This window comes from Wolbachia endosymbiont of Oryzaephilus surinamensis (assembly GCF_025617515.1).
Classification (GTDB): Bacteria; Pseudomonadota; Alphaproteobacteria; order Rickettsiales; family Anaplasmataceae; genus Wolbachia.
The window spans coordinates 57,672-115,342 of record NZ_CP092526.1 but is presented as its reverse complement, the minus strand read 5'-3'; the positions used below and the strand labels follow the sequence as shown (position 1 = coordinate 115,342).

Here is a 57,671-nt window from a genome sequence, read left to right as displayed (position 1 = left end):
GCGCAGATTTATCAATTTATCTTGAATAAAAACTTCTATTCCTTCTGATAACGGTACGTTTTTTAACTTTAGCTCATCGTAAGCCTTTGAAAGAAGATCATCCAGCTCTTGTAACTTAGTAGGATTATTAAAGTAATTGCCTTGCCACTTATTTATGAGTGTATTAAGAAGTTCAACATTCCCTGAACGTATTGCATAATAAAATGCATTATGATCTTTACTATCCATATCATCTGGGTTAACGTCTTTTTTTATATCAGTTGATAAACTACTTAATATTTTATTCTGCTCATCAAACAAGTATTTCAGAGCTTCAAGATTATTGTACTCACATGCCAATATAACTAAATTGGTATCTTTGATAGAATTACTATTGTCTTGATAGAAAGATTCAGGCAAAAATACGTTCTTATGACTATCTTTCTTCTCTATTTCTCCTATTTTGCTAATTAGCTCAGCAAACTTTTGAAATTTATTAGTGTCGCCTTTTTGTATTGAATCTTTAATTTTAGATAAAACATCAAGATATAAATTTTTTCTTTTTTCCAGATTAATCTCACCTTCTTCCATATAAACTTTTCGTCCGCCATCTTTGTAATAAAATTTATTTCTTCTCTGATCATAATGAATAGGTTTATCCTTATCTGAATAAAGCTTTCGATATTCAGTTTCAAATTTGTCTTCAGGCAAATGAAAACAAACAAAAGATAAATATTGATCTAGGCTAAGTTCATCTAATCTTGCACCTCTATTAAATAAAACTAATGCTGTTTCCCAATGATCACCTTTGGCTGCTAAGTTTAATGCAGTTTCACCTTTATCATTCTTAAATACAATATCTGCTTCACGTCTCAGAAGTTCTCTAACTGCCTTAACCCTACCTTTTCGCGCAGCCCACATTAATGGAGTCTTTTTAGGGGTTTTAGCATTAATATCGGCTTTTCCTTTTTTACCGAGCAGAGCCTTAATAACTTCTATATGATCACCTTCTGCTGCTAGATGTAATGGAGTAATCTTGTATTCAACATCAAAATTTTCAACTTTTGCTCCTTTATCCAGTAATGCATTAACAACTTCCAGATGACCATTTTGTGCTGCAAAATGCAATGGTGTAAACTTCTGTTTGGTTTGAGCGTTAATATTAGCTTTTTTTGCTAATAAAGCATTAATAATATCCAAATGATTCTCTTTTGCTGCAAGGTGTAGCGGTGTAAACTTCTGTTGAGTTTCAGAATTAACTTTAGCCTCACTATCTAATAAAATATTAACAACCCCTAGATAACCGTTTTTTGCAGCTAAATGTAGAGGTGTATTACCTATCTGATCACGTGCATCTATGCTAGCTTTTTTGTTTATAAGTAAACGTACTATTGATTTATTACCACCTAAAGCTGCACAATGTAGTAGTGTTTTCTGATCTTTCTTTTTTACGTTAATAATTTGCTCAAGCTTATCAGGGCTTATACTGTTTAATACTTTACCAGCAACATCATTGCTACTCTTTTCTACAATCAGATGAAGATATGTTGTAAAATCTGATTCATTATAATCAGCATTAGTAATAAAATCTTCTATCAACTTATCGTACTTACTTGCATAATTCCAAACTGATATTATGTGAGATTCATAGTGTTCTACGCTATCAGGCTCTTTCATATGACCCTTAAACAAATTAAGAGCCTGCTTTAAAGTTTCTTCTTCTAATGGTTGATTTTGTAATTCTGATCTTATTATTCGCTGTACTAATTCGTGCATATTTATACTCCTATGATTATTGTCCAGTAAAAATTTCAAATTTTGTAAAATCTTTAAAAACCCAGTTATTTTTAAGAGTGTAGAAAATAGTTATAAGAAATTTCCTAGCAGTAGCAGTTATAGCCTTAGCAGAACCACGCTTCTTTTTTATATGTTCATAAAAGCTTTTCAAGTAAGGACTGTAACGTACAGCAATCCAAGTACATTGAACTAAAGAAGTACGCGCTATTTTTGACCCTCGTTTGGTAATTCTTCCAATTGTACATTGCTGATTAGATTGAGAAACTCTTGGCACAACTCCAAAATATGCAGTAAGTTTCTCAGGTCTACGGAAATCATTAATGTCTCCAATTGTTACAATAAAAACAGCTGCAGAAATTGGACCTATTCCCTTTATGCTGATAAGATTGCTGAACCCAGGAAGTTGTTTAGCGAAAGCTATAATTTCCTTTTCAAGCTTTTTAAGGCTTTCTCGGATAGCTTCTAAATGATAGCTAATCACTTCAATTTCAACTTTTTCTAAAGTATCCCAATTATGCTTTTGAGTAGCACGTTCAAATCCTACTTTAGTTGTAAGTACTTCTTTTTTAATTTTTATTCCATGGTAATTAAAAAGACCATGAACTTTATTGATTAAAGATACCCGTGACTTTACTAACTGATCTCTCATTTGAAGAAGAGAAGCTAACTGCTGGCATTGTTTGTTTTTGCACCTTGCCTCAGGCAACATATCTTTGCTGAGAAAGAAAGCAATAGCTCGTGCATCATGCTTATCTGTTTTGTTCACAGAGCGACGAACAACTTCAAACTGCCCAGGAGCAATTATTACTATGCGTTTAACGTAAGGTGAAACTGCATCATAAAAGAAACAGCTGTTACCTGTTGCTTCTATGGCTACTTCATCTGTTTCTTGAAGATCTTTGGTGAAATTATCCAAGTCTTTTAAGCGAAACGTTTGAATATGCTCAGGTTTCCCTTCCTGTAAGTAACAAACAGTAAAACTATTGGTATGTAAATCAACTCCAATGTGACGCATATTTTTTCCTCCAATTGCATATTTCAATATATCAGAGTAGAATATTGCCGGTTGTTCCAAACTCCTATACGAGGTCATCACATTTTGTGAGCCTCACGATGATTTTCGGTGGCAGGGGCAGTTAATCTCCCCTACGAAGTCTTCTTTCTACTCCCTGAGCAGAAAGTTGCTTCAGAAAAATATCCAACCTGCCACCTATCCACTCTGAGAAGTCATTATCTTCTCTTGCTTCCAACCAAGCAATACTTATTCATACCATCTCCCTTGTTTAAGTATTGAATATTGTTGTAATAGGCCAATTTCATCATCTGAGTCAGAAAATATTCCTTTTGGTAAATTTTGAGAAGCACAATAAGCCATTACATGTGCTATTTTTAAAGCTCTTTCTCCATATTCTTCTTGTCTTATTTGATCAAGCCTAATCCTTAAAAGCTCAGCAAGAACATCATTATGAGGTGTCAGACCAAGATTAAGACGTTCAATATATTCATCGATTATAGAATTATAATCACCGATCTTAAAATTTTGATTGCCTTCTTGATATCTTTTAATATCTCTAACTGCATATTCCAAAAGGAGGGGAAAATGGTATAATTTATTTGCAAGATCTTTTATACTTTTACCTTGCGAATCATCACTTACCCCCAGAGACGTTTTAATAAATTTTATGGATTCTGACTCTTGAAATTTATCTAATTCTTCTATTTTCACTTTTGAACTAGGCCACTCTAACTTGTTTAGGTTATCAGAAGTAATTAAAACCAAAGGCTTACTGGCACCAGGTGGTAATCTAAGTGGCAAAAATTTTTTAATATCAATATACCTTTGAGCATTATCAAAAATGAAAAGACTTCTTTTGTTGCTAAAGTAGTCATACACATCATCTACCATTGAATTTATAGTTTTTTCCCCTCCATCTATATCTTTGCAGCTAATCTTTAGCTTATCTTTAGCTAATATACGAAATGAATTTTCCGCATCTTTAGCGTCTATCAATATTGCACTACCTTGTGCATTTTCACTGTATTTACCACGGGCAAATTTTATGGCTAATTCTGTCTTACCTACTCCCCTCAAACCACTAATAACAACTATTCCCTGTTTTATGTCATCAGCTATTCGATCCAACGTGTCTTGTCTTCCAGGGGTGAGAGCAATAAATGATTTCACCAAATCCTCAACACCAAACCAAACCGGCTCTCTATCTTTGACTTGCTGATAACTCACTCCTGCAATTTTTGCAGGTAATGCTTCTATTTCATCTCGAATCGCTCCTTGTCCTACTTTTAATTCGTCTATTCCCTCTTGAGTTTTTTTATGTTCTCTCTTATTATCATCATGATGAATATCTTGCTTCTGGCTCAATTGATTGAAATTTTCTCTACTCTCTTCTCGGCTTGCTTCAATAGATTTTGCTATTTTTTGACGTTCTCTTTCAGCTTCTTCAAAATATTTTCTATTTTCTTCTTGTCCTTCTACAATAGATCCTAACACTTTTCCTTCTAAATTTTCTATTACTCTTTCTATCTCATCAAAGTTTTGAATATTTGCCTTAATTTCTTTAAACTCTGTAATAATCTCTCCTTTAACTTCTTTGCATGTTTCTTTTATTCTATCCTCCATGCCATTTGGATCTCTCTGATTCAGGTCTTTTAATATATCTTCTATATATTTTGACTTCTGCTCTAAACTTTCTGGATGTAACTTATATTCATACTCACTATATGTAAATTGTATACTCTTTTCGATATCACTATCGATTTTATATTGCTCTTTTAATACATCCCAATTTTCTGATGCAAAGAGACGACGATAACCATATTTGTCAGGCTCAGTTAACCCTTCTTTTTTCCTATAATAGTTATATGGCTTCACGTAATCATCTAGATTTTTCACTGCTAAGCCCACTCTACTGTATAATTCCGCTGTGTTCCACTCTTCTTTGCTAAGTTTATCTTTTACTGTACGTCCTGGTTTAGGTGCTTTTTTTAAAATTTTTTGTAGAATTTGTGGTACAAACTTAGATACAGTACCTCCTTTTGATTCGCCTAAAACTAAGCCTTTAGTTATTAGCTCAAGTGTTAAATCCTTTGCTTGTTCTTCTTTTTGTGCACAATGATTTATTACTCTATATACCGCATCTTTTGCTAATTTCATCATTGCTCTTGTTTCTTTTCCTTTTTCTACAGTAGCTTTCATGAATTGTATTTCAAAACTTTGAAAAATATCAAAGCTAGCCTCAATTAGTATTTTTCTTACTTCAGGCTGATTTGCCTTTCTTTTAAAATGATATACCAAATCCGATAAACTAGCAGCTTTTCCTTTATGCTTTCCTGCACCAACTTTATTTCCTACTACTTCTCCTAATTTCCCTGCACCTGTTGCTCCTGCACCTGCTGTTGCACTTGCTACCGCCGGTACTGGCATTCCTAAAACAAGAGAGCCTACAACTCCTACAGTTCCTCCTACTACACCCGCCCCACTTACTGTTATTATTGATTTTATTACGTCCGCCAATGTGCCAGGCTTTTTATCTATTTCTTCTAGAACTATACGGTACCAATTTAGCTTGGCTTCAAATTCATCAACAAAATATTCAGTAAACTCTCTTAACCTTTCATCTACTTGATTTTTTTGCTTTAGATTAGGTAATCTTTTAAGTCCTTCGTGCTTTCTCTCATACAAATACCTCTGGTCAGAAAAATGATCTTCTATAGGGGAACTTTTGCCTTTATTTACCTTAGAGGTTGTCTGAGCTTGCTCTGTTTCTTCTAGCCGCTCATTAGCTTCTAAGTTAACCCCTTCTTTTAGATGATAAGTTTTTAGCATAAAACTCCTCACTATTTTTAAAATCAAACCCGCTATACTAAGCTTACTATATAATAATTAGGGAAATTAGAAACACAAGTTTTTAATGCATATTTCGACATTTTATTTCTACGCATTTTATTTAAGTTTTTGAGCTGAGCTTCATTCTATCTTTAAATTTTATTTTCTCTACATTACCTCAATTTTTCTTTGTTACTGTCAAATAAATTATTGTTAACCTGATAATGTATTTCACTCATAACTTAAATAATATGACCATTTCCAGCGCCCAAAACTGCTACACGTGAGAACAAGTTTCTTTGGAATCAGTTGGTCTACCAAGTGTACCATACGAACTTTTTAATATAGTGATTTCATTATACGCTAAAACTAGCCACATTAGCACATTTCATCCATATCTACATACGAACTGTTTTGCCTAAGATTATGGAAATAATTTAAATTTTCTATTTTTAGAACCTTATTTTTACGCGGCTTGTTCTCATGAATGTACGACCTTTTTTGCAATTTTAGGAAGAGTCAATAATTCAATTCATTGTGGTACTAAAACACCTAGTATTTTCTGCAAACTATAATATAGCTTGGTTAATGTATTAATAAAGTTGACAATTGCTGCAATCTTCATTAAAATATTAATTAGATTATATTGGCAAGGTAAAAATGAATTTTAGTGAGTATGTTAAAGGAAATAGCTTATCTTTAAGTAAAGTATGGGTAGATATCAATCAACTGATAAGTTTTTTGCAAGAGAATAAAAATATCACAGAACTTTCTCTCAAAGATTGTGATATTGGTGACGAAGGAGCAAAAGCTTTAGCTAATGGTAATCTTACAAACCTTACTCAACTTTGTTTATGGTCCAATCATATTGGTGAAGAAGGAGCAAAAGCTTTAGCTAATGGTAATCTTACAAACCTTACTCAACTTGTTTTAATGAGGAATAATATTGGTGACGAAGGAGCAAAAGCTTTAGCTGATGGTAATCTTACAAACCTTACTGAACTTGATTTACATTGCAATAATATTGGTAACGAAGGAGCAAAAGCTTTAGCTAATGGTAATCTTACAAACCTTACTCAACTTTTTTTAATGAGGAATAATATTGGTGATGCAGGAGTAAAAGCTTTAGCTAATGGTAATCTTACAAACCTTACTGTATTTTGTTGTACTGGGGATAATTTTGGTGCAAAAGAAGCAAAAGCTTTAGCTGAATCTGAGGAATGCTGGGAATTCATAGATAAATTTGCTTCTACAGATGGAAACAACATTACAGGTCTTTGTCACCGTCTGAAAGAGTTATGGTCTCAAGCAAGAAAAGAATCTAACGGTAATGTTAGCAAGCTAGATAAAAAGGTTGCAAAGGACTTCTTCTTTCATCTTGTGCGATATAATTATTCAAAAGAGGTCATAGAGCCTTTTTTGGATGATTTTGATAAATATCCTTTTAACATTAATTCAAGAAATGAGCAAGGACACACACTAGCTCATTTTTATACTCATGATCCTGAGATGCAAAAGTTTTTTTTTGAACGTGGCATGATTCCAGAAGAAAGGAATCAGGAAAGAGAGGATAAACGCATTGCACAAGATAATCAATCTGTTCATACAAGTCCAATAGTTAAACGGACAAATTTTTTAACTAAAAAACTGGTTGAATCCACAAAAGCCAATAAAGAAGAGTTAAAGCAAGCAGTATCTTCTTACGTAGAAAGTATAGAACTATTTAATAAAGAATATCAGAATGATACAATAAGATTAAGACTTCTTGATTTGAATGATGATGACAAAAAAAGTGTGATGGAAAAAACATTAGGTAATAATCCTGTACCAAACGATAAAGAGTTTATAAAAACTGTAATCGACGCAGCTAAAGATGCATTAGAAACTAAATTCTTAAGAAAAAATGAACTTGGTGAATATGACGCAGGATATCCTACATCAAGGATAAAGTATGGAAATAATGAAACGATTACTATACCTGAATCTATAGGTTATATAAAACTACTGATTGATAATTTTTGCGTTCCGCTGGAAGAAAAAAAACAATTGCTAGTTACTCTTATGGAACAAAACCCAGAACTAGTAAGAGAAAAATTACCTGTAATAAGAAAAGAACTTGGAAATAGTGACATCTTGAATAAAGAACAATTTGAGAAAAAAGAATTATATGTATTGTTAAATAGTATAGATGATAGTGAAAAAATAAATAAGCTCTTTAAAGAAATCAGTGGCTTAGATATAGAAAAGGTCTGGAGAGAGCAAAAAGAGTTTGTTCTTCTAAAACAAATATATATAGCAGCAACGACATATGGTGAAGGTAGTAGTGCTTGTATCCAAGGGACATGGAGCCAAATTATTAATAGTATAAACGAAATTAGTACCGAAATCTTGGCACAATATGATGACTATTTAAAAGAAGAACAAAAGCTAGAAGCACAGAAAAATACTATCACAGAAGAGAATATTAAACCATTTATGGAAGATTTAGCTAAGAAGTTAATTGAATATATAGAACTTTATCCCGAATTAAAACAAACCCTAGAAGATTTTGCCGCAAGCGTCGTAGATATTGATGAGCCTGAAGAAATTACCCTTGAACAGGAAAAAATTTTAGCAGAGATAAATAAGTACTTTAGCCAAAATATTAAAAAATATTTACAGAATTACGATAGAAATATACCAAGTAGAAATGCATATGATCTTATCATCAAAGGATTATCAGAAGTGGGAGTAATGCAACGTTTTGTACAAGAAGGTCAAGCGCCATCTAATGCAGAAGATAATAGTAACAGTTACGCAACTATTGGTACAGATGAAGAGCTGTTTAAGTTTCAGGCAGAGGAAATTGAAACTAAAGATAGTATGAATAAAGTAAGTATGGACTTGTTTACAAGTCATGAATCCAATAGTAGAACTGTCGATGCTATTACTAATTTTTCTACTGTTAAAAAGCCAGCTTTAGGACAAGAAAGTAAAGAGCATGTAATACAAGAGGATTTCATACAAGTATTACAGCCGAAAAGTTCAGCAAGTATTGGAGATAGTAACATTCAATTTGTAGGCGAAATAACACCCGTGTTAAAGGTTAATGCAGATAGGACTTTACACCATGCTGCTGAGATTGGTGATAAAGAGGAAGTAAAGGCTCTAATAGAGATAGAGGAAGATATTAATTCAAGGGATAAATATGGTAGGACTCCTCTACATTATGCCGCTAGCAAAGGCCACATAGAAATATTGCGATCCTTACTAGATGCAGGAGCAAAGTTTGATGAAAAGGATAATGTAGGGATGACTCCTTTATGTCTTGCTATTGTAAATGACTATCAAGAAATAGTTGAAACTCTAGTAGAAAAAGGAGCAAATGTTAATGTAGTAAGTAAAAGTGGAAAAACTCCTTTAGACTCGCTTTCTATTTCTAGACACACATCGGATGATTTATGTAGTGGCAATTGCAGCCATAGGGAAATAGAGGAAATTTTACTAAAAAATGGAGCAGTAGGTAATACTGAAAACTCAACAATATATGATAATGTTCAAGCCAAGAGCATACAGCTTAATAACCCAGAAAATAAAAGTACTTCCACAATAAGCGATCAACTGCAAACATTAACACAAAGACATGCTATTTCTTCTGATAATGAGTATGAACAAGCGGAATGTTCAGTAACTATACCAGAAAATCAAAGCAACTTTAGAACTGTTGGTGGTAACTCTGTTCCTTATTCTTCTGAAGAGCAACCTTTATTAAAGGTGTCAGCAAGCGATAATAAACAAGGTGTAGAATCAGGAAGTGAATCCGAAAGTGAAGATAATAAGAGCAATATTACTGTGATATTAGCTGATACTAAGAAGGAAAAACAAACCCCTACTCATAAGCAAGATGTTAGTACTAAGGACAATAGCAAAAGTAAACCGAAAGAAAATAATGTGATTTCTCAAAATAAAAAAATGCATATTTTAGCTGCTTCTGCACTTGGAATATCTGGAATTATTTCAGGAATAGCTATTGCAGTTTACTTAGAAATGCTAGCAGTGGGCGTAGCAGTTGGAGCTTGTTGCTTAGTTGTTGCCGCAATCATACACTATTGTAATAAGCCTTTAAAGTCACTTGAGAATAGCAATGATGAAGCTGTAGTGAATCAAATAACAGTGAAAAATATATAACTTAAGGTAAGAAATATGGTTCTGTCGCATCTATAAATTGTGGTACAAGAAGATCGTTAGGTTCTGTCGCATCTATAAATCCTGGTATGTAACATTTGTAGGAAAGTAGAAAAGAAGTGATATGATCATCTAAAAAAAAAGCAAAGATGTTTCGTATTAGTTCAAAATTATTGCCATATTTCAAAGGATTTAGCTTTTCAGCAGAGATAATAATGTTATCTGTATATATGAAATGTAGATTCTCTTTGAGCTATCGAGATTTGGAAGAAATGCTGAGTATAAGGGGAGCAAAAATTGATCATGCTACGTTACAAAGGTGGGTTATCAGATTTGTGCCACTGATAGATGAAGCGGTAAGGAAAAGGAAGAAGCAGGTTGGCAGTAGCTGGAGAATGGACGAGACCTACGTTAAATTAAACGGCAAATGGGTTTATCTATACAGAGCACTATTGGTAATACTGTAGACTTTCTGTTGTGTGCTCGTAGAGACAAGTCTGCGGCACTTGCGTTCTTTCGTAAAGCCTTTAGAGAGAATAACCTTCCTGAGAAAGTAGTAATTGATAAAAGCGGCAGTAATACTGCTGCTCTTGATGATTTGAATACAGAAATTTCTGAAGATTGTAGAATCATGGTTTTTCAAATAAAATATCTAAATAATATTGTCGAACAAGATCATAGATTTATCAAAAAACGAATAAAGCCAATGCTTGGTTTTAAGAGCTTCCACTCCGCAAAGATTACCATTACCGGCATAGAAAATATTCGTATGATTCAAAAAAGACAAATTATCGGGGCTAATGATAATGTTTCTACTTTTGAGAATTTTGCTATGCTAATTGCTCTATAACTCCCATAATCCCAGTTTAACGATCTTCTTGTACCACAATTTATAGATTCGACAGAACCGACTTTTCTTTGGGATGGATTGGTTTACCAAGCGATACATACGAACTTTTCTTTATATCAATTTATTACTTTATTTCTCTGTTTTTTTTTAAATTCCCCTAATGAAATTAAATAGCTTACTGTAAAATTAGCTTCCTTTTAAGTTCTTGTTATTCACAGATTCTACAGCAACACTATTAAATGAATATGCGGGCATCTCACTATTTATATTAACAATGCTTTCCGTTCTATCAGCAAGACCTTCAAATTGCATTGACATGTCAGATGGTGGATTCTGACTACCTTGAAGCAATTGTATATTTGATGCATTTTCTTCAAATGTTGCACTTATATTTTCTAATTTTCTTTTTTTAGGCTCGTTTAAATGCGCAGATCTCCTCTGTTTTCTTTCATGCAAAAAATTCTTGAGTTTAAGTTTCACATTAACTTCTTCTTGCACTAAAGAACAATATTCAATAAGGTGGCAAGCAATATCTGGGCGGCCAATGACAATGGTAAGAGCATAAAATAAAGGACTCATACCACCTTCGTCCTGTATATTTATATCAGCCCCTTTTTCTACAATGTATTCAACAATACCTGAGTGACCATATATGACAGCATAGTGCAAAGGACTCACATCTTTTTTATCCTGTTCATTTACATTAGCCCCCTTTCCTACAATGTATTCAACAATACCTGAGTGACCATATATGACAGCATAGTGCAAAGGACTCATACCATCTTTGTCCTTTTCATTTACATTAGCTCCCTCTTCTACAAGATAGTTAATAACATTTGAATAACCACGTATAGCAGCAAAGTGCAAAAGACTCACACTACCTTTGTTCCATGGATCTACCCTAGTTCTTTGCGTTATAAGGTACTTAATATTATCTAAGTGATCACACACGGTAACATAACATTCAAACCTCATATTATTTTTATCATGTAGATTTACATTCATACTCATCACCTTTTTCTTTATAAGGTATTTAGCAATATTTAATCTAACACTTTCAGCAGCATGGCAAAAAGGACTTATATAATCTTTATTCTGTAGATTTACATTGGCACCTTTTTCTACAAGGTGGATAACAATATCTAAACGACCATTTTGAGTAGCAAAGTACAAAGGAGTTATACCATTTCTATCACATGAACTTACATTGGCACCTTTTTCTACAAGACATTTAACAATATCTATATTACCACTGATAACAGCATAGTGCAAAGGACTCATATCATTTTTATCATGTAGATTTATATCAGCTCCCCCTTCCTCTACAAGGTATTTAACAATATCTAACCGATTCTCCTCAATAGCAAAATGTAAAGGCCCTGCACTTTCATCCTGTAGATTTACATTGGCCCCTTTTTCTACAAGATATTTAACAATATCTATATTACCACTGATAACAGCATAGTGTAAAGGAGCACCACCCTCTCCACTCAACTTATCAACCTCCCAATATTTATTGTCAATAAAATGCTTAACTACTTCTAATTGACCAGATAGAGTAGCCCAGTGTAAAGGGCTAAGGTCGCGATTACCTCCATCCAAATCACTTCCTTTCTCTATAAAGCATTTAACTATCTTTAAGTGACCATGCATGGCAGCACAGTCTAAAGGAGTAAATTTCATTTTATCAACAGCATTAACAATTTTACTTAATTTATTTGAATCTACTTTCTTTAATATACGTTTAATAACTTTCTCATTACCATCTTTGGCTAGTAAATGTAAGATAGTACTTCCATCATAAAGAGAATCAATAAATTCATTAACTAACCTGTAATATTTACTTGCATGACTCCAAACAGATATAGCGTGATTTGCATTTGTAAGGCAAAATGATGTCATAATCTCTCTTAAAATTTCTTCTTCTGTTCCTGCTTGTTCTTTCTCTAATCTTATTGTTTTTTGTACTCCCATATGAACTCTTGCTATTGATTCCTCTAACTCAATCACTGAGAACTTATCAAGTAGATTAAGTGCATCCAAAACCTTTTGCTGATCGTTTTCTGATTTCTTATGAAGAAAAATTTCTGCTGTATCAATTTTATCAGGACTCAAGTAAGCCATAGAGGCTAAAATATCATGCGATTGTTGTCCAACATCTTTTTCTTCTTTTATTTTACCAAAGTTGATTTGCAAAGTCGTAAATAATTCTGGAGAGATATCTTGTTTCTTCAGACGATCAAGATTTGATTCTTTCATTACTTTACTATAGCATTCTAGGTATTGACTAATACTAATATTTTCTTCTTTAATGTATTTTGTTGCTTCTTTCAAAGCTAATGGAAAATAATTTAACACCTTTACTAAGTTTACCATCTCGTCAATCTGTAAGTGTGAGTTATCATCTATTCCTAAGGTTTTTTCAATAAACATCAAGGCTTCTGCTGAAGAAAATCCTTTATCCAAATTTATCTTTTCTATCTCTTCTTTCCAATCCTTATTGCGAGAAGTAATTAAGATGTAAGGCTGTTTTCCACCAAAAATGAAACCATAAGGCGGTAAAAATTTTTTAATCTCCTCATATTGATTGGCGTTGTCAAAAATAAAATAACTTTCCACATCTTGAAGTTTCTCATATACATTATCAACAATAGATTCAATTCTTTTCTTTTGAACATCATTGTAATCTACTTGCTCTCTACCTTCCATACCAGAATTTATTTTTTGTATACCTTGATAACCTTCTGTAGGAATTCCTAATTTTTTAGCTAAACTATAAAATGAATTTGAAAGAGTGCTACATGATTTGGCATTTATCCATATAACGTTACCTTTACTCTTTATATTATGTGCATAACTTTTAGCTAGTTCACTTTTTCCTACTCCATAGCCTCCATGAATTAAGACCATTCGTGGTATTTCTTCTTGTTTTTCAATGTCTAACTTCTCGTTTAACATCTTTAACATATTTCCTCTTTCTACAAAGAATTGTGGTAAATGGTCCAAATTAAAGAAAAACGGACGTACACTTTCCTCTTTTTTTGTTTGGAAATTCTTGATCTTTTCATACAGTTCTTCTATATCTTTTCTTTTCGTTGGATCGTTTCCATTAATCTCTTTTAATATATTATCAGCCAATTCTTTCTTTTTTTTCTCATTTAAAATATGCACATACTCTTCTTCTTTAGGTAAGTTAACAAGCCTATACTTTTTGTCTACCTCCCACCACTTTTCTAATTCCCATGTAAAAGGAAGTCTATATCCATATTTTTCAGCATTATCATGTTTCCTCAACTGATAATATTCAGTAGTATCATAATTTACTTTTTTTATTCCTACTCCTGTATATAATTCTGGGGTTATCCAAATTTTACCACTTTGCTTATCTTTCACTTTATATCCAGACTGAAATGCTTCTGACTTAAAAAGTTTCGCTGGTTTTTTTAAAACTTGCTTAGCAAATGTTCTCGCTTTTGATTCACCTAAAACAACACCTTTTGTTATAAGATCAACGGAAAGTTCTTCTTTATTATCTGAAATATAATTTATTACTCTAGATACAGCATCTATTGCTAATTTCTCAATCCCTCTCTCCCAAGAAAGGCTACTAACATCCATAATCCCAGTAAACTGCCCCTCAAATTTTTGAAAAATTTCCAAACTAGCATCTACTAAAATCTCTCTTGTGCTACCTCCTAAAGGCATAACTGTTGAAGAAACACTTTTTGCTCCTTTCTTATGCTCTTTTGCAGAAAGACAACCTATCATTTCAATTGCTTTATCAGGAATTATTCGCATACCTGGTGTAATAGCACTCTTTATAGTTGAATCAGCCAGACCTAATATTTTACCTGTTTTTTTTATTTTTGAACCTGGTTTTACTTCTTCAGAGTATTGAAATAGTTTTTTTTCGAATTCTTTAACAAAAGTCTTAACAAAAAAAGTTGCTCTTTTCACTATTTCATCATCTGTAAGACCTATATCCTCTACCGTTAACCTACAATCAACCAATGCACTATACCATGTACTACTGCTGCTTATAGATGAAGCTCTTGTTACTCTAGGACTATCTTGACTTCGTTCATGCTGAAGTTCTTCATCAGATAATCTGTCTTCATAATCAACTGTTGCTTCCATTATTGACTCATCAGGCAACACCTCTACACCAGGGCTAGATTCTTTATAATCTTCACAGTCCATTTGATTGTCTGTGACATCTTTCATTTCTGCTTCGAAATTTTGTCGAAAATAAACAGACTCACTGTCCAATTTTTTTTCACTAGCCATGGTTTTATAATAATAAAGTGACGTTTGCTGTACTGTCCCTCTTAAGATTGGTTGAAAATGAAGATCTCCTTGATTTACTATATGTATAGTGTCTTTTGTATAGTAAACTTTCTTACTAAGAATCTCGCTATTTAATATATCCTTTTGGTAACCTTCCCTATCAATAATGTGATGCATTATTACATTTTCTCCATCAGAATTAATAGCTGCTTCAATAAAATGCAACCTTACCTTATATACTATACAAATTATTCTTCCCTCAATCTCTGGTAGACCCCATATAGGTACATTTAATTTTAATCTATCTATTACTTTAGATCCTTTCTCAATATCATTTGCGGTAAACTCAATTCGTGAAATATAATAAGAAATACTTCTATATTCATTTTTTAAAGCTTTTTTAAGCCACGACGAGTCAATATCAAGTTGACTCTCTGCAAACAGCCTACAAATAAGTCTTAAAGATTTTACAGTAAAGCCCTTATGAGGTTTAAGCTGTTCAAGTCCCTGTGCAACTGCGTGAAAGAAACAATCTCCTCCTCCGATTGCTTCCCCTATTGTAAAACCTTCTGGCAAATCTAAATCAATCGTTACTTGTTGACTACTAGATGGTAGTGTATCTTTTTTTTGCTCTCTTATTAACTTAGATCGATTAACTGCTTGTTTAAAATAATTTACAGAATTCAATGTCTTTAACACAATACTCCCACATATTTATTACGTAAAATGCAACTTTATTATGACTAATAAAGATCTAACAAGGCAAGATTTTTTGCATGTTTTAGCATTTTATTATAGTTTGTATTTTTAAAACTAAACCAATACAGCCATTTCCAGAACCCAAAACCACTATTGTGAGAAGTGTTTGTTTTGGGATGGTTTGGTCTACCATGTGATACATACGAACTTTTTATTATAGTGATTTTACTATACGCTAAAACTACCCACATTAGCTTACTTCAGCTAAATTCATATATGAACTAATCTGCCTAATTTTGTTGCAATAATTTTATGCTTTGATTTTTACAACCCTATTTTTAGACAGCTTGTTCTCACAAATGTACGTACTTTTTGCGTTTTCATAAAAAAGTAAATAATCGAATCCTGTGTAACGCTAATTCTATGGTATTTTGCTAAAATATTTTTTGAAACAATGGATTGACTTATGAGTAGAGTTGGCTATCTTACAGTTAATTAACATTAAGATATACTTATAATGGTTTATAAAAGCTCCTGGATCTTTTGTAAAAGACTTAATGATTATTGTACAGTCTTAGCAGAAGGCACAGTAGTATTTTCTAAGCAAAATAACAAACAAGTTCACACATAATTATTTTCTGCTGTTTAGAAATACTATAGTAGCCTTACAAACGCGAATTCTGGATTAGATCTTAGGTAAATTATTGAAAATCTTGACTCTTTTAACTAAGTCCGATCAAATTTAAAAATGGCAGTTTATTGCATGCCTCATACGGCTAAGCCACTGAAATTCTTGGATTTTACTAAATTGACTGGTAGCTTTAAGATACCTGCTGCTTAAATTTAGGTGCCCATTAATTTTTCTATCGTAAATGTTTAAATTATAAGCTATTGATATTCTTGCTCTTTTTTCATCCTTAATCCAGAATTCGGGTGTATAGCATTTTTTCCTGCTAATAAAAGTATACAAAACTTTAGCACTGCGATTAGTCATCTACTAAATAATTGTACTGAATAAAAAATAGTAGCTTGACTTTTAAATTTATCACTACATTATGTAAATTAATTTTACAGTATGGAGGTTATATGGAAGCAAATATGCAGCCACAAGAGTCAACTAAGGAAGAAATAAAAAAGTATGAGGATATAACAGAAGCTTCGTTGTCTCTTGGATCAACTAGTTACAAGGGCACAGTTGAGCAAAGCGCTAGCTAAAATATGGTACATGAGTAAGGTTTCATTTATGCAAATCTTACTCATGTGGAAATTTTACTTTTTAAGTGAGGTACAGTATTAGTATTATGGTATTTTTAATTATTAATCCTAATTTTCAATATAGGCTAGAGTATTTTGGTTCTTTACTTAGAAATAAGAAAACAGGTCAAGTTTATAAATTAGGTAAAATAAATACATTAGTTTTACTAATCTATCAAGTTTCAAGGTATCAGGATATAATACAAAGTGGTTATAAAAGTTTCAGTAAAGATTTCGGTATTAGTTGTACTCAATTTAACGAAGCTGTTGAGGATCTTGTATCACAAGGCATCATTGTGCCTACTAATAACCGCCCTATAAGCCTACTGGAGGATGTACCTAAAATAAAAAAGCATTTTGAAGAAAATTCTCCAAAAAAAAAATATAATTAAGCCTTTCTGGTCACACCTTCAACCTTTTACTAGATGCAATCAAAAATGTATTCATTGCTATTGTAAGGGTGGTACTAAGGCAGATCCATTCCTTCTGAGCATTGAACAATGGAAATGTATTATAGAAAGGTTAGGAGGTTATGGGATTTTTGATATTTATATAACAGGTGGGGAAAATTTAATGTTCCCACAATTTTTTGAGCTAGCTTCAATTATTCTATCAAAGAATTTAGGCTTTGGGTTAAGTACAAATGCAAGTATTATTACTTCAACAGTAGTATCAAAATTACGGGAACTTAATATAAAAAAAATACAAGTTTCCTTAGATGGTGCTACATCTAAAACTTATGAGTTTATTAGAGGAGCAAGTCTTGGATCATTCAATAGGAGTGTATTAAAGGGAATAAGAAAGCTGACAGAAATTGCTGAAGTTGTGATAAATACTGTAGTTAACAAGCTAAACTTTCCAGAACTAAAAGATATTATTACAATAGGTCAAAGTTTTGGGGTAAAAAAATTTAAATTTTTTCCTCAGAAAAATTGTGGTAGGTCTAAGGGATATTCTGACATAATTTTAAGTGATAGAGAAATAATTGATGTATTAATACCAGAATGTGAAAGACTTGCAAAACAATACTCCACAAAAATAGAAACTATTGGTAGTGGAAATTGTGGCTCCGGTATATCAGGATTCGCAATTGAACAAAAAGGAGACATTTATCCGTGTATATTTGGAGTCAGTGATAAAACTCAATGTATGGGTAATATACTAAGTGATTCTTTAGATGATGTATGGTTTAATTCTGTAAAGTTAGATAAATTTAGAAAACTTGACGAAGGTAGGTTATGCCATAGGTGTGAAACTCCAATGAGTCTATTTGGTTAATATTAATGGACAGGGAAGTAATAATTTATTCTCCACAGTTATTTGATGCACATTTTAAGCAACGTGTAGTAACAGGTAGGTGTTTACATTAAGTACATATCTTAAGTCTTTAGGCTATAATACTACTTTATTAGATTCCAATTATAAAATTAGCAAACAAGTAGATCTCTTAGCTTATTTATCAAATAACTCACTAAAGTTTTACTTTATACTTGTATTTCTTAACAAAACTGATGCTTATGGTATAGTTTTAAAAAAAGTAGCTGATGAGTTAAGATTAATAAAATTAAGTTATAAAGTTGTAATAATAGGTTTCGGTTATCTAGCAGCAAGTGCTTCTGAGGAACTGATGGAGTATGAAGCTGTTGACCTTGTTGTGACTAAGATATCAATACTTTCTTTTATACAGTATGATAGTTATGTACAAACACTTGCAGAAAATGTTCAAGCCAATATTGATAAGTTTTATCAGATTAGAGGTCTACAAAATAGCATCAAATTTTATGAAAATAGTATTATTTCTATAGAAGGTAGTAGTGGATGTAATGCTCGGTGCACTTTTTGTGCATATAATGAAGATGTAGGTCATGGTTGGTATGGGCGTAATGTAACTGAAGCTGCAAAGGATATTCATTACTTGTATGAAGTACATAATATTACAAGATTTGCTTTCAGTGATAATGAATTTGGTGGCAATTTATATGAGTGTAGCTATAGAGCTAAAATTCTAGCAGATCATCTAAATGATATTCGCGACAAAATATCAATAGCACTCAATATTAGGTCCGAAGTATTAGATGCAGATTCCATTTTAAATTTCTCAAATGCTGGTGTAAAAACTTTTTTGATTGGAATAGAATCCTTCAATGAAAGAACATTAAAAAAAATTTTTGGAAAGTTAGTTGATCAGGCTCATTTACATAAAGTTATTAAAGAATGTGATAAAAATAATATAAAAACTGTAACAAGTTATATACTGTGGCATCCATGGCAAACTATTGAAAGTATAAAGTTCGAGCTTGATAAAATTGAGAAATTTGGTAGGTATCGAATTCCCCAATTTTTAACTAATAGCATATTGAAGGTAATGCCAGGAACCCCTATCGAGCTAAAAATTAAACGAGATAATCTTTTAAAAAAGTCATTATTTCACAGAAGTTTTGAATTTCAAGACAATAACACAAAAGTTTTATATAACTTACTTAAAACTTGGTATGAAGAAAACGTATATCCTACTTTAAGGCAGCTAAATGATGAAAATAAAGGTGATATACGGCAAATAGCTGAGTTAAAAATAAAAGAATTTGAATGGCTAAAACAACAACTTATTTAACATGATATCTCAAACTATTAACCCTAAACAGTTATATAATTTAATTAATGAATTATATGTGCATATTGATAACGAAGATACCTTTATAGCTAATTTTACGTCTTTATGCAATAATGGATATAAAGTTATTGGCAAATACGTAGATAATGATCTTATTGCTATTTTAGCGTATAGATTACTCTATAAGTTTGCGTTTGGAAAATATGTTTATGTCGATGATTTAGTAACTCTACCTGAGTATCGATCAAGAGGCTACGGGCACCAGCTAATTGAATGGCTCAAAGAAGAAAGTAAAAGAATTGGTTACCATCAAATTCACCTCGATGTAAGTATGAGTAATCATTTGGGTTCGAAATTTTATTTAAATAATGGCTTTCAAGCTAAAGCATATCACCTGTCATGTAAAGTTTAATAGTATTAAATTATGGTAAAAACAAATCGCTTGATTAGTAATACTAACTATATTAACTTAGTTATTGCTGACTTTATTTCCAGTTTAGGTGACTGGATGGTAATACCTATTATTGGCTCATTATTCTTTTATGATATTGGTTTATCATCACAAATGCTTGCTATTGTTGAAATTATTATTGCAGCTCCAAGCGTTTTTTTTGGATCAATTATAGGAGTATCTGTAGATAATAAAATCCAATACCTATTTTGATTTATTCTGATATTTCTCGAGCAGTTTTATCAATTATTTTATATTTTTTAGCTTATCATTACGAAATAGTTTTGTTATTACTCTTTTTGGAGGGAATATGCCGTTGTTTTTTCTTACCTTCTAGGCAAATAGCCTTAAAAGTACTAGTTCTTAATGATCTATTACCAAAAGCATCAGGTTTTTTGCATACTTCAAGTCAACTTGCAAAAATTATTGGTCCAGCATTTGGTGGTTTGTTGATCTTGTATTGCAATATAAAATTTTTGTTTATTATCAATGCCTTAACTTTTCTAGCATCTGCATGCTTTATCAAAGCTATTAGTCTACCTATGAAAATTACAGAAACAAAATTGTCTAACAATAAGATTAGTAAATTGACTTTTATATATAAGAAACTAATAAATGTTGCCAGTACAATTAAAAACAATAAGCTTTTAAGAATTGTTATTATTAATAGTGCATTAAGGTTTGCCATAATATTTATATTCGATCTTTATATAATAGTTTTCAACAAATTTATGAATTTTAGTGCATCAATATATGCAATAGCAATAAGTGCTATAGGAATGGGCAGTGTTGTTGGTGCAGTAGTAGTTACTACTTACATTACGCGCTTTAGATACATACTGTTGATTTCTGCAGGGCAAACTCTTGGTGGATTATTATTATTCCTTTTAGGTTCATTAGCTTTTTATCATATAAATTTGTCTGTGTATTTTTATGTATTAATATGGTTTTTATTTGGAATAACGGGGGCGCTGATTAATGTACCATATGCTAGTCTATTACAGACAGAAGTTGACCAAAGTATAATAGGCTCAGTTTCTGCCTTTAGCGAATCTATTCAAAACTTTTTCATGATTATTTCTCCTTTGGTTGGTGCATTGCTAATCAGTTTTATTACAATTGATATAATGTTTTTATTAGTTGGCTTATTATTAGTGTTACTTGGACTATCATTAATAATGAATAATCAAAGATTGTTGCTAAGTAATTTTTTTTAATGTTAGTGCAGAACAGATCTTTTATGCTACCCTATAACCGATACAGGGAAAGTTTAGGGTTCTGTCGCATCTATAAATTGTATTAAATAAGAGTCTGATATTAGTTTTCAATTCTTCTATCAGTTAATTCATTCCCGTCAGATTAAGTTGTGTTTAGCACAATCTGTTCCACTGTTCTTCATCTAAAATTTCCACACCCAATTCCATTGCTTTTTTATATTTTGAACCTGGATCTTCTCCTGCAATTAAATAGTCAGTTTTAGTAGAAAGGCTTGAACTGATCTTTGCCCCTAAAACTTTAGCTCTTACTTTTGCCTCCCCTCTACTCATAGCACGTAGCTTACCAGTAAACACTATAATTTTGTTATTCAAAAAAGAATCGCTAGAGTTGGAGCTCACGGGAAGAATTTGCAGATATGCAGTAAGATCATTTAACATTTTAATGTTACGTTCCTGAGAAAAAAACGATTTTAAAGATTCAGCTACTTTTTCTCCTATACCATCTATACCTACCAACTCAACATCATTTGATGACATCGAATTATACCAGTTATCATAAGATACATAATAATTTGCGAGCAATTCTGCTACAACTTGGCCGATAAATCTGATACCCAAAGAAAATATGAACCTATCTAGAGAGATTACTCTTCTGCTTTGTATAGCACTTAATAGATTAGCTATTGACTTCTCGCCCCAACCATGATGCTCTTTTAAGGAAAACTCTTTTAATCTTTCCTCTAAAATAAAAATGTCTGGAATTTGTCTTATTAGTTCCAGATCATAAAAAAACTTTATTTGTTTTTCACCAAGGCCAACAATGTCAAATGCATCTTTTGACACAAAATGTTTTAGTTTTTCTACTATTTGAGCCTTGCAATTAAATTCTTTAGGACATCTTACTGCAACTCCTTCAATCTGCACTTTACTACCACATTCAGGACATATGTCAGGAAACACAAATTCAGGCATATTTGCATGACGAGAACCTTCATCTACTTTGACAATTTGAGGAATTACATCTCCAGCTCTTTTAATTGTTACAACATCTCCTTCTCTTATGTCTTTACGTTTTATCTCATCTTGGTTATGTAGACTTGCTCTGCTAACTAGCACTCCGCCAATATTGACTGGTACCAAATCTGCAACTGGAGTTAAAACCCCCGTTCTACCCACCTGTATAAATATTTTATTTAACTTTGTCTTTGCATAAACCGCAGAAAACTTATATGCAAGCGCTGAGCGTGGCGCTTTGTGTGTACTTCCCAGACGACTTTGTAGCACCAAATCATTCACTTTATAGACTATCCCATCGATATCATAATCCAAGTTATAACGATAATCATAGATCTCGTTATAGAACTTTAGCATTCCATTCAAACTACTTGTTAAGGAACGATGCTCATTTACGCAAAAACCAAGTTTCTCAAGTTTTTCTAGTACTTCACTTTGACTTTTCTCTATTCCACCAATTAAAGAATAAGAAAAATATCTAAGAGGCCTTTTTGCTGTAATGTTCGCATTCAATTGCTTTAAAGAACCAGCAGCTGCATTTCGAGGATTAGCGAATTCATTATTTTCATTTAACTTTAAAAAGTCGCTGTTACTGATATATATTTCACCCCTTACTTCTAGTCTTCCTTGCACATCTTGTAAAAACTTAGGAAAGCCTTTTATTGTTGCAACATTGTGAGTTACATCCTCTCCTACAAAACCGTCACCTCGAGTTGCAGCTTTAACAAATTTCCCATCTTCATAAATTGCAGAAAATGACAATCCATCAATTTTTGGCTCACATAATATCTCTATTTCATCTGCAATTAAAAATCTCTTTATTTTAGACAAAAATTTTTCTACACCTTGTTCATCATAAGCATTCTCAAGAGAAAGCATAGGTTCTTGATGTTCCACCTTAAAAAATCTCTCATCAGGCGGAGCACCAACACTATCTTGTGTTGCATAAGCTTCTGGCTCTATTGCAGCTAACTTTTTTTTCAGTTCATCATATTCAGCATCACTTATCTCTGGCTTACTTTTTTGATAATATAAGATATTATGATAATTAATTTGATTTTGCAGTTTTTCTCTCATCTTTTCCAAGTCAGTCATGATACCAATATAATGCTCTTTGCCGTCAAGTCATGAATTTTTTCAAAAGGTACTATAAATTTATACTACTGCCCTGAAAAGCAATACTAATATTAGTATAATTTTTGTACTTGTATATTAATATTAGTATAGTTTTTAAATTAAGGAGTACATTATGAAAGAATACAATTACAAAAATTTGGCTGACGAATCAAACTTCGGCTCTCAAGTGTATCGTGCAGGAATGTTTGATAAAATTCTTGGTATAAGCAAAACAGCAAAAGAAGCTGCGAATCAAGTAATATCTAAAATGGGTAACGATTTAAAACTAGAAGCTAGAAAAGCAGCTCAAGATGAAGTAAAAAAAATAGAAGGAAAAATGCTAACTTTAGCTGAAGAAAAAGCTAACAAAATAGCTAGCGAAAAAGCTAATCAAATAGAAAAAAAAATATCGACTTCAATTGATAAGACAGTAAAGTCAGTAGAAGCAAATGCTGAAAAAGCAGCAAAAAATGCAGCTGAAAAAGCAGTGAAAAAAGTAGGACCAGAAGTTGCAGATTTGCTAAAGCCAGAAATAAAAACTCAGGTAGAAGAAGCAGTAAAAAAATACACTGAAGAAAAAATTGAAAGTCTTATCAAACCTGAAATCACAAGCAAAATAGGTGATTTCCTCACTGAACAAAGTGAAAAATCAAGCAAATTTCTAGAATATGAAATGAATAAGTTAATCGAAAATGCACATAGGGATTTGGATACAAGAATAGACAAGATTGAATGCGAACTTATAGAAGCAAAATCTGAGGTTTTAAAGACTGCTGCAAATAGTTTGAATGAGAGTGCAGACTTATTGTTTTCTGCTGCACGAGATGAAACATGTGAAAACCAAGATTTAGTGTATTTTTAGTTATAACAGGGTTTTTATGGGCAAAATTCATAAAAACCTTAGCTAAATCAAGAGAAAAGTATTTGTCAAGTTGCATGGCTACTGTGCAAAATATTGAAGCAAAAAGGTTTCATCCCAGTGCTTCCTACCTTGTCATCCCAGTGCTCAGACACTGGGATCCATTGTTCCTTTCTGGATTCCATCGTCACGCGCTGGAATGACACCTATTATTGTTTTACTTTATATCTTTATTTGTCTATCTTATTTTGCCATTCTGCTGAACGAATACAGGGAAAATAAACTGTAATATCTAACTTTGGTGAAAAAAATATAACACGTAAAAGTTACTGAACCACTTGAGCCATATATAGAATTACTTTGTTAAATATTCTCTACTTCCAGGTTTCATTATAGGTAATTGTTTTAATTCACTTGGCAGTTCTTTCTCGCTATAGTTTTGAATGTTTAGTTCAATCAAAGATATAACAGAAAAAGGTAGTTTTGTCTCACTACTTCTCTTTATCAAAGAAGCTTCAGCAACAACTTTACCTCCCTTCTCTTCTCCACATTTTACTGCTTCAAGTGAAGATTTACCTGTGGTAATCACATCTTCAATTAGTAAGATTTTCTCACCTTGTTTAATCTCAAATCCACGGCGTAATTCAAATTTACCATTAACACGTTCGCAAAATATTGTTCGGATTCCAAGCTGTCTACCAATCTCATAACCCACGATTATTCCACCAATCGCAGGAGATAGTATTAAATCTATGGGTTCAATAAGCTCTTTTCTTATTTTATTCGCCAATAGCTCACAAACGTTCATTGCTCTGCTTGGATTTTCAAAAATTTTAGCGCATTGTATGTAAGTGTTGCTGTGCAGCCCTGACGAGAGTACAAAATGTCCGTGCAAAATCGCACCAACCTCTTCAAATTCTTTTATTATTGTATTATCTAATATCATTCTTGAGTTTGAAATTCTTTATTAATTATCTGCGTTATACAGATATCAGACCACACATTTATTGCAGTTTCAAACATATCAATGATTGTATAAATAGGCAAAATCAATCCCATAATGTACAAAGGAACATTCATTGATACCAAATAACTAGTTGCCATAAAATAGCACCCCATCGGCACTCCAGCGTTACCAATTGCAGCTCCTGTAGCTAAAAAAATCCATATGAACATCTCACTTAAGGAAAATGTGTGCCCATTCATCTCTGCAACAAACATCACTGTAATCAAAATAAATGCAGCACACGCATTCATATTGATAGTTGTACATATTGGTAGAATAAAAGATGACAATTTCTTTGGCACTTTTAGCTGATTTTGCACACAGTCTATGGTTGTAGGCAGCGTTGCACTAGATGATTTAGAAAAAAACGCAAGTGTAAGTGCTGGCATAACACCTTTCATCGTTTGAATTGGTGATATACCTTTATACCACATGAGTAGTGGCAAAATCACAAATGCTTGCACGAAATTTGCAGACATTATGCAAGCAAAATACCAAAAAAGACTATGGAATTCGCTGCCACCTTTTAACTCGTATAAAAAACATGTGATAAAAGACCATACAGCAAGAGGAATAAACTTTAACAACCCTTGAGCAATTTTAAGAAGTGTATCAAACAGTGCAGAGAATATTTGGTGTAATATATCCTGTTTTTCTTTTGAGAGCGAAATAATAGCTCCACCCATCAAAAAAGCAATCAATATGCTGCCAATAACGTTATTTTCAAGAAAAACTTGCACAAAATTTGATGGAATGAGTGATTTTAAGTATGAAAAGTAATTGTGATTGCTGTCACTCACACTTTCTATTGTGTTGCTTATGAAATTTTTTCTTACTGGGTCTATGAATAAATAGAAAGATAACGCAACAAATGCAGCTACAATTGTTGTAAACAGCGTGTAAAACAGCGTCTTCTTAAGTAATACTTTAATTTCAATTGAGTCTTTAAGCCCTGAAATTGTGGACACTATAGATAGAAAAACTAAAGGTAAGCTAATCAATTTCAACAGACTGATGAATATATCGCTAAATAGCTTTGCTATTTCAAATATTACTTCATTGTTTAAATAGTAAGCAATTACCGCAAACAGTATAGAAAAGAGTATTGCAAGTTTGCGCATTGAAAATAAAACCTCAAAATGATATTATACAATAATTTTTGAAATTAGGTTAAGATAACTTTACAGGTTAAGTAAAGATGAGTAACATTTTATTATTAATTAAGTGTTAAGGAGGGGTATGGATAAAAAAACTAAAGAAGAGTTAATCCTTGTTGGAATATTAATGGGAATGAATATTTCAATAGGAGTGCTTGTAGGTCTTGGTCCAAGTTTCGCAATTTTATCACCTTCCATTATAGGTGGAATTATTGCTGCTGTTTCTACAATATTATCTATCGCATACCTTACATATTGTGATTATAAGGAAGATAAAGTAAATCGAGAATGCACTTTCCCTATATTTTGTATGGGCGTTACTAGCACTGCAATCGGGATTGGTCTTGGTGCAGCTATAGGTGCTATTTTTCCTGGTGTAATGTTAAATACAGGATCAGCAGTTTTGATGGGTGCGACAATAGGAATTATTGCCCCAATTACAGGCCTTATTGTTGGAAATATGATTGTAGAACCTATGATTAAGAAAATAAATCACTACATTATAGAGCCGGTAATTGAAAAAATAAAAGAATGCTTTTCTTCAAAGGAAGCATAAATTATCCTCGCAAAATAGTGTACCTTGGACTTAAATTGAAGTGTACTCAATTGAAATAGGTCATATTAGAGAAGGTTAGAAGTTACCTACCCAAAACCCTTATCTCCCACTCAAGTTCAATGTTAAATTTATCTTTTACTGCATCTTTTACTCTGTTGCCAAGGTTTTCTAAGTCAAGTGCAGTTGCATTATTGTAATTGAGTAGAAAATTACAATGTTTCTTAGAAATTTTAGCTACACCATTATCTAATCCTCGGCAGCCAGATTCATCAATCAGTTTCCATGCCTTGCAGCCTATTGGATTTTTGAATATACAACCAGCAGTTTTTCCTCTTACTGGTTGACTTTTATTTTTTTTATCAATAACTTCTTTCAATCTTTGCAATATAAGCTCATACTCTGAACTTACTCCTTTAAATTCAGCTTCAATAAAAATCCACCTGCCTTTTAGACTATGTCCACGATAAAAATATCCCATTTCTTCGCTGGAGAATTCATATAAATTTCCATCTTCTAGATTCACTGCCCTTATAAATTTTACAACACTCGCAATATCACTACCATATGCACCTGCATTCATTTCTATTCCACCGCCAACTGTTCCTGGAATTCCAGCAAGAAACTCAAGCCCACTAATTTGCTGTTCCCCTGCAAAGTAGGCAAGGTTACTAAGCAGTGCAGCACCACCTGCAACTATGGAGCTATTATCTTTACATTTAATATACGCAAATTCCTTACCTAATTTCACCGTTATTCCTCGAATGCCACTATCTCGAATTATTATGTTGGATGTTGCACCGATAACGCTAATTGGTAACTCCGCATCTTTTATCAAGCACATTAGATCTTCAATGTCACGTGGCTTAAATAGTACATCAGCTTGGCCACCAACATTTAACCAAGTCATTTTAGACATTAAAACATTATAACGGTAGATTCCACATACTTTAGGTAAGCTTATAAGCATTTTGATTTTAACTCTAATCCTGCATCCATACCCATTTTTTCTGCATCTTCTACAAACGAAGTGCGTTCAGTAAAGTATATAACTCTCTCGCCCGCTAACATACAATAAAGATGTAGCATGTTTTCACTCACATATTCTGCTAAAGCTGCAAGCGGCGTAAAGCATGAACCATTTACTGTCTTCATGAAACTGCGCTCTGATTTTGCCCTTATAAAAGACATATTATTATTAATTTTCTCTAAAAGATCGATAACTTTTATATCATTCTTTCGGCATTGAATGCAAATTGCCCCCTGCCCTACTGCGCTTAACATGACTTTTGGTGGCAATACCTCTGTAATTAAGTAATATTTTTTTAATCTTATCAGCCCTGCTTCAGCTAAAATCATTCCATCAAAATTCTGATTTTGCAGTCTAGTTGTCACATTTCCACGCAGTGGCACTACATTTAAGTCTGGCCTGAGATTTAACAGCTGAACTTTTCTTCTTATTGAAGAAGTTGCAATTGTAGCCTGCTGTGGCAAAGTTTTTAGGCTCTTATATTTATGAGAAATAAATACATCACATGGACTTAGCCTCTCTAAAACACAAGGAATTGTTAAGTCCTTCGAGAAAAACGCAGGTACATCTTTTAGCGAATGAACCGCCATATCTATATTATTTTTGAGTAATTCAGCCTCAATCTCCCTGAGGAACAGTCCTTTACCTCCTATTTCAGCAAGGGTTACATTAGCATATTTATCACCAGAAGTTTTGATTTTAATGATCTCAACGGATAGATTAGGAAAAGACTCTAATAATCTTTGTTTTGCTTCCAAAGCTTGGATGAGCGCAAGGTCGCTTCCTCTCGTACCTATTTTAACTAGCATATATCCTTCATATTATATGTCTATATTCTATGCCCATTTTTTATTATCTCCAATTTAGTTATTGAACATTTTACAATTAGCCCTTAGTATCACGAACATTTAGTAATCTAGGAGTATGTATGTTTGATATTTTAAAAGATTCTAATGGCAGATTTAATAAAAAGAATATTTTACCTCTTGTATGTACTACTGTCGCTATTATTCTAACAGCATTAAGTGCAGTAGTAGCAATTCCCAGATTTTCCTCTCATCCTTCTCTATCTAGTCCTCTCGGTTGGAAAGATCCAAGTTATAGTGAATTTCTTGCTATTCACATACCAGCTACCATAGTTACTTTCTCAATACTTGGTTTATGCATTTACCTTCCGATTGATAGCATTAGAAAAAATAAACAAATAGAGAATCTTAAAGCTACCTCTGAACCTCATTCATGGATTTATAATGATATTTTAGAAAAACAAACGCAGACCATCAATTATAGATCAGGGCTTTAGGCGGTCCTAATCTTTTAGGTGCTTGTGATTAGCAACTATTCGGTCTACAATGCACTAATATAGTTTAAATTTATGCCAAACAAGATAATAGTTAAATCTCTTTCAGTGTTACTAATTTTTTTGCTGTCCTTATATATAATACTGCCAAATTTTATTGATAATAAGTTCTTTACCTCAAAAAAGAGAATAAATTTAGGGCTTGACCTGAAAGGTGGATCATCTCTGCTTCTAAATGTAGACTTAGATTTTTACTTCAAAGAGAAACTAAGCATGCTAACCGATGAAATAAAAGAAGGTCTGTTAACACAAAAGATTGAATTTAGCGCAAAAAACGATAAACAAGTGGTTGTAACTTTAAATAATATTGATGATTACAAAAAAGTTTCAACGTTAATACATAAAATAAACCCAAATTTAGAATTGAGTAGAAAAAATACTGCAATTTTCATTTCATATAAACCGCATTATAAGAATTCATTAATCAATGAAGTAGTTTCAGAGTCAATAGTTAATGTTCAAAGACGCTTAGATAAGCTTGGTACTAAGGAAGTAAGTGTGCAAAAACAAGGACAAAATAAGATATTAGTCCAAGTTCCTGGAGTAGAAGACACTCAGCAGATAAAATCTCTGCTTGGCAAAACAGCCAAGCTGGCCTTCCATTTGGCAAACACCAATGTAGCTAAAATGCAAGATATCGATCATGACACTACGATTATGCTCAAGGATTCTTTGGGTAATTCCTACCCGATATTCCGCAAAACTGAAATAGGCGGTGATTCATTAGTTAACGCATCAGTTAGATTTGGCAATTTAGGTAAACCAACAGTACATTTCAAATTCGACAGCATAGCAAGTAAAAAATTTGCAAAAATTACTAAAGAAAATGTAGGAAAGCCTTTTGCAATTGTTTTAGATAACACAGTCTTAACTGTACCAACAATACGTGAACCTATTCTAAATGGAGAGGGAGAAATTAGCGGTAATTTCACTGAAAAACAAGCGAGTGAACTTGCAATACTTTTAAAATCAGGTGCACTACCTGCACCACTTAAAATAATTGAAGAAAAAAACATTGGTCCAAGCCTTGGAGAAGAGTCAATAAAAGCAGGAGAAATTGCAGCAATAATCTCTATCATAGCCGTTGGTTTATCTATAATCATTACTTACGGCAAATTAGGCTTATTAGCGTCTGTTGCACTCGTTTTTAATGTAATCTCTATACTACTCATTCTTACCTTACTTGAAGCAACTCTTACTCTCCCTGGAATTGCTGGAATTGCGCTAACTGTTGGCATGTCAGTGGATGCAAATGTTTTAATATTTGAACGCATCCGCGAAGAAATAAGAGCAGGAAAAAGAACAGCTCGTGCCATTGAAGAAGGATTTAAAAACGCAATAAAAACAATTCTTGATTCAAACCTCACTACACTAATTGCTTCAGGAATAATGTTCATTATTGGTAGCGGAGCAATTAGAGGATTTTCTATCACTTTATCGATAGGAGTTTTATGCTCGATGTTTTCTGCAATTATAGTCACAAAACTTCTGATAGAATTGTGCATCAACCCACAAAAGCTAGTACTTTAGTATCTGTTCAGCAGAGTGACAAAATAAGATAGACGAGAAAAGACAACTAAATGGTTGTCATGAAAGTAGCTATCCAGTCTTTTCGTCGTCAAAAACGTTGTAACATGCTCACCAATTTAGTGAGCATAAAACCAATATATTTGTGGAAGAAAAGGAAAAAAGAAACAGAAACCATCTTCAGGCTATCACAAAGGATATGGCCATAAGATTAAAGATATGGATAGATTTATCAAATTTCTGAATGGAAATCAGGATATTAGAATTGAAAAGATATTATTACTAAAAATTAAACATCAAACCAACTTCAATATTATGAGTGGATATATCGTCTGCAATAGGTGTTGGAATATTAAAGTAACGATAGCCGAGAAAGGTTTTAACTTCTGGAATTACTGAGTAATCAACACCAAGCTTTATTTGATAAACAAGCCAAGGAACATTCAGTGGCATTAAATTTTTAGATGATTTATCAATCCTTTTTAATCTAAAAACTGTTGATCCTATACCAAGACCAATATACGGAGCAAATTGAGTATTTTGAACATTAGGGTTATAGTAAAAATTTAATAAGAATGCAGATACACTTGCTGATTTATCAAATACCGGAGGAGAGTTACTATCTTCAATATTGACTTTAGAATACATGGTCTCAAAATCAACTCGGCCATTTTCTCCAGCATAGTAACCTACAGATATGCTGCTAAGCCACTGAAAATCAATTTTACCGTTAAATTTTTTTATGTTTTTAATTTCATCTCCTAAGAATAGGTCTAAAAGAAAACCACCATAACGGCCCTCAGCTAAAGCAAGAATTCTTTTTCCTATTGCACGTATACCCTCCACAAATACTTCTGAGCTATCAGAATATATCTTACCACCATTAGCACTAACATAGAAATCAAGTTTTTTTGATTTTTCCTTTGTAGGTTCAGCTTGATCTGCAATACTTGGCCATATATTTTTCTGATTAGCTACTTGGAAAACAGAAGGTGAACTACTTTCAAGTTCTTGACATTTTATTGGCACTTCTTTTTCAGTAACTTCTTCAGAATGTATCACACTTTCATTATTGTCCGTTTCTAATTTTAAGGGCTGCACTTGCTCAATGTGTGTATTGTTACTGATATAAGTAATAAAAAAATAGACACACGGAACGAAGATGAAAAATAAAGCAATAGATATTCTAATTATCATAAATGAATTATCACTTATAGTATAACTACTATATCATATATTCCTTTAATGTACAAAAATTAAGAAATAATATTTCCAATTAAACAATTATTTTCTATTCCTTTAACATGAGCTTTCACAATACTTTTAGCTTGAACTCTTGATGTAAGTTTTATTAATGCAAAATTTTCTGTTCTACCAATATTATTCTGCTCAACCAAAACGCTTTGCTCAGTGCCGAGCAAAGATTGATAAAAACTGCTCATCATTTCTTTATTTATTTCTCTTAGATGCTTTACTCGTTCTTTACGTACATTCTCTGATATTTGTGGCATCCGTGCAGCAGGTGTGTTTTTCCGCTCTGAATATGGAAAAGCATGTAGATAAACTACATTTATTTTTTTCAGTAAATCAACTGTATCCTGAAACATTTCATCAGTTTCTGTTGGAAATCCAGCAATAATATCAGCGCCAAATGCTATATTAGGTCTTAAGCTCTTCATTTTATGATAAAATTCTATCACTTGTTCTCTATTGTGACGACGTTTCATTCTCTTTAGTATTAAATTATTACCAGACTGTAGACTCAAGTGTAAGTGAGGCATAAGTCTTGACTCATTAGCTATTAAATCCATTAGTTCATCATCAACTTCAGCAACATCAATAGAGGAAAGTCTTAGTCTCTTTAACTGTGGTATATCCTTTAAAACTCTTCTAATCATTGAACTGAGTGATTGCTTACCAAACAAATCTGTACCAAAATCAGTAATATCAACACCTGTAAACACCACTTCTTGATACCCATTTTCTATAAAAATCTTAATTTGCTCTATAATATTGTTTACTGGCACAGATCGATTATTTCCTCTTGCCTCAGTAATTGAGCAAAATGTACAACTATGATTACAACCATTTTGAATTTCAATAAATGCCCTTGATTTATCTTCAAATCCATTAATGAGAATAGGTTCTACTTGGTTATCACTGACTAAGATTTCATCATTATTTAGTAGATAATTTTCAGCTCTTAGCTTGTCTTGATTACCTAGCACTTTACTTACACCAGGAATATCACTATATGATTTAGGATCTAATTGAACGGCACAGCCAACTACGATAATTTCTTTACTTGGGTCGTTTTTATAGATCTTACGTATTTTTTGCTTCACTTGGCGTTCTGCTTCGTTTGTCACTGCACAGCTATGCACTACAACAACATTTTCTCTCTTTGCTTTTTTTAATGCTTCTTTGATTAACTCACTCTCGTAGAAATTTAGACGACAACCAAATGTTATTACTTCATTCATGCTTTTGCTTTAATAGATCTAAATTATATCAAATATCCAAGCAAAATGACTATTTTTTTGGTAGATATTATAATTTAAGCATAACCTCTAGAGTTGAAAATCACAGGAAGAATTTGTAGATATACAGTAAGATCATTTAGCATTAAAAAAAGCTTAAGGCCAATGATGTTAACCTCAAGCGAATATAAACCAAAAAACATTTTGCTAAACCTTGAAGCTCTACCATGCAAATTCATCTATATCATTTGGTACATAAGTGTCAGAATAAGCTTCATCCAAACTTTCTGCTTTCCATGGAAGCCATGAAGAAGGTTTTATCTTCTCTAAAACTTTACCTGGTATTGATGTTATCTCTTGCTTTACGTCTTCTTTTAATTTTTCTATTTGTAACCGAGCAAAATCTTCCACGCGAACCATGAGTTTATCTGTTAGCTCTTTTATCATGTCTTGATTTTGTTCTGCAACTTTCTTTGTAATAGGTACGACAATTTTACTTATAATCTCCGTTCCTAATGGAACAACGATTTGCTTTGCAACCTGATCACTAACAGGTTTAATAAGGTAATCTGCTATACTCTTTGCTGTATCTCCAGTCAGATTTGTTACTTTTTTTAAACTATCACCAATAATACCATAGTTTTTTTGGTACATCATATCTTCATCAGCAACTTCATATCTTCCTAAATCATCATACATTCCCATTTGTTGGTGAGACAATCCATTTGCATCAGATACATATCCGTATTTATTAAGTGAATTGGAATTAGACCGCATAACATTCTCCTAATTATTTATATATGCCTATTTTAGTATGAAACAACTAACAAAACATTAACTTTTAAGAACTCTTCTCAATTAATACATCAATAAAGGTAAGACCATATAATTTTCTCCTTTCTTGATACTATTCTCCTCCGAACTTAGTTCACACAGTTATTCAGACACTTCTGAATTTACCACCCCAAATTCCACTGCTTTTTTATATTTTGACTAGGTCTTCTCCTACAATTAGATAATCAGTACTCTTATCTGAAATGTACCATATAACTACACCAAGCTACAAATATGACACAAGAGTTTAGATTATTTTAGTTATTCTCTTGTATAAGATACTCTTTATATCAAAAAGAGGACCATATGAGTGAAGCAACTTTTTCTGAAAAAAATCAGCTTTCTAGAGAAGACATAGCAGAGTTAACAGAACTTATGTGTCTTGAACGAAGTGAAGTAAGTGAAAGTGGAACAGGGCTATTAGAACTTATAGCTGAACAGGAGCAAATACTTGAGGATTTAGGAATAGAATCAAAAGAGCTTTTATGTTCTCAGCATACAGGAATGTATGAGAACCTTAGTCAGCCCTATTCTACGGATCTCGAGGTTTTATAGCAGATATATAGATTATCATTATTACTGATACCTACTCAAGAGTTGCTATGGCAAACAGAGAAAACTGCAATTACTGCCGCTAATCTTTTTAATATATCTTTCTTTGATGGTGCTATTATCGCGCATTTTGACTGATATGGGCTATGATAAACCAGAAAATCACAGCTATATTTAGGAATTGAGACAAGGCCTCATTTAGGTAAATATTGCTATGCAGACTTTTCTTGATAGCAAGCATATTGCTTTTTAGAAAAATATTAGTAGCATCAAACATAGAGATTGACATTAGTTTTTCTGTCAGATTAAGTTGCGTCTAGTACATATTATCAAGGTGAAATTTCACGTTTTTTATTAAGAGGATCCACATCTGGATCTTCTATATAGTTTTGAGGTTGTTCTTGAAACACAAGACGTGCTCCCTCAAAGTTATACTCCTCACCTTCATATAAAGAATCTTCTTCTTCAAAATTGTGTTCTATTTCTACTTCAAACTTGAATCCTAACTTCTCGCAGAATTTGTAGAAATATTCTTTAATGGTATCAAATAAACTTCTGCCATCAATTTTGTAATCTCTCAATTTTCTAGGCACAGTAAGTGACAATTTGCCATCTTTATATATCACATCATCTTTCCCATCTTGAGATTCAAGTGTAAATTCTAGTGAGCTGGATAGATCGCATACCTTGTCACCTAATTGAACATCACTCTCTTGGGAGAGTATTGGTAATGTCATATCAGATCTAACACTCACATTATTTTGGTCAACATAATAGATATTTATAACTTTTTTAGGTGAGAGTATTTTCAATGAATGTTGGCTAAGTGCAAATTGAGATTCTATAAATACACCAGCTTCATACCCTGCCTGATTACAATTGGTAACCAATTCCTCTAAGATAGAGTCACTTGGAACCTGAGCGTTGGCATATTCAAATATTTCCTTAAAAACTTCTTTTGCAAATGCACGATAACTCTTGTTTTTATCTCCTTCTTTCGGTAATAGATGCGTGTGTTCTTTGCCTAAATCGTAAAATCTTTTAATCTCTTCTTTATATTGATCAGTTTTTTTATCACTAGGGATTTCCGGATCTTCACAATATTCTTCCCAAATCTTATCAAATCCTTCCTTATTTCTGTTTACCAGCGCTTTAATTAAGATTTTGTCTATATTTCTGTCTTTAATAACAAAGTCCATTCTGTCAAAATCTTTATATATAGCTTCACCAGAATTTGCTGCTTTATTATCTCTTGGAGCTCTTAACTTACTGAAATCAAACTTTTCTGCCTGAGCTTTTAGTGTAACGACTGGATTTTCATTTTTTTCCTGTGTAGAGTTGTTCATTGTTAATACTTTGATATGAATTGCTGATAGTATAATAATACATAAAAATAGTTAATATGTCAATAATATACTTAACATAGACAGTCATAATAGGGTGACAGGATTTTAGTAAGGCTCTATTATGAATAAACGGTTTTACACAGTATGAATGTTGATGAGCAGTCAAGTGTGCTGACTTTTCTAAATAGTAAAATTGAGAATATACCAAAGTTTCATTCCGCAATATTGCCTAAACTTTGCGGTGGAGACAGAGTAATGGACTTGCTGTTTTATAGGCCGCTCAGTTATGTGGATAGAAGTAAATCACTACCTGATGCTCAAGTAGGAGAATTTACAACTTTTATGGCAAAAGTGTATGAGCACCAGCGCCCCACTGTTAGAGGTAGGCCATATAAAATAATCGTTGAAAGTGAAAGTCAGTATTTATTTATAGTTTTTTTTAATTACTCAGTTAAATATTTGTATAAATTATTTCCAGTTGGAACAGATATAGTAATCAGTGGTAAACTTGAAAAGTTTGCCGAACATTGGCAAATTACTCACCCAGATTATATGTTATCTGATATCAATCAATTTAAAGAAATAGCCTGCATAGAGCCAGTTTACCAATTATGTCGCGGTATTACTAACAAGAGCATTAGAAACATAATAAGTTCTAATCTAAAAGATTTGCCTGATTTGCCAGAGTGGATAGATGAAACATTAATCAAGCAAAAGAAATGGCTGAATTGGAAAGAAAGCATCATAAGATTGCACAGACCGAGCTCACTCGCAGAAGCAGAAGTTTGCAGAGAAAGACTTGCTTATGATGAGCTATTTGCGTACCAGTTGGCACTAAAGCTTGCAAGGGAAAATCATGTAAAAAAAGAGGGAAAAGAATTTATAATATTGAGTAAATACAAAGAGCAGGTCTTAAATGAATTACCGTTCCAATTAACAAATGATCAAATTCGAGCGATAGATGAAATCTCAGAAAGACAAAAATCCAGATACCGCATGGTAAGTCTGCTGCAAGGTGACGTTGGGAGTGGCAAAACTGTAGTTGCACTCTTTGCGATGCTGAATGTGGTAGAAAATAACATGCAAGCAGCTCTAATGGCACCAACTACTATCTTGGCTGAGCAACATTATAATTGGATCGAAGAAGCTCTATCTTGTACTGATATAAAAGTTGCTTTGCTTACCGGTAAAACTGCGCGCAAGGAAAGAAAGATTATTATGAACGAACTTGCAAGTGGTATTTTAAATATAGTAATTGGTACTCATGCATTATTTCAAGCTAACGTTACATTTAAAAATTTAGGACTCGCAGTCATAGACGAACAACAGCGATTTGGAGTGATACAGAGGAATCGGTTGGTAGGAAAAGGAGAAAATACCGATATACTTTTTGTTACTGCAACTCCCATTCCAAGAACCTTGCAGCAAGCTATGTATGGTGATGTTGAATGTTCTATTTTAAGGGAAAAACCAAAATCTAGATTGCCAATAAAAACCGTTATTATGAACGTTAAAAAAGTATCAGATATTATTCAAAGACTGAAAAATGCTATAAATAGAGGCGAAAAAGCATATTGGATTTGTCCATACATAGAAGAAAACGAAGAACTCAATATTGCCGCAGCAGAAATGCGCTTTCAGGAACTACAAAAGACATTTTTTGATAGAGTCGGAATAATACACGGAAAACTAACTCAAGAGCAGAAAGATCAAGTGATGTTTTCCTTCAAGAGAAATGAATTTTCTCTGCTTGTTGCAACCACTGTGATAGAAGTTGGCATAGATGTACCAGATGCAACTATTATGATTATAGAGAATGCAGAGCAGTTCGGGTTATCGCAATTACATCAGTTAAGAGGTAGAGTAGGACGAGGAAATAAACCGTCTTTTTGTGTACTGTTATATGACAATCTCAGTAAAAGTTCGTATTCAAAGTTAAAGATTATGTGTGAGTCACAAGATGGATTTTATATTGCTGAAAAGGATATGATGCTGAGGGGTAGCGGAGATATTCTAGGCACAAAACAATCAGGGTGCATGGAGTTTAAATTTGCTGATTTATATGAGGACAGAGAATTGCTCAACCTTGCATATAATAGTGCAAAAGGTACAATAGCTAATTTTGAATTACTGCTTGATATATTTGAATATAGAAGTAGACTACATTTTTCAAAATTTCAGTAATCTTCCAAGCCATAACCTTCATGAGTAGAAATTCCTTGACAGACGGGAGTATTTAACAAACCATATGCGTCAAGTTAAGGAAAAATAAGAGTGAAGAAGAAGTTTTTACCATAAGAATAAATTGTGCAGAGTTAATAGCAGGCCCTGTAAACAAAATGTTAGCAGGTCAAATTAATCAAGGGCAGGAAGTATAAAAATGGAAAAAAAGCGGTAACTTAGCCTAATGACAATAAATATATATATAGAAGGTACCGTTTTAAAGAGCACAAAAGGAATACACAGTAAAAGCGAGAAGAAGTTGAGAATATGTATGGAAGCAGTGTGGAGAAGTGGCTGCCAATGATCAAAAATTTACCACAATTACAGAAGTATACACAAGAGGTTTAAAAGGTGATGCAAAAAGGGAATTTTGGCAAAATGACTTAAGTATGCACAACAAGATTTGCATAATTGATGATCAGATGTCATTCATGCTCAGCCTATATATAGAAAAAATTCTCAAGCTCAAGAGGGCTTAGGGTGGAACTAAAATTCATGGACTTGTTGACGCACGTAATTAATTTCTTTTTTTTAAGTTAATTAATGTTAACAAGCCACGTCTGCCTGTAATCATGTTAATACCAAAATATAATGTAAGAGAAGAAATGGGCAGTGCTATGCAACAGTTTTTGTTTCTTTCTAACCATGCTTCCATATGAAAAACATATGACATAAAAAGGAAAACAAAAAGCTAAGAACCTTGACGCGCTTTACATCTTGGCTTTACCTTATTTATAATATAAACCTTACCACCCCTTTTCACAACTTTACAATTTTTATCTCTGTTACGATGAGATTTTAGCGATCCTTTAACTTTCATATCTACAGTAAGAATAGAATTACCTTACATTATTATCACTTACAGCGAGTTAGTCAATTGATTAAATTTTATTAAAATATTGTATAATTGTTGCTGATACTTCTTCGATCGACCTTTGCGTAACATCAATAATTGGCCAGTTATTTTGCTTAAAGAACTCCTCTGCTTCTTTAATTTCCTTTTCTACTTTTCTAGGGTCAGCATATATATTATTACCTTCATTATTAATTGAAGTCAGTCTATTTTTGCGTATTTCTATTAGCCTTCTTACGTCTATTGTTACTCCTATAGTCAGTTTATTTCTTAATTTTGCTAAGTCGACGTAAAAGGGTATCTCGCTAACAAAAGGAACATTTGCAACTTTATAGCCTCGGTAAGCTAAATACATACTAGTGGGAGATTTTGATGTGCGTGAAACTCCAACCAAAATTATATCGGCTTTATCAATATCTTGAATATTTTGTCCATCATCGTGATTGATGGTATAGTTTATTGCCTCAATACGCTGAAAATACTCGTTATTTATTTCAGTATACAGGTCAAGTTTTTCATCCTTTTCAATTTCAAGATAGGATGAGATTTCTCTAATAATATGTGATAATATTGCTCGATATGGAATTTTTAACTTGATACAATTATCTTTTAGATATTTTCTGAGCCCATCATCAGTAATAGTGCATATAACAAAGTTATGCTCATCACTTTTTCTCTCAATTTCCTCCAGAATTTTATCGATCTGCTCTTCTCCTTTTACAAAAGACCAAACATATTCGATAGTTTCTACAGAACGAAAATGTTTCAGGGCTGATTTTGCAACTGATATAACAGTTTCACCACTTGAATCTGACACTAAGTGTAGGTTAAGCTTTTTAAGGGTCATCAACGTTATACTAAAAATAATAGCAAGCAATCTGCTACTGAAATTGTGCTAATTTATTATACTACGTAAATATAGAAAAACTATCTTGTTGATAAAACTCAAACTAATTGATAAATTCTTAACACAATTATTCTCAAAACAAATGTTTTTATTAAAGCCTACAAATTTCACTTCTTTTACTAAAAAAGCTCTACCTTGGCTTGGGGTTATTTGTTTCGCATGTTTTTTAATTGGAATGTTCTTAGCATTATTCTTCTCCCCAGGAGATTATAAACAAGGAGAAATCGTACGAATTATGTATCTTCATGTGCCTTCTGCATGGCTTGCTCTTGGAATATACGGACTCATTGCATCACTCAGTTTCATTTCATTGGTGTGGAACAATAGCGTTGCTAGTGTTTTGGCACATGCTGCTGCTCCTGCAGGGACAGTCTTTTCGGCAATATGCTTAATCACAGGTAGCGTCTGGGGAAAAGGAACATGGGGTACTTGGTGGGTATGGGATGCAAGGCTTACTTCAATGCTGATTTTGTTTTTTCTGTATGTTGGTTATCTTTCATTGTGGAGCGCTTTTGATAATCAAGCAAGAGCAGAGAAATCATCAGCAGTATTTGCCATTTTTAGTGCTATAAATATTCCCATAGTAAAATTTTCTGTGAATTTATGGTCTACTCTTCATCAGCCAGCAAGTATTTTTAGAAAAGGTGGAGTAGCAATAGAAGGTTCTTTACTGCTGCCACTCATTGCAATGTTTATATTTTGTACCACACTTTTTTTAGTAGTGTGGATACTTAATGCCCTTCATTTAATTAATTTGCAGAAGATAAAGAGAGAAATCAGTATGCGGTATTAGGTATGCAGTTCCAGAGTGTAATGTTGTGAACAGCGACAGAGATTAAAATGTAGAGCAATCATCCATTAGCAAGTTCCAGAACTAATTACGTACAAACCACACTTCAAGATTATAGTGATTAATCACATGAAAGTAGAAGAATCATGACTCTCTAAGGTGAACTGTATGCAAAATTAGCAAAGATACGTTAGAAATTGAAAGAAAATTTCTATTGATAGATATGCTATATTTATAATTCAAGTTATTAAATTTTTAATTACTTTAGCTTATAATAGCTCCTAAGTTACCATGAAGTTTCTTGAAATGTGGTTTCTTTTACTCACATTAAATTTGTAGTTTTTTTATTTTAATACAATTTCAATTTTGACTGTAGAGGAGGTTCCGATGTCAAAAAACACCTATAGTGACCAAATTAATAATAGTTATTTATATAACAACAAACTTTTTTATGGTGAAGAGGATATAGATGAGATCACTGAAGGTGAAACTACGACTGAGAAGGAATTTACAAATAGTTCCGTAGTAAAAGAGGATTTTGAACTAGTAGAAAAGAAGCTTACGAAATGTGAAGAGGAAGTTAAGCGAGCAAAAGCAGAGACTGAGTGGTATAAAAAAATAGCTGAAGAATGTAAAAAAGGAAGTGGTACGGGCGAACCTGTTACCGATGAAGGAGAGAATGAAAATGGAGAAATTACATCTCGAAAAGTAACCTCAGATTGTTCCAAGTATGAAAATTGTGGGCCGTATTCTCATTTTTATAAAGTTGATAATAAGATAGGTTGTCAAGGTTTTAGTTCATCTGATTTACTAAAGGAATTATATCCTGAGATGTACAGTAATCCTAAGATTGCAAAATATATAGAAGAGGGAGCAAATGGTAATTATGGTGCAGTAAATTTTAAATTTGCCTTTACAGAGGATCTTAATTCAATATCCTGGCTTGGTAATATAGAATGTGAAAAATGTGTGGATGATCAAATAGAGTTAGCGTGTCAAGAAGAAGAGATTAAGAGTTTCTGTTACCCGAACGTTTACCATAGTAATCCAGAATTCAACAAAAGCTTTTTTTCCAGAGGAGCATGTCCTAATCTCTTTAGAGAGCCCAGTGAAACAAGTGTTGTAAAAGCAAAACAAGTTGCACCATTGATACTTGTTAATACCTTAGGACAAATGATAGATAAAGAGGGTAATAACACTAAAGTATACTATGATGCATTGAAGCGTTATCTAAATGATGATGGTAAAATCAAGGATTGTGGAGATAATCAAAAGTGTAAGGATTATATTCCAATTATGGAGAAAGTTGCATGGAATAGTGATAAGGAAGTACTATTAAAAACTGCTGTTAATAATACGCAAGAAGCAAATCCTTACTATTATGGAAATGAGGATAATTCTACTTCCGTTGAATTTGGTTCTATATAAGGCTGAATTTGTCTAATTTTTTCTACACTAGACACAATTTAGTCGTATCTGAACAAATACATAATCTATATAAAGAGGACGTAGGTACCATCTGTCCTTTTAAGGCATTTATGTCAATGATATGCGTAATCCATGATTTTAAACATGATGATCCTCCTAAGTAATACAAAAAAACTCAGAAAAATGTATATAGCTATGATAGAAGTTATCTATACATAAGTACAATATACTTTAACTAGAGATTATAAATTAATGAAGTTGAAAAGTCTGCAGACGAAGATAGATTTCGAGCTCTAGAATATCTTCACTATCAAAATAACAAAGCTGTCAAAATTTGTCAAGTAATTTTTATCGCAACTGTACAAACATTGCACAGGACAAATTTAAAATGCTGTAAAATGGTGTCTGTTCAGACGCATGTGAAACCAGTGCTTCTTTTCATCCCACTTCCATGCGGCTAAACCCTTTTCATAATCTCCTATCTATCATTTCTTAAACCACTCCCCTGAACGGATACAATTAAATACATTTTTAACATTTTTATAGAAAACTATTAGTATAGATTTGTATGCTGCCCTCATGGCTATTTTAAAATGTTTAATACTCCTTTTCATTATTTCTTGCACACATTTACCTAACAAGCAACATTCTGTTAATATAGACAATTATAAGCACGATTATTCGTTGCAACAATATAATACTCCTTTGAAGAATAACGAACCAGCAATACCAGAAATGATACCTTTACCGGTAGAGTTTCCCGATCTTACAACCAGTAATCAGTTTCTTTCGATTAATGTTGATGAAAAAGTACCAGTAAAGGATTTACTGATTGAAATAGGAAAACTTTCTGACATTAACTTAGACATAGATCCCAAAATATCAGGTAATATTACTTTAAAGCTAAAAGATAAGAACATAAACGAAGTAATTCAGAATATAGCCAACAGCGCCAAATTGCGTTACTCAATGAATAATGGTGTAATTAGAATTGAACAAGATTTGCCATATGCACAAAATTATTACGTAGACTTCATCAATATTCAACACTCTGCTCAAAGCAATTTTGTCGTTAGTGGCAATGTTACAAGCAGCGATGCTGACAGGAATGTTAGAAAGTCTCAATATAGCAGTGACTTATGGAGTTCATTAGAAAAAGGCTTAAATGCAATAATGGATGTTAATGGAGTGGATGATGGTGAATTTCTTTCATCCAACAGAGAAGCTGGTGTCATTATTCTAAATGCTAGAAAAGATATTCACAAAGCTGTTGAAGAATATATTAATAAAGTTAAGAAATTGGCGTCTTCTCAAGTAATGATCGAGGCCAAAATAGTTGAAGTTGTATTAGACGATAAATACCTTTCTGGTATCAACTTAAATGATTTGCATAATGAAACAAAATCTATAACAAATCAAGATAGTTCCATTACTAGCCTGGTAATGAACTCTGATTTAGAAAATTTAGTAAAAACTTTAGACAAGTTTGGCACTTCAACCGTAATTTCAAGCCCTAGAGTACATGCTATAAATAATCAGCAAGCAATGATTTCATTTACTAAAAACCATATCTATTTTACTTCCGATATACAGAAAGATACCGGAAACTCCAATCATGCCTTAATTACCAAGATGAATAGCACTCCAATAGGTGTGGTGTTAATAATCCACCCAAGCATTAACATTGATACTAACGAAATATTTATGGATATACACCCAACCTTATCAAGAATTAACAATTACACTAAAGACCCAAATATAGAATATGTCGCACAACAGAATAAAATGAAATTAAATAGTGACATTCCAATTATTGAAACCAGAGAAATGCACTCTACGTTAAAAATTAAGAGCGGCGAAGTTATGGTAATTGGTGGGCTTATAGAGCATAGAAAAGATAACCAAAACTTATTGCATCAAAAGTCAAAAAAACTGGCTAAGACAGTAGAAACCGTCATCTTCCTGAAAGCAACAATCGTACCAACACTTGGTTTATTAGATATAAAAGATAGGAATTTATATATATATTAAACGTATCCGTTCAGGCAATGGCATCAACTTAAGGAAAGATGTTGGGGTTGCTATTATGATAAGAAGAGAGTATCAGAATGATAATTAAGACAGCTTAATCATAAATCTGTTGCAGTAAATTTAAGTTACTTTAGTCATATATTAAAGTTTTTAAACAGGTCTTAGTTTACTTACTTTATTGTTTTCTTTATTATCAAATATTGCTTTAAATAATATGGAGGAGCACATTGTCAGCAATTGCCGTTATTGATTTTGGTTCACAGTTTACACAGCTTATTGCAAGACAAATCAGGGAAATGGGCGTTTACTGTGAAATATTTCCAAGCAATATCGATTTCGAAACAGTATCAAAATTCAATGGATTTATTTTTTCTGGAGGACCGCAATCTGTAAATGACAATTGCTCTGAAGTAAGTGAAGTAGCACATAAAATTATAAAACTTAACGAAACAATAAACACTCCTATACTTGGAATATGTTATGGACAGCAACTCATTTGTCATTATTTCGGGGCAAAGGTAAGAAAAGAATTCAATCAGGAATTTGGCAAAACTAAAATCAAGATACTAAAAGAATCCCCAATTATAAAGGATACTTGGGACGTTAATTCCGAAGTCGATGTGCTAATGAACCATGCAGACAGTGTCGAAACTATACCGCAAGGATTTACTGCTATTGCCTCAGGTATAATAAATCAAACAATCGCAATAATTGCCAACGAACAGCGGAAGATTTACTGCACTCAGTTCCATCCTGAAGTTAAGCCTACGACAAATGGTAGTAAACTTCTCTCTAATTTCTTAGATATTGCAAATTGTGAGAGAGATTGGACAATGAAGTCATTCATTGAAAAACAGAAGGAAAAAATTCAAAACTTAGTAGGGGAGAAAAAAGTAATTGCTGCAGTAAGTGGGGGGGTTGATTCAAGTGTTGCAGCAGTTCTTACACACAAAGCTATAGGAAAACAATTAAACTGTATTTTTATCGATACTGGGTTATTGCGTAAGAGCCAGACCACTGCTATGTTAAAAGAAATTCCAATAAATTACGTTGATAAATCAAACTTGTTTTTAAGTAGGTTAAAGGGAATAACTGATCCGGAAGAAAAGCGAAAAATTATCGGCAATACTTTTATCGAAGTATTTGAAGAAGAGGCAAAAAAAATAGGTGATGTGGATTTTTTAATGCAAGGCACCATTTACTCTGATGTAGTTGAATCAGGGCACGCTTCAGGAAACACTAGTACAATTAAATCTCATCACAATGTTGGTGGGTTGCCAGAAAAAATGAATCTGAAATTAGTAGAACCTTTACGCTATCTCTTTAAAGATGAAGTAAGGCTGCTTGGCAAAGAAATTGGGCTTTCAGATGAGATAATATTTCAACATCCATTTCCTGGGCCTGGACTTGCAGTGAGGATCATAGGTGAGGTTGATGAAGAAAAGGTACGAATATTGCAAGAAGTAGATGAAATATATATCAACACAATGAAAAATTATGATCTGTATGATAAAATATGGCAGGCTTTTGCTGTACTGTTACCAGTAAAAACTGTGGGAGTTATGGGAGATAATCGTACATACGGATATGTTTGCGCTTTAAGGGCTGTGACTTCATCTGATGGCATGACAGCTGATGCATTTCCATTTGAAAATAAAGATCAACATTCGTTAGTATTTTGGAGGTTTTTGCAAGACGTCAGTAGTATAATTGTTAACAAAGTTTCCGGAGTAAATCGAGTTGTGTATGATTTAACTTCCAAGCCACCAGCAACTATTGAGTGGGAGTAGCAATAATTTCATTCCAGTTTCAGCTACTCGAATCACACCAAAGAGGCTGGTTGCATAACTCAAATTTTAAGGAAAACTATTTAATGTCATTCCAGCGCGTAACGCTGGAATCCAGAAAAAAAGAACCAGTGTCAGCTACTCGGATGACATCGAAATGTTCGTACAGATATTCGTCACACACCGGAATAAAAATTAGACTTTTGCCTTGTGCAAAATAATTTCAAGGCCGCATTGTCTTTATTTTGCTTATAGCTTCCACAAGCACTGCAAACATAAATGAAGAATACAAATATGCTTTTGGTAGTTCTATGTGAAGCCCTTCAAGTGTTAGATATACACCGACGAGTAAAATAAATAGAATGGCAATTACTTTTAAGCTTGGGTTGGATTTTATTACCTGAGCGGTATAATTTGATGAAAATAGCATCGCTAATATGGAAAATGTAAATGCTATGGCAATGATTATCATATTGTGAGTTAATGCTATGGCAGTTAATATTGAATCAACCGAAAAAACTAAGTCTATTAATATAATTTGTAGCACAACTAAAAAAAATTGTGATTTAACATTTGCCTTTGTTTTGTTCTCCTTATGTACAAAAATTTCGCTCCATAACTCTATAGAACCTTTAACAATAAGGAATAACCCTCCTGCAATCATAAGTAAATCCTTTACTGAGATATCTAGCGATACAGCGTGAAATATAGGCTTTTGCATTGATAGTATATATGATGTAAAAAATAGTATTACAAAACGCATCAATAGCGCTAAGCCAAAACCTATAAGGCGGGCTCTTTCTCTCAGCAGATTTGGCACCTTATCTATTGCTAGAGAAATAAAGATTAAATTGTCTATACCAAGTATAGTTTCAAGTAGCGTAATTATCAATAAAGTCCAAGCATCAGCTAGCATTTTCATTCCAAAGTCAGATTTTGTACTTTACAATAGATGTGTAAAAATTAAGTAACTTCGACTAGGTAATTAAAAAATCAGCCTTACCCGGAAAAGAAAGAGGCAAAAGGGCATTTTTATAATAAAAGTACTTTTGTAAGAGAAATAATGAAATTAAAAATCTAACTCTCTTTACGAAAATTTTAAATAGATTGTAAAATAGTTGTACCATGAAAATATATGCCTTCTTTATAGACTAAGATTTTTCTTTAAATTAAGATAGATACACGATAAAAGGAACATATGACAAAAGAATCATTAGCAAAAACTGATATAGTAAAAGTTGAAGATAAGAAAGCAACAAAGGGATTTTTTAAAATATTAGGTGAAGTAGCAGATGCTGTAAGGTCATGGGTTGGCAATATTGGCCCTGATTTAAGTAGTAGTCGCGATGTCGATAGTTTAGTCTTGAAGATGAACGAATGCTTAAACCCAAAGGGGGGTGAAGTCTCAGCACGTAAGAACACCGTATCTCTTGGTAATTTGTACTTGAGTTTATCAGAGGCAGGTCAAATAAAATTTTTACAAACCCTGGCAGAAAAGTTCAATCCGGATAAAACGAAAATAGATGAAGAAATGAAAGTATATAAGAAAAATCAAGATTCTGAGTCGAGCTATAAGTTTGAACAAGACTTAATAAAAGTCCTTGAATCACCACGCTCTAAAATATTGAAGCAGTTTATCTCCTTACCGGAGGGCCTTAAGTTTATTGTTGATATGCGTTCTGATGTACTCAAGCTGAAGAATCAATATAAAAGTCTAAGTCCACTAGAAAACGAATTAAAAAGTATACTTTGTACTTTGGTTGATGTTGATCTACTTGATCTTCATCAAATCACCTGGGATTCACCTGCATCATTGTTGGAAAAACTTATAAAATATGAAGCTGTACATAAAATTTCCTCTTGGGGTGACTTAAAAAACAGACTAGATTCTGATCATCTCTGTTTTGCTTTCTTTCATTACAAAATACCAAATGAACCTTTAATTTTTGTAGAGGTTGCACTGATGAATGAGATTGCAGATAGTATTCAACACGTTTTGGACGAGTCAGTTCCTTCAAGTGACCCAAGCAGTGCAAGTACTGCTATATTCTATTCAATATCAAACACTCAAACTGGTTTATCTGGAATTAGCCTCGGTAACTTTTTAATAAAGAGAGTCGTAGAAAAACTATCGCAAGAATTTAAAAGCGTAAAAGTGTATGCAACTCTTTCTCCAGTTCCTGGATTTACAAAATGGCTAAAAAATCAAGACGTAGCTTTATTAGGTAAGCTTAATATAAAACAATCAGGTACAGAAATTTTAGAAAGCATAAAAACTAACATTGAATGCGAAAAACAGTCCCTACTGAAACTTTGTGCACATTATTTGCTAAAGGTTAAAAGCAGTGGTGGAGGTGCTTATGATCCAGTAGCACACTTTCATTTAAGCAATGGTGCATCAATCAAACAAATCAACTGGATGGCTGATACTTCTGAAAAAGGCATTAGTCAGTCAGCCGGAATAATGGTGAATTATCTGTATGAGCTGCCTAAAATAGATAACAATCATGAGAATTATATGATTAATAAAGTGATTTCTCATTCAAAAAAAGTGTCAGCTATGTTAAAGGAATAATAGGAAGTGCGCAAGCATATAGAAAGTGCTAACATTCCCTAATGTTTATGTATATAATATTAAATAGTTTTATGAGGTAAAATGTATGAATAGTGATGAATTAGAAGAATTAAAGAAACTAAAACAAAAGATACAAGATGCAGTAGCACATAAAAAATTGTATGGTGTATTATTTGCAGATTCTAAAGAGATAGAGTTATTCAATAATTGTATTAGCAGTATTAAAAGTAATGGAATAGGCAAAGAGGAATCAAATGAATTGATAACCATTTATAAAGGACTTAATTCAATATTTGATAACATTAGTTCTGACTGGGATGGCAATAAGGGTAGCCTAAATGCTCAAAAAATTATTGTACATTATCAAAACTTAGAGTCTATCTTAAAGATAGTAAACATAATTAAAGAATTGAAGACAAGATTGGGCCAAGCATTCGTGATCTTCAACTTTGATGAATCCGGGTTAATCCAGGATATCGAATCACTCCAAAAAAAAATGAAAGAAGTGCTAGAAAACATGCAACAACAAGAACAAAGTGCAGCAAGGAAAAAAGAGTTAGAAGAGAAAGCTAAAGCAGAGTTTAGCAAGTATATAGAAAACGGCACTATTGATGCGATGTCAATCAAAAGGGATAGTAATTCAGATCTTCTTTATACAATAATTAAGCTAAAAGAAGACAATAAAAGCACAGATATTAAAGTAAGCGAATTTTTAAATAGTGATTTTTGTAAAGAAAACAATATTGCCGGTCTTCTTCTTTCAAGTGGAGATCAAAAAGAATTTATCAGTGGTAAAATACATGAGGGGATTAGATATTATCATATAGGTACCACAGTTCAATATGGAATAAAGTTTAACTGGTATGTAGACGGAAAGGAATGTAGCATTACATTAGGTGCTAACAGTGATGATAGTATTAGAATAATAAGTGATAGACCAACTGATGCGGATTTAGAAAAAAATAAAGATGTAAAGATTAAAGTTGGTGATGCTTACCTAAGCCTTGCTGATGCAGTAAAAACGTGTAGACAGCAAGAAGATCCAAGTAGCACAGTGAAGCAAGCATCAGCTAATGAGCATTGCCGTCCATTGGCAAGGACAGCTTAATGTTTTTAGCAAAGAGAGATATAAGTAATTGCTCTTGTAATACTTAAAATGTAAAATAGATCTACTTAAATAAGTAGATCTATGAACAATATAAGAAATTTTGCAATAATAGCACATATAGATCATGGGAAGTCAACTCTTGCTGATCGTTTGATAGAAGAATGTAACGGTCTTGAGACAAGGGAAATGACCAATCAGGTACTTGACTCAATGGATATAGAGCGTGAACGCGGAATCACAATCAAAGCACAAACGGTAAGACTCAATTACACTGCAAATAATGGTAATAAATATTGCCTCAACCTCATGGACACACCAGGTCATGTTGACTTTTCATATGAAGTCAGCCGAAGCTTAGCTGCATGTGAAGGCTCACTTTTGGTGGTGGACAGCAGCCAAGGAGTTGAAGCTCAGACTCTGGCAAATGTGTACAAGGCAATTGACAATAATCATGAGATAATAGTTGTGCTCAATAAAGTTGACCTTCCTGCTGCAGATCCAGAAAAGGTAAAGCTTCAGATTGAAGAAGTAATTGGTATTGATGCAAGTGAGTCAATTTTGATATCGGCAAAAACTGGTCTTGGGATAAAGGATGTACTTGAAGCTATAGTGACAAAACTTCCCGCTCCTCAAGGTGATACAAATGCTCCACTGCAAGCAATTTTAGTTGATAGTTGGTATGATCCTTACCTAGGAGTAGTAATTTTAGTGCGAGTTAAAAATGGAGTACTAAAAAAAGGCATGAGAATCGTTATGATGTCTAATAATGCTACATATCAGGTCGATAATATCGGTATTTTCACTCCTAAAAAAGTTATGACTGGTGAACTTTCAGCAGGTGAAGTTGGTTTTATAACTGCTTCAATGAAAGAAGTAGCAGACTGCAAAGTAGGAGACACTATTACTGAAGAGAAAAGGCCGTGCAGCAAGGCATTACCTGGCTTTAAAGAAGTACATCCTGTAGTATTTTGCAGTATTTTTCCCAATAACACAGATGATTTTAAATATTTAAGGGAAGCACTAGAAAAATTACATTTAAATGATGCTAGTTTTACATTTGATGCTGAAACGTCAAATGCCCTAGGTTATGGATTTCGTTGCGGTTTCTTAGGAATGCTACATCTTGAAGTCATTCAAGAAAGACTCGAAAGAGAATTTGATTTAGATCTAACAGCAACTGCACCGAGTGTTATATATAAAGTTGAAACACAAAATGGTAAAGTTTTAAATATCCATAACCCAAGCGATATGCCAGACCCTACAAAAATTGAAATAGTGGAAGAACCGTGGATCACTGCAACTATAATGGTACCTGATCAATATTTAGGAGAGATTCTATCTCTGTGTGAAGAGAGGAGAGGAGAACAGCAGGATTTATCTTATGTTGGTAATACGACAACAGCACTACTGAAGTATAAATTACCGCTGTCTGAGGTTGTTTTTGATTTTTACGATAGACTAAAATCAATTTCCAAGGGATATGCAAGTTTAGATTGGGAAATATCCGATTATCAGGAAAGTCAGATAGATAAATTAAGTTTTTTAGTTAATGGAGAACCTGTGGATGCGTTAGCCTGCATTGTTCATAAAAGCAGGGCAGAAAAAAGAGGCCGTGAAATATGTGCACGTTTGAAAGACTTGATACCACGCCAGCAATATAAAATCGCGATTCAAGCGGCAGTAGGCGGAAAAATTATTGCTAGAGAAACGATTAACCCGTATAGAAAAGATGTAACAGCCAAGCTCTATGGTGGAGACGTTACACGAAGGATGAAGCTGCTTGAAAAGCAGAAGAAAGGTAAGAAAAGATTGCATTCTGTAGGAAACATAAACATCCCACAAAATGCTTTTATTGAGGCTTTGAAAATAAATGATTAATATATATTCAAAAACATAAATTTAAAGAACTAAGTGATATTTTCTCAATAAATTTACTGACATTGATATGGGTAAATTTGAAATAGCTATGTGAATTTGTAAAACACTATATAAGATACCATACAACGAAATCATCCCAGTGTTAAACGCTGGGATGACAGAGAGCAGCTCAATTGCTCCACTCAATCAGTAAAAATCAGATATATGTAGACATTGGCTAAAACCATTCCAACAACATTTTAGTGAAACTTAACAAGCTTATCTATAGTTTTAGTGATGATTCTTGGAGTATTTGGAGAGACTTCTGAGCCCAGTCTATTTAACCGCTCTATAGCAAACCCGCTGTTCTCATTTATTATGAAATCACATAAAATATTTTCTATATCTTTAATAACACTTTCATGCTTTCTCAGAGGATGGTTATTCGGATATCTATGAATGGTTTTGATGCTAGAATACTCAACGAAAGCTTGATCTTTAAAAGCAAGTTGTCTCAATTTCTCTTTGAATTTTTCTTCTTCATCTCTTGCTAAAAGGCAAGACTTTATCAGTGATTTTATAATCGAGTTTATAGCCTGATGTATTTCAGAATGCACTATAACTTTGATGATATTTTCTTCCACTATGCAATCATAAGTGCTTTTTTCGCTCTTTAATGACTCTATAAGCATTTTGCTATTTTGCGAATTCAATTCCAGATTCTCTTCACTTATAGGAGTCATTATAAAGGTATTCTTATTTACCCTGATGTAAAATTGTGGCAACCCTTTAGAACAGGCAAATGCTACATCCTTAGACTCAAGTGCGTGATTGTATGAAGAAGAAAGGGTGCTTGCTATAACGCTACTTGGTACTTTCATTCCATGATTACTTAGGTGATTTAACACATTCTCAACATCATGATATGTAAAACCTGTATCTTTTATCAATTCAACAACTTCTATGCAATTGTGTTGTTTATACTCTATTGTCACTTCTTCTGTAAAAAGAGTTTTAGCTGCTATATGCTTATCAAGCACTGTGAAAATCTTGATGAAACTCTCTAAATCTTGTTTGTTAATTAATTCAATACTAATTAAGTTTTTGCTAACAATTATAATATTTTTTATCATTTTTTCCCACTAAAAAAACTCACTAGATGAATTGTATTTTTAATTCATTAAAAATTGTTTAAAGTGGGTATGCCAGCAACAGTAAGACAAAAAAATCACATAAAATCTTCATTATGTATTATATTACATCCCTCGTGTTCATCACTGCCGCTTGTGTAAGCTGTTGCATTAATGCTATCTTCATTGTTATTTAACATATTATCCAACTTTCCTTCTTTTTCAAGGTCCATCAATTTGTCACATCCAGCAATATGATGTACATAATCACCATTTTCATCAGTAATAAAAATTTGTGGAACTGTCCTGACGTTATATTTTGATTTTATACCGTCAAACAAATCCGAGTTTCTAAGTACATCAATTTCTTCGTATTTCACACCTTTTTCATCCAATAACTCTTTTGCTTTCTTGCAGAATGGGCAGTACTTCTTCACATATATTACAACTTTTCCTTTAGTGTTTTTCACGATTTATCTCCATAGTTCATAAAATACAACTATTATATATAAAAAATATATATAAAATATCAAATTGTATGAAAATTATTTACAACTGTGAGCAAGGGATAAAAGATAATGTGGCACTAACTTTCGGAAATTTCGATGGCGTTCATTTAGGACATAAGTTTGCAATTTCCAATCTAAAGAAGGTAGCACAAGAAAGAGGATTACCCTCTGCAGTTTTAACTTTTGAGCCTCACCCATCAACTGTTTTATTTAGTAGGAACAATTTTAGGTTAATAGACCAAGAACAAAAAAAGGAACTAATCAGCAGCTATGGTATAGATTACTTGTATATTATTAATTTTAATAGAGGTTTTTCTGAGGTTAGCTGCGATGACTTCATTGGTAAGATTTTGGTAAAGAAGTATGGTGCTAAACATATAACTGTTGGAGAAAGTTGTACTTTTGGTCACAAACGATTGGGTAACATATTAACTCTAGAAAAATATTCTCAGATGTATGAATATTCTTTAACTAAATTAGAGCCATTGATAATCGATAGAAAAATTTGCTCTTCTTCCTCAATCAGAGAGTGTTTACAAAAAGGCGAAATAGAAATTGCTAATAAATTGCTTGGTAGGTCTTATCAAGTTTCTGGTATTGTAACAAAAGGTGCATGTAGAGGTAGAGAAATAGGGTTTCCAACCATAAACATTCCGATAGAAGATTACATGATAAAACCTAAGCTTGGTACATATTACGCCAAAGTTGCATTTTCTGAAAATAGTTCAAGTTGGCTATATGGAGTAGTCAACATTGGTATGAGACCTACATTTAAGGACTTAAAAAAACCTATAGTAGAAATGCATATATTTGACTTCAACGAAAATGTATACAATTTTAAGGTTGACATACAACTTTTAAAATTTATTAGGGCAGAAAAAAAATTCCATAGTATTAACGAGTTAACAAAACAGATAGACCGTGATATAATGAAGGCTTACCAGTTAAAGATAAACTTATGAAAAGGATATGTTTAGTTATTATATTGATTATAGTATCATTCGATCAAACAAGTAAATTGTATATAAACTCTTTGATTGATGAGGGGGAGTCAATCGAGATTACTAGTTTTATGAAATTAGTTGAAGTTTGGAATTCAGGAATTAGCTTTGGAATGTGTAGTACTCTGCCGCATGGCAGCTTCTTTTTTTCAGCATGTTCAATATTAATAATTGGTATACTTGCATACTTGATATATAAATCTAATGATAAGTCAATTTACCTTAGTTTTTCTCTGATGATTGGTGGAGCGATCGGAAATGTAATTGATAGAATCTATTGGGGAGCTGTATATGACTTCATATATTTTCATATCAATGATTGGTATTGGCCAGCCTTTAATTTAGCAGATCTATCTATAGTTTGTGGAATGTGTACATTGTTATATAAGTGGTATATATATGATAGGTCTATCTCTAAGCAAAATGAGGAATGAAATAATGCTTCGCAAATTCTTTAGTTTTTTTATACTATCTGTGTTTTTTTTCATTTGTCCGATTTCTTTGGAAGCTGAAATCATAAAGCATGCTAAGCTCAGTAACGGATTGGATGTTTATGTAGTACCTAATCACCGAATTCCAGCTGTTTTTCATGCAATAATATATAAAGTTGGGGGAATGGATGACCCAATTGGCAAAGCAGGATTGGCTCACTACTTTGAACACTTAATGTTTGAAACTACAGGAAAATTTAAAGACATAGAATCCACTTTGGGCAGCATTGGGGCCCAATTTAATGCTTTTACCACTAAAGAATACACCTGCTACTACGAATTAGTTCTCAAAAAAGATTTACCACTAGCAATGGAAATTGAAGCAGATAGAATGGGCAATTTTGATGTTACTCAAGACAAAATAGATAGAGAAAAAAATATCGTATTAGAAGAAAGAAAGATGAGATTTGATAATAATCCTGAAGCTTTACTATGGGAGGAAATGAACAGTGCATTTTATCGTAATGGTTATGGTAGGTCTGTTATTGGTTGGGAGAGCGATATTAAAACTTACAATCAAGATGACATAACAAGGTTTCATGATAACTATTATCATCCAGGTAATGCTATACTGCTCGTTGTTGGTGATGTAGAATTTGAAGAAGTAGTGGGATTAGCAAAGGAAAAATATGGTGCAATTAAAGCTGAGCCTGTAGTGAAGCATTATCCGAACCAAGATTCAATACATAATGCAGATATATCGGTAATTTTAGAAAGCACTGAAGTAAAAGAGCCAGTTTTATACTTTCGCTATAGTGTTCCTTTATTTGAGCAAATAAGTGAAACTTTTCCTGTTGATTTGGCAGTTGATGTTTTGGGGAATGGCAAGTCTAGTAAGCTATATAAAGATTTAGTTCTAGATAAGAATGTAGCAGTAGAAGTGTTTGCTTATTATAATAGCTTAGCTTTTAGTAATGGTTACATTGAGATTCGGGTAACTCCAAAAAGCGGGGTGAATTTGGATGCTGTTGCAAGAGAGTTAGAAAATTCTATTAATCACTTTAACTCTGAAGGAATAACAAGTGAAGAGTTGCAAAGTACAAAGTCTAAATACAAAGCAGCACAGCTTGATAATCTATCTGATTTAACTAATATAGCAATGTTTTATATACCACGTCTAGCACTAGGTATTCCACTTGATGAAATAGACATTTCATATAGCAAAATTAATGATGTCAATCTAGAGGATGTAAATAATAAAGTTCACGCTATCTTTTCTACTAATAAATTAGTTGGTCGTTTGCTACCAAAAGGAGGTAATAATGAAGATAAGTAAATATGTATTTCTATTTTTTTTCTGTCTAGGCTTTAATTTGCAAGCAAGCAGTCACTTAAATATAGAGGAGGTTACTACTAATAAAGGATTTAAGTTTTTATTTGTTGAAAACCATGATCTACCAAAAGTTTCACTTAATATATCATTCAAAGATGCAGGTTGTGTGTATGAAAGTGCAGAAAAGCAGGGGCTTGCTTGGTTTACTTCTCTTGTAATTCAAGAAGGAGCAGGAAAAAATGATGCCAAAGATTTTGCGAAAAAGCTTGAGGATAAAGGAATTAGTTTAAATTTTACTTCTGGTTTAGAAGCATTTAGGGTTTCATTAAACACTTTATCTGAGAATCTAGAGGATGCAATTTCACTACTGAGTGATGCTATAATGCGCCCTAAAGTTGATCCTGAGGGGTTAAATAGAGTATTCGAAAAAGCCAAAGTAAACTTTAATAATTTTGAAAAAGACCCTTATTTTATTGCTGCAAAAGAGTTAGATACATTGTTGTTCAAAAAACATCCTTACTCAAGAGATCCATATGGAACTCTAGACACTATAATGAACATTACTAGAGACGATGTTTTAACATACATAAAGCGTAGTTTTACTAAGGATAATATCGTTATTAGTATTGTTGGTTGTGCAACAAAAGAAGAAGTTAGTACGCTGCTCGATAAATATTTATCTAAGTTACCATCAAAAAGATCGAAAGTTAGGAAGGTATCTGTAAAAAATGAATTTGGGCCTGCAGAAAGTAAGAGCGTTTTTATGGATATACCACAGAGTGTAATACTTTTTGCTCAAAAAGGCATAGCATATGAAGACCCTAATTACTATAATGCTAGTGTTTTGATTAATGCGCTTGGTGGTATGAGTCTAAACTCAATACTGATGAAAGAGTTGAGACAAAATCTAGGTATTACTTATGGTGTTAGTGCACGTAATGTTCCTAATAAGCATGGAAATATTATATCTGGATTTATGAGTACTGATAGTTCCACTGCTAGCAAAGCTATATCAGCAGTAAAAGATACATTTAGCAGAATAAAAGAGGAAGGAATTGACGAACAATTATTCAAGGATGCAAAAACCAGTTTAGTAAATAACCTTATCTTCTCTTTTCTATCCAATAATGCGAATACAGCAACGTTACTGGATAGTATGCAGATAGATGATCGTGATATTAACCATATAAATAATTATGCAAATATCATTAATGATGTTCAATTGGAAAAAGTAAACAAGCTGGCAAGTTCTTTACTGAATCCTGAAAATTTATTTTTTGTTGAAGTTGGAAGAAACGCTCAAGGTCAATAGTTAATACCTTCTACTATTGATCTTACTGCTTTTACATAACACTTATGCTCTTCAGCTAGAATGCGCTCTGAGAGACTGTGAACATCATCATTTGGTAACACTGGAACAGTAGCTTGAGCGATTATGGCTCCAGCATCAATTTCAGGAGTAACATAATGCACAGTACATCCTGTAATTTTTACACCCGCTTTCAGAGCTTGCTCCTGAGCATTTAGGCCCTTAAATGACGGAAGTAAAGAGGGATGAATATTTATAACTTTGTTATGCCATTTATTCAGGAAATTGGCCTTTATAATTCTCATAAACCCTGCAAGGCAAATTAAATCAACCTTATGTTGAACAAGTATTTCATGAATTTTATCAGTATCAAGTGGCTTATCTTCAACAACAAACGCTGAAACTCCTGCTT

44 protein-coding genes and 1 pseudogene (2 of these 45 cut by a window edge) are annotated in these 57,671 nt (G+C 32.8%); 26 read left to right on the top strand and 19 right to left on the bottom strand.

What is annotated here, in order from left to right; genetic code table 11:
- The 3 genes from MJ631_RS00485 to MJ631_RS00475 all read right to left on the bottom strand — a co-directional run.
- A protein-coding gene (locus MJ631_RS00485; RefSeq protein WP_262986388.1) for an ankyrin repeat domain-containing protein crosses the window boundary here: on the bottom strand, positions 1–1,755 show its start. It extends 5,430 nt beyond the left edge of the window; 1,755 of the gene's 7,185 nt are visible here — the first part of the coding sequence; its start codon is at positions 1,753–1,755; its stop codon lies beyond the left edge, outside the window.
- 16 nt (positions 1,756–1,771) lie between these two features.
- The gene (locus tag MJ631_RS00480; RefSeq protein ID WP_262986681.1) at positions 1,772–2,791 is read right to left on the bottom strand and encodes an IS110 family RNA-guided transposase; all 1,020 of its coding nucleotides are present in this window, start codon (positions 2,789–2,791) and stop codon (positions 1,772–1,774) included.
- A gap of 246 nt (positions 2,792–3,037) precedes the next feature.
- A complete protein-coding gene (locus tag MJ631_RS00475) occupies positions 3,038–5,620 on the bottom strand; it encodes an NB-ARC domain-containing protein (RefSeq protein ID WP_262986387.1) in 2,583 nt (860 codons plus the stop codon).
- 660 nt (positions 5,621–6,280) lie between these two features.
- On the opposite strand from MJ631_RS00475, the gene MJ631_RS00470 reads away from it, so the two are divergent.
- Positions 6,281–9,787, top strand: a complete 3,507-nt coding sequence (locus MJ631_RS00470) for a TomO hydrophobic C-terminal domain-containing protein (RefSeq protein ID WP_262986386.1) — start codon at positions 6,281–6,283, stop codon at positions 9,785–9,787.
- 146 nt (positions 9,788–9,933) lie between these two features.
- Positions 9,934–10,634 (top strand): annotated as a pseudogene (locus tag MJ631_RS00465) (IS6 family transposase).
- A 186-nt stretch (positions 10,635–10,820) separates the two neighbouring features.
- On the opposite strand, the gene MJ631_RS00460 reads toward MJ631_RS00465, so the two are convergent.
- On the bottom strand, positions 10,821–15,620 hold the full coding sequence (locus tag MJ631_RS00460; protein WP_262986385.1) for an ankyrin repeat domain-containing protein: 4,800 nt from the start codon (positions 15,618–15,620) through the stop codon (positions 10,821–10,823).
- A 1,086-nt stretch (positions 15,621–16,706) separates the two neighbouring features.
- On the opposite strand from MJ631_RS00460, the gene MJ631_RS00455 reads away from it, so the two are divergent.
- The 7 genes from MJ631_RS00455 to MJ631_RS00425 all read left to right on the top strand — a co-directional run bounded on the left by MJ631_RS00455 (position 16,707) and on the right by MJ631_RS00425 (position 21,153).
- On the top strand, positions 16,707–16,835 hold the full coding sequence (locus tag MJ631_RS00455) for a hypothetical protein (RefSeq protein WP_019236598.1): 129 nt from the start codon (positions 16,707–16,709) through the stop codon (positions 16,833–16,835).
- Positions 16,836–16,921: 86 nt separating this feature from the next.
- Complete coding sequence (locus MJ631_RS00450) at positions 16,922–17,266, top strand: hypothetical protein (RefSeq protein WP_214303282.1); 345 nt, start codon at positions 16,922–16,924, stop codon at positions 17,264–17,266.
- On the top strand, positions 17,232–18,152 hold the full coding sequence (locus MJ631_RS00445; RefSeq protein WP_214303281.1) for a radical SAM/SPASM domain-containing protein: 921 nt from the start codon (positions 17,232–17,234) through the stop codon (positions 18,150–18,152). Before MJ631_RS00450 ends, MJ631_RS00445 begins: the two co-directional genes overlap by 35 nt.
- 79 nt (positions 18,153–18,231) lie before the next feature.
- A complete protein-coding gene (locus tag MJ631_RS00440) occupies positions 18,232–19,485 on the top strand; it encodes a B12-binding domain-containing radical SAM protein (protein ID WP_262986384.1) in 1,254 nt (417 codons plus the stop codon).
- A 1-nt stretch (position 19,486) separates the two neighbouring features.
- Complete coding sequence (locus MJ631_RS00435) at positions 19,487–19,897, top strand: GNAT family N-acetyltransferase (protein ID WP_007301907.1); 411 nt, start codon at positions 19,487–19,489, stop codon at positions 19,895–19,897.
- A gap of 12 nt (positions 19,898–19,909) precedes the next feature.
- A complete protein-coding gene (locus tag MJ631_RS00430) occupies positions 19,910–20,149 on the top strand; it encodes a hypothetical protein (RefSeq protein ID WP_246485257.1) in 240 nt (79 codons plus the stop codon).
- Between the two features lie 71 nt (positions 20,150–20,220).
- The gene (locus tag MJ631_RS00425; protein ID WP_246485256.1) at positions 20,221–21,153 is read left to right on the top strand and encodes an MFS transporter; all 933 of its coding nucleotides are present in this window, start codon (positions 20,221–20,223) and stop codon (positions 21,151–21,153) included.
- Positions 21,154–21,306: 153 nt separating this feature from the next.
- Here the strand turns inward: MJ631_RS00425 and ligA are convergent, their stop codons facing one another.
- On the bottom strand, positions 21,307–23,262 hold the full coding sequence (ligA, locus tag MJ631_RS00420) for an NAD-dependent DNA ligase LigA (protein WP_262986382.1): 1,956 nt from the start codon (positions 23,260–23,262) through the stop codon (positions 21,307–21,309).
- A gap of 154 nt (positions 23,263–23,416) precedes the next feature.
- Here ligA and MJ631_RS00415 point away from each other — a divergent pair, with 154 nt between their 5' ends.
- Complete coding sequence (locus MJ631_RS00415; RefSeq protein ID WP_262986381.1) at positions 23,417–24,145, top strand: hypothetical protein; 729 nt, start codon at positions 23,417–23,419, stop codon at positions 24,143–24,145.
- 352 nt (positions 24,146–24,497) lie between these two features.
- Here the strand turns inward: MJ631_RS00415 and pyrE are convergent, their stop codons facing one another.
- Both pyrE and MJ631_RS00405 read right to left on the bottom strand, forming a co-directional pair.
- A complete protein-coding gene (pyrE, locus tag MJ631_RS00410; RefSeq protein ID WP_007301912.1) occupies positions 24,498–25,088 on the bottom strand; it encodes an orotate phosphoribosyltransferase in 591 nt (196 codons plus the stop codon).
- Positions 25,085–26,269, bottom strand: coding sequence for a dicarboxylate/amino acid:cation symporter (locus MJ631_RS00405; protein WP_007301913.1), 1,185 nt, complete (start codon positions 26,267–26,269; stop codon positions 25,085–25,087). The genes pyrE and MJ631_RS00405 overlap by 4 nt, the downstream gene beginning before the upstream one ends.
- Positions 26,270–26,387: 118 nt before the next feature.
- On the opposite strand from MJ631_RS00405, the gene MJ631_RS00400 reads away from it, so the two are divergent.
- Positions 26,388–26,861, top strand: a complete 474-nt coding sequence (locus MJ631_RS00400) for a hypothetical protein (protein WP_262986380.1) — start codon at positions 26,388–26,390, stop codon at positions 26,859–26,861.
- A gap of 82 nt (positions 26,862–26,943) precedes the next feature.
- Here the strand turns inward: MJ631_RS00400 and murB are convergent, their stop codons facing one another.
- Entirely contained in the window at positions 26,944–27,828 is an 885-nt protein-coding gene (murB, locus tag MJ631_RS00395) for a UDP-N-acetylmuramate dehydrogenase (protein WP_019236604.1), read from the bottom strand.
- Positions 27,819–28,697 carry a hydroxymethylbilane synthase gene (hemC, locus tag MJ631_RS00390; RefSeq protein ID WP_019236605.1) on the bottom strand — a complete coding sequence of 293 codons (879 nt, stop codon included), beginning with the start codon at positions 28,695–28,697 and terminating at the stop codon, positions 27,819–27,821. Before hemC ends, murB begins: the two co-directional genes overlap by 10 nt.
- A gap of 119 nt (positions 28,698–28,816) precedes the next feature.
- Between hemC and MJ631_RS00385 the strand changes: the two genes are divergently transcribed.
- Both MJ631_RS00385 and secD read left to right on the top strand, forming a co-directional pair.
- Positions 28,817–29,191 (top strand): hypothetical protein, encoded by a 375-nt coding sequence (locus MJ631_RS00385; protein ID WP_007301917.1) that lies wholly within the window; start codon positions 28,817–28,819, stop codon positions 29,189–29,191.
- A 72-nt stretch (positions 29,192–29,263) separates the two neighbouring features.
- The gene (gene secD / locus MJ631_RS00380) at positions 29,264–30,778 is read left to right on the top strand and encodes a protein translocase subunit SecD (protein ID WP_012481842.1); all 1,515 of its coding nucleotides are present in this window, start codon (positions 29,264–29,266) and stop codon (positions 30,776–30,778) included.
- A gap of 279 nt (positions 30,779–31,057) precedes the next feature.
- On the opposite strand, the gene MJ631_RS00375 is transcribed toward secD, so the two are convergent.
- The 3 genes from MJ631_RS00375 to MJ631_RS00365 all read right to left on the bottom strand — a co-directional run bounded on the left by MJ631_RS00375 (position 31,058) and on the right by MJ631_RS00365 (position 34,032).
- Complete coding sequence (locus MJ631_RS00375) at positions 31,058–31,972, bottom strand: outer membrane protein (RefSeq protein ID WP_052265030.1); 915 nt, start codon at positions 31,970–31,972, stop codon at positions 31,058–31,060.
- Positions 31,973–32,031: 59 nt separating this feature from the next.
- Positions 32,032–33,258, bottom strand: coding sequence for a tRNA (N(6)-L-threonylcarbamoyladenosine(37)-C(2))-methylthiotransferase MtaB (mtaB, locus tag MJ631_RS00370; RefSeq protein ID WP_052265031.1), 1,227 nt, complete (start codon positions 33,256–33,258; stop codon positions 32,032–32,034).
- A gap of 219 nt (positions 33,259–33,477) precedes the next feature.
- A complete protein-coding gene (locus MJ631_RS00365; protein ID WP_007301922.1) occupies positions 33,478–34,032 on the bottom strand; it encodes a hypothetical protein in 555 nt (184 codons plus the stop codon).
- A 363-nt stretch (positions 34,033–34,395) separates the two neighbouring features.
- On the opposite strand from MJ631_RS00365, the gene MJ631_RS00360 reads away from it, so the two are divergent.
- Positions 34,396–34,644: a hypothetical protein gene (locus MJ631_RS00360; protein ID WP_007301923.1), complete on the top strand. Its 249-nt coding sequence runs from the start codon at positions 34,396–34,398 to the stop codon at positions 34,642–34,644.
- Positions 34,645–34,970: 326 nt separating this feature from the next.
- Here the strand turns inward: MJ631_RS00360 and MJ631_RS00355 are convergent, their stop codons facing one another.
- On the bottom strand, positions 34,971–35,987 hold the full coding sequence (locus tag MJ631_RS00355) for a hypothetical protein (protein WP_246485254.1): 1,017 nt from the start codon (positions 35,985–35,987) through the stop codon (positions 34,971–34,973).
- 144 nt (positions 35,988–36,131) lie between these two features.
- Here MJ631_RS00355 and recG point away from each other — a divergent pair, with 144 nt between their 5' ends.
- A complete protein-coding gene (recG, locus tag MJ631_RS00350) occupies positions 36,132–38,171 on the top strand; it encodes an ATP-dependent DNA helicase RecG (RefSeq protein ID WP_052265032.1) in 2,040 nt (679 codons plus the stop codon).
- Positions 38,172–38,901: 730 nt separating this feature from the next.
- On the opposite strand, the gene ykgO is transcribed toward recG, so the two are convergent.
- Complete coding sequence (ykgO, locus tag MJ631_RS00345; protein ID WP_006015378.1) at positions 38,902–39,030, bottom strand: type B 50S ribosomal protein L36; 129 nt, start codon at positions 39,028–39,030, stop codon at positions 38,902–38,904.
- Positions 39,031–39,091: 61 nt separating this feature from the next.
- A complete protein-coding gene (locus MJ631_RS00340) occupies positions 39,092–39,910 on the bottom strand; it encodes a pyruvate, water dikinase regulatory protein (protein WP_019236612.1) in 819 nt (272 codons plus the stop codon).
- A 142-nt stretch (positions 39,911–40,052) separates the two neighbouring features.
- Here MJ631_RS00340 and ccmC point away from each other — a divergent pair, with 142 nt between their 5' ends.
- From ccmC to guaA, 4 genes are all read left to right on the top strand, one after another.
- Entirely contained in the window at positions 40,053–40,763 is a 711-nt protein-coding gene (gene ccmC, locus MJ631_RS00335) for a heme ABC transporter permease CcmC (protein WP_007301928.1), read from the top strand.
- A gap of 384 nt (positions 40,764–41,147) precedes the next feature.
- Positions 41,148–42,188 (top strand): hypothetical protein, encoded by a 1,041-nt coding sequence (locus MJ631_RS00330; protein ID WP_007301930.1) that lies wholly within the window; start codon positions 41,148–41,150, stop codon positions 42,186–42,188.
- Positions 42,189–42,752: 564 nt separating this feature from the next.
- Positions 42,753–44,219, top strand: a complete 1,467-nt coding sequence (locus MJ631_RS00325; RefSeq protein ID WP_026097225.1) for a type II secretion system protein GspD — start codon at positions 42,753–42,755, stop codon at positions 44,217–44,219.
- Between the two features lie 227 nt (positions 44,220–44,446).
- Complete coding sequence (gene guaA / locus MJ631_RS00320) at positions 44,447–46,009, top strand: glutamine-hydrolyzing GMP synthase (RefSeq protein WP_052265035.1); 1,563 nt, start codon at positions 44,447–44,449, stop codon at positions 46,007–46,009.
- Positions 46,010–46,229: 220 nt separating this feature from the next.
- On the opposite strand, the gene MJ631_RS00315 is transcribed toward guaA, so the two are convergent.
- Entirely contained in the window at positions 46,230–46,922 is a 693-nt protein-coding gene (locus tag MJ631_RS00315) for a TerC family protein (protein ID WP_263858710.1), read from the bottom strand.
- Between the two features lie 282 nt (positions 46,923–47,204).
- Between MJ631_RS00315 and MJ631_RS00310 the strand changes: the two genes are divergently transcribed.
- The 3 genes from MJ631_RS00310 to lepA all read left to right on the top strand — a co-directional run bounded on the left by MJ631_RS00310 (position 47,205) and on the right by lepA (position 51,567).
- Positions 47,205–48,581, top strand: coding sequence for a malonyl-CoA decarboxylase (locus tag MJ631_RS00310; protein ID WP_019236618.1), 1,377 nt, complete (start codon positions 47,205–47,207; stop codon positions 48,579–48,581).
- Between the two features lie 85 nt (positions 48,582–48,666).
- Positions 48,667–49,689 carry a hypothetical protein gene (locus MJ631_RS00305; protein WP_262986377.1) on the top strand — a complete coding sequence of 341 codons (1,023 nt, stop codon included), beginning with the start codon at positions 48,667–48,669 and terminating at the stop codon, positions 49,687–49,689.
- Positions 49,690–49,770: 81 nt separating this feature from the next.
- Positions 49,771–51,567, top strand: a complete 1,797-nt coding sequence (gene lepA / locus MJ631_RS00300) for a translation elongation factor 4 (protein ID WP_213863771.1) — start codon at positions 49,771–49,773, stop codon at positions 51,565–51,567.
- 239 nt (positions 51,568–51,806) lie between these two features.
- Here lepA and MJ631_RS00295 read toward each other — a convergent pair whose 3' ends face one another.
- The gene (locus MJ631_RS00295) at positions 51,807–52,679 is read right to left on the bottom strand and encodes a hypothetical protein (RefSeq protein WP_007301937.1); all 873 of its coding nucleotides are present in this window, start codon (positions 52,677–52,679) and stop codon (positions 51,807–51,809) included.
- 95 nt (positions 52,680–52,774) lie between these two features.
- Positions 52,775–53,146 carry a glutaredoxin gene (locus MJ631_RS00290; protein WP_006015443.1) on the bottom strand — a complete coding sequence of 124 codons (372 nt, stop codon included), beginning with the start codon at positions 53,144–53,146 and terminating at the stop codon, positions 52,775–52,777.
- A gap of 68 nt (positions 53,147–53,214) precedes the next feature.
- Here MJ631_RS00290 and ribF point away from each other — a divergent pair, with 68 nt between their 5' ends.
- From ribF to MJ631_RS00270, 4 genes are read left to right on the top strand one after another with little or no spacing between them, the layout of a single operon-like run.
- Entirely contained in the window at positions 53,215–54,147 is a 933-nt protein-coding gene (gene ribF / locus MJ631_RS00285) for a riboflavin biosynthesis protein RibF (protein WP_019236620.1), read from the top strand.
- The gene (lspA, locus tag MJ631_RS00280) at positions 54,144–54,620 is read left to right on the top strand and encodes a signal peptidase II (RefSeq protein ID WP_007301940.1); all 477 of its coding nucleotides are present in this window, start codon (positions 54,144–54,146) and stop codon (positions 54,618–54,620) included. The genes ribF and lspA overlap by 4 nt, the downstream gene beginning before the upstream one ends.
- Positions 54,621–54,624: 4 nt before the next feature.
- Positions 54,625–55,953: a M16 family metallopeptidase gene (locus MJ631_RS00275; RefSeq protein WP_012481845.1), complete on the top strand. Its 1,329-nt coding sequence runs from the start codon at positions 54,625–54,627 to the stop codon at positions 55,951–55,953.
- On the top strand, positions 55,940–57,262 hold the full coding sequence (locus tag MJ631_RS00270) for a M16 family metallopeptidase (RefSeq protein WP_214303276.1): 1,323 nt from the start codon (positions 55,940–55,942) through the stop codon (positions 57,260–57,262). The genes MJ631_RS00275 and MJ631_RS00270 overlap by 14 nt, the downstream gene beginning before the upstream one ends.
- Here MJ631_RS00270 and purN read toward each other — a convergent pair.
- Positions 57,256–57,671: the 3' portion of a phosphoribosylglycinamide formyltransferase gene (gene purN, locus MJ631_RS00265; RefSeq protein ID WP_007301943.1), read on the bottom strand. Its footprint extends 151 nt past the window's final position; the window shows 416 of its 567 coding nt (coding positions 152–567); its start codon lies off the right edge, out of view — the gene reads right to left on this strand; it ends in the stop codon at positions 57,256–57,258. The two genes, MJ631_RS00270 and purN, sit on opposite strands and share 7 nt — an antisense overlap.

Bases quoted from the DNA above. Each gene is read 5' to 3' on its own strand.
- MJ631_RS00480 (WP_262986681.1), bottom strand. From the start codon at position 2,791: ATGCGTCACATTGGAGTTGATTTACATACCAATAGTTTTACTGTTTGT.
- MJ631_RS00475 (WP_262986387.1), bottom strand. From the start codon at position 5,620: ATGCTAAAAACTTATCATCTAAAAGAAGGGGTTAACTTAGAAGCTAAT.
- MJ631_RS00470 (WP_262986386.1), top strand. From the start codon at position 6,281: ATGAATTTTAGTGAGTATGTTAAAGGAAATAGCTTATCTTTAAGTAAA.
- MJ631_RS00455 (WP_019236598.1), top strand. From the start codon at position 16,707: ATGGAAGCAAATATGCAGCCACAAGAGTCAACTAAGGAAGAAATAAAA.
- MJ631_RS00450 (WP_214303282.1), top strand. From the start codon at position 16,922: ATGGTATTTTTAATTATTAATCCTAATTTTCAATATAGGCTAGAGTAT.
- MJ631_RS00435 (WP_007301907.1), top strand. From the start codon at position 19,487: ATGATATCTCAAACTATTAACCCTAAACAGTTATATAATTTAATTAAT.
- MJ631_RS00430 (WP_246485257.1), top strand. From the start codon at position 19,910: ATGGTAAAAACAAATCGCTTGATTAGTAATACTAACTATATTAACTTA.
- ligA (WP_262986382.1), bottom strand. From the start codon at position 23,262: ATGACTGACTTGGAAAAGATGAGAGAAAAACTGCAAAATCAAATTAAT.
- MJ631_RS00415 (WP_262986381.1), top strand. From the start codon at position 23,417: ATGAAAGAATACAATTACAAAAATTTGGCTGACGAATCAAACTTCGGC.
- pyrE (WP_007301912.1), bottom strand. From the start codon at position 25,088: ATGATATTAGATAATACAATAATAAAAGAATTTGAAGAGGTTGGTGCG.
- MJ631_RS00405 (WP_007301913.1), bottom strand. From the start codon at position 26,269: ATGCGCAAACTTGCAATACTCTTTTCTATACTGTTTGCGGTAATTGCT.
- MJ631_RS00400 (WP_262986380.1), top strand. From the start codon at position 26,388: ATGGATAAAAAAACTAAAGAAGAGTTAATCCTTGTTGGAATATTAATG.
- murB (WP_019236604.1), bottom strand. From the start codon at position 27,828: ATGCTTATAAGCTTACCTAAAGTATGTGGAATCTACCGTTATAATGTT.
- hemC (WP_019236605.1), bottom strand. From the start codon at position 28,697: ATGCTAGTTAAAATAGGTACGAGAGGAAGCGACCTTGCGCTCATCCAA.
- MJ631_RS00385 (WP_007301917.1), top strand. From the start codon at position 28,817: ATGTTTGATATTTTAAAAGATTCTAATGGCAGATTTAATAAAAAGAAT.
- secD (WP_012481842.1), top strand. From the start codon at position 29,264: ATGCCAAACAAGATAATAGTTAAATCTCTTTCAGTGTTACTAATTTTT.
- MJ631_RS00375 (WP_052265030.1), bottom strand. From the start codon at position 31,972: ATGATAATTAGAATATCTATTGCTTTATTTTTCATCTTCGTTCCGTGT.
- mtaB (WP_052265031.1), bottom strand. From the start codon at position 33,258: ATGAATGAAGTAATAACATTTGGTTGTCGTCTAAATTTCTACGAGAGT.
- MJ631_RS00365 (WP_007301922.1), bottom strand. From the start codon at position 34,032: ATGCGGTCTAATTCCAATTCACTTAATAAATACGGATATGTATCTGAT.
- MJ631_RS00360 (WP_007301923.1), top strand. From the start codon at position 34,396: ATGAGTGAAGCAACTTTTTCTGAAAAAAATCAGCTTTCTAGAGAAGAC.
- MJ631_RS00355 (WP_246485254.1), bottom strand. From the start codon at position 35,987: ATGAACAACTCTACACAGGAAAAAAATGAAAATCCAGTCGTTACACTA.
- recG (WP_052265032.1), top strand. From the start codon at position 36,132: ATGAATGTTGATGAGCAGTCAAGTGTGCTGACTTTTCTAAATAGTAAA.
- ykgO (WP_006015378.1), bottom strand. From the start codon at position 39,030: ATGAAAGTTAAAGGATCGCTAAAATCTCATCGTAACAGAGATAAAAAT.
- MJ631_RS00340 (WP_019236612.1), bottom strand. From the start codon at position 39,910: ATGACCCTTAAAAAGCTTAACCTACACTTAGTGTCAGATTCAAGTGGT.
- ccmC (WP_007301928.1), top strand. From the start codon at position 40,053: ATGTTTTTATTAAAGCCTACAAATTTCACTTCTTTTACTAAAAAAGCT.
- MJ631_RS00330 (WP_007301930.1), top strand. From the start codon at position 41,148: ATGTCAAAAAACACCTATAGTGACCAAATTAATAATAGTTATTTATAT.
- MJ631_RS00315 (WP_263858710.1), bottom strand. From the start codon at position 46,922: ATGCTAGCTGATGCTTGGACTTTATTGATAATTACGCTACTTGAAACT.
- MJ631_RS00310 (WP_019236618.1), top strand. From the start codon at position 47,205: ATGACAAAAGAATCATTAGCAAAAACTGATATAGTAAAAGTTGAAGAT.
- MJ631_RS00305 (WP_262986377.1), top strand. From the start codon at position 48,667: ATGAATAGTGATGAATTAGAAGAATTAAAGAAACTAAAACAAAAGATA.
- lepA (WP_213863771.1), top strand. From the start codon at position 49,771: ATGAACAATATAAGAAATTTTGCAATAATAGCACATATAGATCATGGG.
- MJ631_RS00295 (WP_007301937.1), bottom strand. From the start codon at position 52,679: ATGATAAAAAATATTATAATTGTTAGCAAAAACTTAATTAGTATTGAA.
- ribF (WP_019236620.1), top strand. From the start codon at position 53,215: ATGAAAATTATTTACAACTGTGAGCAAGGGATAAAAGATAATGTGGCA.
- lspA (WP_007301940.1), top strand. From the start codon at position 54,144: ATGAAAAGGATATGTTTAGTTATTATATTGATTATAGTATCATTCGAT.
- MJ631_RS00275 (WP_012481845.1), top strand. From the start codon at position 54,625: ATGCTTCGCAAATTCTTTAGTTTTTTTATACTATCTGTGTTTTTTTTC.
- MJ631_RS00270 (WP_214303276.1), top strand. From the start codon at position 55,940: ATGAAGATAAGTAAATATGTATTTCTATTTTTTTTCTGTCTAGGCTTT.